Source organism: Pseudomonas sp. W15Feb9B (genome assembly GCF_000828175.1).
Taxonomy (GTDB): Bacteria; Pseudomonadota; Gammaproteobacteria; order Pseudomonadales; family Pseudomonadaceae; genus Aquipseudomonas; species Aquipseudomonas parakoreensis.
This window is the reverse complement of record NZ_JTKF01000039.1, coordinates 1-57,671: the sequence shown is the minus strand read 5'-3', so window position 1 is coordinate 57,671 and position 57,671 is coordinate 1. Positions and strand designations below refer to the sequence as shown.

At 60.5% G+C, this 57,671-nt stretch carries 42 protein-coding genes, 1 tRNA gene, 1 pseudogene and 1 riboswitch (1 of these 45 running past the window's edge); of the genes and pseudogenes, 26 read left to right on the top strand and 18 right to left on the bottom strand.

Translation table 11 applies throughout. The annotated features are described in order from the left end of the window. Positions 1-855, bottom strand: the 5' portion of a protein-coding gene (locus OC71_RS20145; protein ID WP_041072747.1) for an AraC family transcriptional regulator. The gene continues 42 nt to the left of window position 1, outside the view; 855 of the gene's 897 nt are visible here — the first part of the coding sequence; the start codon lies at positions 853-855; its stop codon lies off the left edge, out of view. 138 nt (positions 856-993) lie between these two features. Here OC71_RS20145 and OC71_RS20140 point away from each other — a divergent pair, with 138 nt between their 5' ends. From OC71_RS20140 to OC71_RS20130, 3 genes are read left to right on the top strand one after another with little or no spacing between them, the layout of a single operon-like run. After that, the gene (locus tag OC71_RS20140) at positions 994-1,737 is read left to right on the top strand and encodes an SDR family NAD(P)-dependent oxidoreductase (RefSeq protein ID WP_041072745.1); all 744 of its coding nucleotides are present in this window, start codon (positions 994-996) and stop codon (positions 1,735-1,737) included. Between the two features lie 34 nt (positions 1,738-1,771). Next, positions 1,772-2,173: a VOC family protein gene (locus tag OC71_RS20135; RefSeq protein WP_041072743.1), complete on the top strand. Its 402-nt coding sequence runs from the start codon at positions 1,772-1,774 to the stop codon at positions 2,171-2,173. Next, a complete protein-coding gene (locus OC71_RS20130) occupies positions 2,170-3,147 on the top strand; it encodes a trans-acting enoyl reductase family protein (protein WP_041072741.1) in 978 nt (325 codons plus the stop codon). The genes OC71_RS20135 and OC71_RS20130 overlap by 4 nt, the downstream gene beginning before the upstream one ends. A 10-nt stretch (positions 3,148-3,157) precedes the next feature. Here the strand turns inward: OC71_RS20130 and OC71_RS20125 are convergent, their stop codons facing one another. Continuing rightward, positions 3,158-3,571 (bottom strand): helix-turn-helix domain-containing protein, encoded by a 414-nt coding sequence (locus tag OC71_RS20125; protein WP_041072739.1) that lies wholly within the window; start codon positions 3,569-3,571, stop codon positions 3,158-3,160. 95 nt (positions 3,572-3,666) lie between these two features. On the opposite strand from OC71_RS20125, the gene OC71_RS20120 reads away from it, so the two are divergent. Then, the gene (locus tag OC71_RS20120) at positions 3,667-4,131 is read left to right on the top strand and encodes a nuclear transport factor 2 family protein (protein ID WP_041072737.1); all 465 of its coding nucleotides are present in this window, start codon (positions 3,667-3,669) and stop codon (positions 4,129-4,131) included. 245 nt (positions 4,132-4,376) lie between these two features. Here OC71_RS20120 and OC71_RS20115 read toward each other — a convergent pair whose 3' ends face one another. Beyond that, positions 4,377-4,739, bottom strand: coding sequence for a DUF6124 family protein (locus tag OC71_RS20115; protein ID WP_041072735.1), 363 nt, complete (start codon positions 4,737-4,739; stop codon positions 4,377-4,379). 773 nt (positions 4,740-5,512) lie between these two features. On the opposite strand from OC71_RS20115, the gene OC71_RS20110 reads away from it, so the two are divergent. Further along, positions 5,513-5,764 carry a DUF2790 domain-containing protein gene (locus OC71_RS20110; RefSeq protein WP_041072733.1) on the top strand — a complete coding sequence of 84 codons (252 nt, stop codon included), beginning with the start codon at positions 5,513-5,515 and terminating at the stop codon, positions 5,762-5,764. Between the two features lie 44 nt (positions 5,765-5,808). On the opposite strand, the gene OC71_RS20105 is transcribed toward OC71_RS20110, so the two are convergent. Continuing rightward, on the bottom strand, positions 5,809-6,753 hold the full coding sequence (locus tag OC71_RS20105; RefSeq protein WP_041072731.1) for a LysR family transcriptional regulator: 945 nt from the start codon (positions 6,751-6,753) through the stop codon (positions 5,809-5,811). A gap of 87 nt (positions 6,754-6,840) precedes the next feature. On the opposite strand from OC71_RS20105, the gene mug reads away from it, so the two are divergent. From mug to OC71_RS20090, 4 genes and pseudogenes are all read left to right on the top strand, one after another. Next, positions 6,841-7,410: a G/U mismatch-specific DNA glycosylase gene (mug, locus tag OC71_RS20100; RefSeq protein WP_052510605.1), complete on the top strand. Its 570-nt coding sequence runs from the start codon at positions 6,841-6,843 to the stop codon at positions 7,408-7,410. Then, positions 7,352-7,492 (top strand): annotated as a pseudogene (locus tag OC71_RS27180) (DUF1801 domain-containing protein); the annotation flags it as partial. The gene mug and the pseudogene OC71_RS27180, both read left to right, overlap by 59 nt. A gap of 138 nt (positions 7,493-7,630) precedes the next feature. Then, positions 7,631-7,705, top strand: a tRNA-Gln gene (locus OC71_RS20095). 172 nt (positions 7,706-7,877) lie between these two features. After that, positions 7,878-8,258 (top strand): RidA family protein, encoded by a 381-nt coding sequence (locus OC71_RS20090; RefSeq protein WP_025113298.1) that lies wholly within the window; start codon positions 7,878-7,880, stop codon positions 8,256-8,258. Between the two features lie 66 nt (positions 8,259-8,324). Here the strand turns inward: OC71_RS20090 and OC71_RS20085 are convergent, their stop codons facing one another. The 4 genes from OC71_RS20085 to OC71_RS20070 form a co-directional block, all read right to left on the bottom strand. Continuing rightward, positions 8,325-9,395, bottom strand: a complete 1,071-nt coding sequence (locus OC71_RS20085) for an SMP-30/gluconolactonase/LRE family protein (RefSeq protein ID WP_041072729.1) — start codon at positions 9,393-9,395, stop codon at positions 8,325-8,327. Next, positions 9,392-10,537 carry an SRPBCC family protein gene (locus tag OC71_RS20080; RefSeq protein ID WP_041072727.1) on the bottom strand — a complete coding sequence of 382 codons (1,146 nt, stop codon included), beginning with the start codon at positions 10,535-10,537 and terminating at the stop codon, positions 9,392-9,394. Before OC71_RS20080 ends, OC71_RS20085 begins: the two co-directional genes overlap by 4 nt. 112 nt (positions 10,538-10,649) lie before the next feature. After that, positions 10,650-11,513 carry a LysR family transcriptional regulator gene (locus OC71_RS20075; protein WP_041072725.1) on the bottom strand — a complete coding sequence of 288 codons (864 nt, stop codon included), beginning with the start codon at positions 11,511-11,513 and terminating at the stop codon, positions 10,650-10,652. Positions 11,514-11,780: 267 nt separating this feature from the next. Next, entirely contained in the window at positions 11,781-13,499 is a 1,719-nt protein-coding gene (locus OC71_RS20070) for a hydrogenase maturation protein (RefSeq protein WP_041072723.1), read from the bottom strand. A 295-nt stretch (positions 13,500-13,794) separates the two neighbouring features. Here OC71_RS20070 and OC71_RS20065 point away from each other — a divergent pair, with 295 nt between their 5' ends. The 10 genes from OC71_RS20065 to OC71_RS20020 all read left to right on the top strand — a co-directional run bounded on the left by OC71_RS20065 (position 13,795) and on the right by OC71_RS20020 (position 28,152). Next, a complete protein-coding gene (locus OC71_RS20065) occupies positions 13,795-14,304 on the top strand; it encodes a sigma-70 family RNA polymerase sigma factor (protein WP_041072722.1) in 510 nt (169 codons plus the stop codon). Further along, entirely contained in the window at positions 14,301-15,248 is a 948-nt protein-coding gene (locus OC71_RS20060) for a FecR domain-containing protein (RefSeq protein ID WP_041072720.1), read from the top strand. The genes OC71_RS20065 and OC71_RS20060 overlap by 4 nt, the downstream gene beginning before the upstream one ends. A gap of 211 nt (positions 15,249-15,459) precedes the next feature. After that, positions 15,460-18,387, top strand: coding sequence for a TonB-dependent receptor (locus OC71_RS20055; protein WP_041072718.1), 2,928 nt, complete (start codon positions 15,460-15,462; stop codon positions 18,385-18,387). Positions 18,388-18,656: 269 nt separating this feature from the next. Further along, positions 18,657-19,133 (top strand): MbcA/ParS/Xre antitoxin family protein, encoded by a 477-nt coding sequence (locus OC71_RS20050; RefSeq protein WP_177327925.1) that lies wholly within the window; start codon positions 18,657-18,659, stop codon positions 19,131-19,133. Beyond that, complete coding sequence (locus OC71_RS20045; protein ID WP_041072714.1) at positions 19,130-19,633, top strand: RES family NAD+ phosphorylase; 504 nt, start codon at positions 19,130-19,132, stop codon at positions 19,631-19,633. The genes OC71_RS20050 and OC71_RS20045 overlap by 4 nt, the downstream gene beginning before the upstream one ends. A 116-nt stretch (positions 19,634-19,749) precedes the next feature. Further along, on the top strand, positions 19,750-22,392 hold the full coding sequence (locus OC71_RS20040) for a TonB-dependent receptor (protein WP_041072712.1): 2,643 nt from the start codon (positions 19,750-19,752) through the stop codon (positions 22,390-22,392). Between the two features lie 224 nt (positions 22,393-22,616). Continuing rightward, positions 22,617-24,467, top strand: a complete 1,851-nt coding sequence (locus OC71_RS20035) for an extracellular solute-binding protein (protein WP_041072710.1) — start codon at positions 22,617-22,619, stop codon at positions 24,465-24,467. Further along, a complete protein-coding gene (locus OC71_RS20030) occupies positions 24,454-25,518 on the top strand; it encodes a microcin C ABC transporter permease YejB (RefSeq protein WP_041072708.1) in 1,065 nt (354 codons plus the stop codon). The genes OC71_RS20035 and OC71_RS20030 overlap by 14 nt, the downstream gene beginning before the upstream one ends. After that, positions 25,518-26,540, top strand: coding sequence for an ABC transporter permease (locus OC71_RS20025; protein ID WP_041072706.1), 1,023 nt, complete (start codon positions 25,518-25,520; stop codon positions 26,538-26,540). Before OC71_RS20030 ends, OC71_RS20025 begins: the two co-directional genes overlap by 1 nt. A 1-nt stretch (position 26,541) precedes the next feature. Further along, positions 26,542-28,152 (top strand): ABC transporter ATP-binding protein, encoded by a 1,611-nt coding sequence (locus tag OC71_RS20020; RefSeq protein WP_041072704.1) that lies wholly within the window; start codon positions 26,542-26,544, stop codon positions 28,150-28,152. Between the two features lie 134 nt (positions 28,153-28,286). Here the strand turns inward: OC71_RS20020 and OC71_RS20015 are convergent, their stop codons facing one another. Both OC71_RS20015 and OC71_RS20010 read right to left on the bottom strand, forming a co-directional pair. Continuing rightward, positions 28,287-28,604 carry an SCP2 sterol-binding domain-containing protein gene (locus tag OC71_RS20015; RefSeq protein ID WP_041072702.1) on the bottom strand — a complete coding sequence of 106 codons (318 nt, stop codon included), beginning with the start codon at positions 28,602-28,604 and terminating at the stop codon, positions 28,287-28,289. Between the two features lie 49 nt (positions 28,605-28,653). Next, positions 28,654-29,364: a histidine phosphatase family protein gene (locus OC71_RS20010; protein ID WP_041072700.1), complete on the bottom strand. Its 711-nt coding sequence runs from the start codon at positions 29,362-29,364 to the stop codon at positions 28,654-28,656. Between the two features lie 206 nt (positions 29,365-29,570). On the opposite strand from OC71_RS20010, the gene sohB reads away from it, so the two are divergent. Beyond that, on the top strand, positions 29,571-30,602 hold the full coding sequence (gene sohB, locus OC71_RS20005; protein WP_041072698.1) for a protease SohB: 1,032 nt from the start codon (positions 29,571-29,573) through the stop codon (positions 30,600-30,602). A gap of 252 nt (positions 30,603-30,854) precedes the next feature. After that, positions 30,855-35,621 carry an NEL-type E3 ubiquitin ligase domain-containing protein gene (locus OC71_RS20000; RefSeq protein WP_256198931.1) on the top strand — a complete coding sequence of 1,589 codons (4,767 nt, stop codon included), beginning with the start codon at positions 30,855-30,857 and terminating at the stop codon, positions 35,619-35,621. Positions 35,622-35,709: 88 nt separating this feature from the next. Here the strand turns inward: OC71_RS20000 and OC71_RS19995 are convergent, their stop codons facing one another. Further along, on the bottom strand, positions 35,710-36,204 hold the full coding sequence (locus OC71_RS19995) for a DUF934 domain-containing protein (RefSeq protein ID WP_041072696.1): 495 nt from the start codon (positions 36,202-36,204) through the stop codon (positions 35,710-35,712). Next, complete coding sequence (locus OC71_RS19990) at positions 36,188-37,846, bottom strand: nitrite/sulfite reductase (protein ID WP_041072694.1); 1,659 nt, start codon at positions 37,844-37,846, stop codon at positions 36,188-36,190. Before OC71_RS19990 ends, OC71_RS19995 begins: the two co-directional genes overlap by 17 nt. A gap of 524 nt (positions 37,847-38,370) precedes the next feature. Between OC71_RS19990 and OC71_RS19985 the strand changes: the two genes are divergently transcribed. Then, on the top strand, positions 38,371-39,444 hold the full coding sequence (locus OC71_RS19985; RefSeq protein ID WP_041072692.1) for an ABC transporter substrate-binding protein: 1,074 nt from the start codon (positions 38,371-38,373) through the stop codon (positions 39,442-39,444). 6 nt (positions 39,445-39,450) lie between these two features. Here the strand turns inward: OC71_RS19985 and OC71_RS19980 are convergent, their stop codons facing one another. Further along, positions 39,451-39,669 carry a DUF2970 domain-containing protein gene (locus tag OC71_RS19980; protein ID WP_025112547.1) on the bottom strand — a complete coding sequence of 73 codons (219 nt, stop codon included), beginning with the start codon at positions 39,667-39,669 and terminating at the stop codon, positions 39,451-39,453. 177 nt (positions 39,670-39,846) lie between these two features. Between OC71_RS19980 and OC71_RS19975 the strand changes: the two genes are divergently transcribed. Beyond that, positions 39,847-46,863: an NEL-type E3 ubiquitin ligase domain-containing protein gene (locus OC71_RS19975; RefSeq protein WP_041072689.1), complete on the top strand. Its 7,017-nt coding sequence runs from the start codon at positions 39,847-39,849 to the stop codon at positions 46,861-46,863. A gap of 50 nt (positions 46,864-46,913) precedes the next feature. Here the strand turns inward: OC71_RS19975 and metH are convergent, their stop codons facing one another. After that, on the bottom strand, positions 46,914-50,624 hold the full coding sequence (gene metH / locus OC71_RS19970; protein ID WP_041072687.1) for a methionine synthase: 3,711 nt from the start codon (positions 50,622-50,624) through the stop codon (positions 46,914-46,916). A gap of 156 nt (positions 50,625-50,780) precedes the next feature. On the opposite strand from metH, the gene OC71_RS19965 reads away from it, so the two are divergent. The 3 genes from OC71_RS19965 (at position 50,781) to nfuA (ending at position 54,924) form a co-directional block, all read left to right on the top strand. Next, positions 50,781-53,075, top strand: coding sequence for a fatty acid cis/trans isomerase (locus OC71_RS19965; protein ID WP_041072685.1), 2,295 nt, complete (start codon positions 50,781-50,783; stop codon positions 53,073-53,075). A gap of 181 nt (positions 53,076-53,256) precedes the next feature. Beyond that, a complete protein-coding gene (locus tag OC71_RS19960) occupies positions 53,257-54,282 on the top strand; it encodes an acyltransferase (RefSeq protein ID WP_041072683.1) in 1,026 nt (341 codons plus the stop codon). 57 nt (positions 54,283-54,339) lie between these two features. Continuing rightward, the gene (gene nfuA, locus OC71_RS19955; protein WP_003225494.1) at positions 54,340-54,924 is read left to right on the top strand and encodes a Fe-S biogenesis protein NfuA; all 585 of its coding nucleotides are present in this window, start codon (positions 54,340-54,342) and stop codon (positions 54,922-54,924) included. A 173-nt stretch (positions 54,925-55,097) separates the two neighbouring features. Here the strand turns inward: nfuA and cobM are convergent, their stop codons facing one another. The 4 genes from cobM to OC71_RS19935 form a co-directional block, all read right to left on the bottom strand. Beyond that, on the bottom strand, positions 55,098-55,844 hold the full coding sequence (gene cobM / locus OC71_RS19950) for a precorrin-4 C(11)-methyltransferase (RefSeq protein WP_041072681.1): 747 nt from the start codon (positions 55,842-55,844) through the stop codon (positions 55,098-55,100). An 81-nt stretch (positions 55,845-55,925) separates the two neighbouring features. Then, on the bottom strand, positions 55,926-56,339 hold the full coding sequence (locus tag OC71_RS19945; protein ID WP_041072679.1) for a cobalamin biosynthesis protein: 414 nt from the start codon (positions 56,337-56,339) through the stop codon (positions 55,926-55,928). Then, entirely contained in the window at positions 56,336-57,034 is a 699-nt protein-coding gene (locus tag OC71_RS19940) for a CbtA family protein (protein WP_041072677.1), read from the bottom strand. The genes OC71_RS19945 and OC71_RS19940 overlap by 4 nt, the downstream gene beginning before the upstream one ends. An 11-nt stretch (positions 57,035-57,045) precedes the next feature. Then, positions 57,046-57,243 carry a CbtB domain-containing protein gene (locus OC71_RS19935; RefSeq protein ID WP_041072675.1) on the bottom strand — a complete coding sequence of 66 codons (198 nt, stop codon included), beginning with the start codon at positions 57,241-57,243 and terminating at the stop codon, positions 57,046-57,048. Positions 57,244-57,365: 122 nt separating this feature from the next. Then, positions 57,366-57,588, bottom strand: a riboswitch (cobalamin riboswitch). Between the last annotated feature and the right edge of the window lie 83 nt (positions 57,589-57,671).

Below are 57,671 nucleotides of genomic sequence, written 5' to 3'. Positions count from 1 at the left end.
CGCATCCTGTGACGGTGGAAGCCCAAACACCTTTGCGTAGTCCCGGCTGAACTGGGTTGCGCTTTCGTACCCGACCTCGAATGCAGCGGCCATGACACTCTTTGCATTCGCCACCATCAATGTTCTGGCCTGGAGCAGGCGCACGCGTTTCTGATATTGCAACGGACTGAGGTTGGTCACGGCCTTGAAGTGGCGGTGAAACGCCGAGACGCTCATCGACGCTCGCTCGGCCAAGCGTTCGACGCCGATGGGTTGGGCAAAGTCCTGACGGATCCACTGTACCGCAAGGTTCACTCGGGCCATCGCGCTGTCGGGCGCCGCGATCTCTCGCAGCATCCAGCCCAGGGGGCCCTGAAGTACGCGGAAGATGATCTCCCGCTCGTAGACCGGGGCCAGCGCTGCGATGGCATCCGGATCGCCCATGAGTCTGAGCATGCGCACCCAGGCGTCCATGAGGTCAGTGGTCATGGATGCGACTGAAAAGCCAGGCGTGGGATCGACGCGACTGGCAGGTTTGGGCAGGTCGGCGAACAAGGTGGATAACACCGTTGGATCGAGTGTCAGGCTGACGGCCAAATAGGGCTCCCCGGTTTCGGCAGGGTGCACCGAACCCACGGCAGGCAGGTCGATGGACATGACGAAATAGGTCGCGGGGTCATACCGCAGGGTGTGGTCGCCCACGGTCATGCTTTTACTGCCTTGCAGAATCACGTTGATCATCGGGTCATAGACCGCCGCGAGCATGTGCTCAGGGATTTTGCCCTTGACCATGGCCACACGCGGAATACCGGTTTCCGTACGTCGGTTTTCCGCCTTGGCCGCGAGTGACCTGAGTTCGTTCAGTTGATTGTCCATGGTGTGCATGCTGAGGGCTGACACGGGTGCGCTGCAAGCAAAAAGCAGAAACAGGCAGGTTTCGAGGAGGAACGGATGCGCTCAGGCTTGTAAGGCTCAGTACGCTGGATCCTCATTCGAAGCACAGAGAAACAGCACATGAGCGTTATCGTCATTACAGGTGGGAGTCGCGGCATCGGTGCCAGCGCCGCCGAGCATATTGCGCAGCGCGGTATGGGTGTGATCCTGACCTACAACAGTCATCCAGAAGCAGCCGCTTCAGTCGTGGAGCGTATTGAGCATGCGGGAGGCAAGGCAGTTGCGCTCAAGCTCGATGTGGCTGACGTAGCAAGTTTCTCCGGGTTTCGCGAGTCAGTGATATTTGTCTTGCGCGAGATTTGGGGCCTCACCTCCCTCAGTGGCCTGGTCAACAATGCCGGGTATGGTCTGTTCAAACCCTTGGCCAGCGTCAGCGAAGCGCAGTTCGACGGCTTGTTCAATGTGCATCTCAAAGGCCCGTTTTTCCTAACGCAGACATTGTTGCCGCTGCTGGCGGACGGCGCGAGTATCGTCAACCTGACCAGCGCGACCACTCGTGTCGCCACAGCGGGTGTTGCGCCTTATGCGGCGTTCAAGGGCGGACTCGAAGTGCTCACCCGTTACATGGCCAAAGAATTTGGCGAACGACGGATCCGCGCCAACGCCGTCTCCCCCGGCGCGATCCGTACCGAACTTGGCGGCGGCTTGAATGACGAGTTCGAGGCTTTGCTGGCGGGGCAGACTGCGCTGGGCAGGGTGGGTGAGCCGGAGGACGTCGCGCGCGTAATTGCCTGTTTGCTGTCGCAGGACGGTAGCTGGATCAATGCCCAGACCATCGAGGTCGCTGGCGGTTACAACATCTGAGTCGCCCGCAGCTACACCATTTGAGGATTACGCAATGCTGGATCATGTCTTTTTGTCGGTAAGCGACATCACCCGTTCCATCCGTTTCTACGAAGCCGCCTTAACTCCGTTGGGCATTACCGCGCGCTTGGATTACGACGGCAAAGATGGCCCGCCGGGGCATCCTGACCTCAAAGGTTTCGGCGCCAATGGCCGGATGTTTCTCTGGCTGCGTGAGGGGATTGTTGAAGGACGTGCCGTCCATGTGGGGTTCGTCGCCAAGAGCAAGGCTGAGGTGGACGCCGCCTACGCCGCAGCCATGAAAGAGGGCGCGGTCGATAACGGCGCGCCAGGTGCACGTTTGCACTACGACCCGGATTACTATGCCGGCAATGTGTTGGACCCGGACGGGTACAGCCTTGAATTCGTCTATAAAAAATGGCAGCACGTCCAATGAGCAAACTGCTGATCTACGGCGCCACCGGCTATACTGGTCGCATGGCTGCTGAACGGGCAAAAACGCTGGGCTTGCGGTTCGAAATCGCCGGGCGCGATCACACGCGTGTGGCGGCACTCGCTGCGCATCTGGACGTGCCGTTTCGAGTGTTCGATGCCGACGCGAAGGCAGCGAGCGCGTTGTCCGGTATCTCTGTCCTGCTCAATTTCGCCGGCCCTTTTGCGTACACCGCAGAGCCGTTGATGCGTGCCTGTATCAAGGCCAATGTGGACTATCTGGACATCACCGCAGAGATCAACGTCTATCGGCTGGCCGAGCAACTGGGCGCAGAGGCCGTTTCGCAGCAGGTCATGCTCTTGCCCGGCGTAGGTTGGGACGTGGTACCGACCGATTCGCTGGCGGTGCATGTCGCCAAGCGTGTCGAACAGCCTTTTGCGCTGAGCATCGCGCTTCAGGTCCCAGGCTCGATGTCACGTGGCTCGGCCATGAGCGTCAGTGAAATCATCGGGGCAGGGGTCATGGCGAGGGTCGATGGCGAGCTGGTCGCCACGCCTGACGCCACGCTGCGTCATTTCGATTTCGGTGACGGCCCGGTTCTGTGCGCACCGCTATCGTTTGGTGATCTGGTGACGGGCTGGCACTCGACTGGCATCCCGAACATCGCGATGTTCGTGCACATTTCAGGCGATGCGTTTCCCGAAGGGGATCTCTCAACACTGCCCGATGGTCCGACGTCTGAGGAAAGGGAGGCACATCGTGCCCGAGCAGTTGTCGAGGTCATGGGTGTTGACAGAGTAATCGCTCGGTCTGTGATCGAAACCGTGAACGGCTATTCCTACACGCCTCTCGCGGCAGTGGAGGCCGCGCGTCGGGTGCTCGAAGGTGAACGTCAGGCGGGTTTCGCTACACCGGCCAAAGCCTTCGGTGGCGGGTTTGCCGAGAGTATAGAGGGGACGTTGATCACCGACTTCTGAGGCCATCTGGTCAGGCTTGCGCTGCCTCGATTTCCCGAGAATCAAATGCTGCCTGGGCCTTGATAACCGTATCCAGGTGTTCAAGGGTCCAGAGATAAAGCGCGTTGAACGGGTGCTCAAGTGTTCGGCCTAGTGGGGTGATGCTGTATTCCACTGCCACCTGAGAGGACGGGATGACGCGTCTCTGCAGAATGCCGTTGCGTTCAAGGCGGCGCAGTGCCTGGGTCAAGGCTTTTTGGGTGATGCCGTCCAGGCATCGCTTGAGCTCATTGAATCGAAGGGGCTTTTTGCACAGGGCCGCCAGGATCAACACTGACCACTTGTCAGCGATCTGGTCGAGCAGAAAGCGGCTTGAGCAATCAACGCCTCGATCTGTGGTTGTCGGGTCGCTGTTCTTTGCGGTTTGCGTGGCAGATTCGTGCATGGGTTTCCCTGGATATACCTGAGCACTTTGAAGTGCGTAATTGATATTAGGTATACACAATATACTATCGCGGCTCTACCTTTCTGGAGTTACCCATGTCATCCATTTATCAGACAGACACCGCCGATCAGCTTGCGGTCATTGATGCCCTCTACCGCTTTGCCGCTGGCATTGATTTGCGTGACGCAGCACTGCTGTCCAGCGCTTTCATGGAGTATGCAGTTTCCGACTTCGGGCCTGCCGCAGCAAAGGCAGGATTTGAATTCCCTGTGCTGGAAGGCCGAGAGGTCATTGTCGCAACGTTATTCGGCGCGTTGGGACAGGTCGATACCACTCATTCGGTCAGCAATCCCCGTGTGACGTTCGAAGGTGGAAAGGCACATCTAGATGCGTTGGTGGAGGCCCAGCACGTCCTGAAAAACGACCCGGCACGCCACTACCTCATGAAGAACCGCTATGCCGTCGAGTTGATGAGACTCGGCGCGGGCTGGGGCATCGAGCGGGTGACGGTAGACAACGTCTGGCGAACAGGCGACGCCGGTGTGCTCATAGGCGCTTAATCGGGAAGAGGACCTAATGTGTTCCGAGCGTGACTCGTGCGTCGCGCCCGGTTTCAAGAGGCTGCTCTCGGCCAGGTACGTAAGATTTAACGTGTGGGTGCAAAGCGCCAGCGATAAAGCTGCAAATGGGCCGGAATTGGTCACTTCTGAACGTCTGCTTATGGCCGGAAGCAGACAAATCTCGCAGTCAATTTCCGACAGATCCCTCTCGGCGCTCACCATAGAGCGCCAAGTGGGAATGTTCGTTAGGCCGTCGGCACAACATTATCCAGCGCCTGATTCACCGCCAATTCTCCCAGCATCACCACCTGCGCAATGCCCAGCAGCGTCTTGCGAATCGGCCCCTCCACCAGGGCGGCCACATCACCCAACATCACCGTTGCCGAACCCAGCGATTCACTGGCGTTCGCCAATAGTTCCTCGGTGGCGATTTTGGGGTTGGCGAGGAACATGGCGTTGGGTGTGTAAGGCGTCGCCATGATTGGGCTGGCGGGGTTCAGGTAGTGGTCTAGGGCGCGTTCGGCGGCTTCGCTGAGTTTTCGGGAATCGGGGGATTCGTAGGGTGAGACCGTTTCGGTTTCGGGCGGGTTTGGTGTGACCTTGAACATAGTGAAGCTCCATATGTGGCTAAGGGAACCATCACATTCGCTACCAAACGAGGGTGGTGGCCATTACGAAGGTTGGTAGACCGGCACACATGGAAAAACCGGCGTGCTCGAAAGCACCCTGCGCATGGCCACCATAAAACGCAGGCACCAGAAGGCATCTGTGTAAGGTGACGTTTTGCGCCATGTGTGAACCGGGCTACCAAACCCGATCGCTGCTTTTCAGCGACCGAACCACGATAAAACCCGCACCCTGGGCGCACAAGCCGGCGGATTCTGGCGTAGTCGTAGGCAATGGCGCAAGGCGTTGTAGCCTGGGATGACGTAACGGCGAGTGTTTTTAAACGTGTGCGGGGAAAGGGTTAAACGTGAGGGTTTTCGGGGCTGCGCTTTTCGTGAACGGATGGTTTGGCAAAGAGGAAAGCGGGGCAGTGCGACGTTTCGCTAAATCCCCTCGCGACGAGGATAGTTGTTGTGTGGAAATCAGAGGCTTCGGAGGATGGAGCTGACTCAGGTTAATCGCTGACTGGACTGATGCCTTCGCGAGCAGGCTCGCTCCCACATGGGGTTGGCGGTGTGCACCCTTGGTGTGGTCGATACGAAACCTGTGGGAACGAGGCTGCTAGCGAATGGCCTGTCCACGGTTCTCAGGTCTTATTCATCACCATTCTGGACACAGTGTTTGTCCAGCCGACCGATTTTTGCTGTGCGCTTCAACCCCTAACATCGTCTCCACTCCGTGAACAAACACGGTTCCCCACGAGACGGTGAACATCATGAAACTTGCAAAAATCGCTCTTCTTCTGGCCTTTGGCGGTATCGGCGCGCAGGCGTTTGCGGCGGATGAAACCGCGCCAGTCGAGGCGTACAACGCCGCCGCTCACGCAGACATCGCCCACGTGGTGTCGATCTCCGAGGCGGCCAATCAGTGCGGCGCGGTGCCGGTGCAGATGACTTATGAAGACTCGAACGGCGCGCAACATGTCGTGCAATACCAAGTGATGGGCAGCGGTTGTTCCAACGGTTGATGTCGGTGCCGGCGCTGGAGGGTCGACACTCCAGGTCTGCGGCATTAAGCCTTGGCGAGTTCTTTGGCTCCGGCGATGTCTTCATCGGACGCCAGCAGTTGCGGAATGGCGGTTTTCAGGAACTCCACCCAGGTCTTGATTTTGGCGTCGACGAATTTGCGCGACGGGTAGATCGCGAACAGGTTGTATTCCTCCAGGCGGTACTGCGGCAGTACCCGCACCAGTGTGCCTCCCACTAATCCTTCGACGGCTGATGCCAGCGGCTGAATCCCGATGCCCATGCCATTTCTGATCGCCGTGGCCATGCCGTCGGCGGTGTTGATGTGGAAAGGGGAGTCGGGGATATTCTGGGTTTCCATGCCCTGTGGCCCTTCGAACACCCAGTTTTCTGCGGGCATCACCGTGTTGACGATGCGCAGGCAATCGTGCGCGGCGAGGTCGGCAGGTGTAGCGGGGTGGCCGCGTTTGGCCAGGTAAGACGGCGATGCACAGAGAATGCTGTAAGTGGTGCCCAGGCGTTGCGCGACGAAACCGGAGTCCGGCAGGTCGCGGGCGAGGACGATCGACATGTCGTAGCTTTCTTCGAGCAGGTCGGGCAGGCGGTTGCTCAGGGTCAGGTCGAACATCACCGTGGGGTGAATCTCGCGGTAGCGGGCAATGGCGTTGATCACGTAGTGATTGCCGATGGCGGCCATGGCGTGGATCTTCAGACGCCCTACCGGCAAGGTCTGGGCGGTGCCGGCTTCTTCATCGGCGTCGCGCAAGTCATCAAGAATTTTTTCGGCGCGCTGCAAATAACGTACGCCGGCTTCGGTCAACGCGAGGCGGCGGGTGGTGCGGTTGATCAGGCGCGTGTGCAGCCGGGTTTCGAGGCTGGAGACGGCTTTCGATACGTTGGTCGTGGTGGTGTCGAGCACGTCGGCCGCGGCGGTGAAACTGCCGCTTTGGGCCACGGCGACGAAGCAGCGCAGGGTCTGAATAACGTCCATCGTTGTTGTTGGCTCTGTGGATGGGATGGCCATTCTAGAGTTTGCCGTGGGTGGTGTTGCAATTGTTTGCGAGCGAGGGGCGGGCGCATGGCGGGTGAAAGGCTGGAAGACATTCTGGCGTCGGGGCTTTCGGTGGTGTTCTGCGGGATTAATCCGGGGCTACTCGCGGCGGCGCAGGGGCATCATTTTGCCGGGCGCGGGAATCGCTTCTGGCGCACCTTGCATCTGGCCGGGTTTACGCCGCATGAGGTGCAGGCGGAGGACGATCAAAGCATCCTGCAATTTGGCTGCGGCTTGACGGCGGTGGTCGAGCGGCCGACGGCGCGGGCAGATCAGTTGGCGGCGCAGGAATTCGTCGCGGCGGCTCTGGGCTTTGAGCAGAAGATCCGCCGCTATGCGCCGCGTTATGTGGCGTTTCTCGGCAAGGCTGCGTATGCCGCGTTGTCGGGGCAGACAGTGGTGGCGTGGGGAGCGCAGGCGAAGACTTTGGGTGGCGCGCACGTGTGGGTATTGCCTAATCCCAGTGGGCGCAATCGGGCCTTCTCTCTTGAGCAATTGGTCGCGGCCTATCAGGAATTGCATCAGGTATTGATCGCAGGCCGATCCAGCGGGGTTGTTCAACGCCAGCCTGGAGGGCAACACCCGCCGGGCGATTGATTTTCACGAGGGCGATCCGGTCGATGAGCAGGCCTTGAAAGCGCTGATTCGCGAGGCGATTGCGCTGAAGGTGTCGAAGTGAATCGTGGCGGTTGCCTTGATTCAGAAAATAACTGGCTGTTTTAAAACAAATTTTTTTGCACTCGGGGCTTCCCAGATCAAAAAAAGGTTGGTAAATTGCGGCCCATTCTCGCAGAGCTTGTTACAGAGCTTGAGATACAGGGGCGTCGCCAAGCGGTAAGGCAGCAGGTTTTGATCCTGCCATGCGTTGGTTCGAATCCAGCCGCCCCTGCCATATTCAGAAAAAACGCCAGTCCGAAAGGGCTGGCGTTTTTTTATGCGCGCGATTTTTGTCCGGCAGCGAGGGTTGCCTGAGCCGTACCGGTAGACTGTTGTAAACTGCCCCGCGAAAAGTCCCGGCGGGTTGTTGGCCGGCGACCCTCATTCTCGCCAGACAAGAGACTTACATGGCTAATCACGACCTCAGCTTCACCCCTGATCCGGATGCGGATTCGATTTCCTCGGATGTTGTCGGTTTCAACGGCATTCTGGTCTCGACCCAGATCCCGACCCGCGCCGATGGCAGCCTGGAACTGGGGGATATCACCCTGCAAAGCGAATGCACCCTGCAGGCGCTGAAAGTGGCGCTGGAGCGGGCGGGCAGTTCGATGGATCGGGTGATGCACCTGACCATTTACCTCACCGACATGGCCGACCGCGCTGCGTTCAATGAAGTCTACAAGCGCTTCTTCGCCAAGCCATGGCCGGTGCGCGCGGCGGTGGGCGTGGCGTCGCTGGCGGTGGAAGGCATGCGCGTGGAAGTCACCGCGATGGCCGCCAAGGCCTGATCAACCTGCAAAACCGTGCTGGTTGGCCAGCGATGACGCCCGGCCATCCAGCACTCGTCTGCGTACTTACTTCAGCGCATCAGCCAGCGGCAACCGCGCCATGTGCCTGGCTTTCAGTGAACCCAAATACAACCAATCCCCATACTCGCGCGCCGTGGTGATCGGCGAGTAATTGCCGCTGCTGGCATCCTGCAGATTGGCGATCACCTTGCCCTGCAGATCCAGCCCCAGCACAAACCCGCGTTTCTCCACCGGTTTGGGCAGCACAGTCAGTGCCCGGACGATCATCGTGCGCACCCACGGATGCCCGGCGGTGCCGTCGAGCAAGGCACTGCGCGGTGCGTAGAGGGCGACCCAGAAGCGGTTGCTGCCATTGAACGCGAGGTTGTCCGGCAAACCGGGCAGGTTGTCGATGAACATGTCGTGGGTGCCGGCCTTGGGGCCCGTCAGCCAGTAACGACTGATGCGGTAGGCGCCGGTTTCGTTGACCAGCACATAAGCGTCGTCCGGGCCGAGTGTTACGCCGTTGGCAAACTGCAATTTGTCCAGCAGCACGCTGGTCTTGCCGGTCTGAAAGTCGTAGCGCAGCAAACGCCCGTCACCGCCATGTTCGATGATCGCCTCACCGTCGTGCCCATAGCCCCAGCGGCTGCTGGCGTCGCTGAAATAGGCGTAGTGCCCGGACTTGTCGATCGCCACGTCGTCGGTAAAACCGAAGGGCAGGCCATTGGCCTCGGTCGTCAGAGGAATCAGTCGACCCTGCGCGTCGAGCGAGAGCAGGCCTTTGACCGCGTCGGCAATCACCAGCAGACCGTTGGGATGCCGCGCCAGCCCAAGAGGGCGGCCGCCCGTGTCGCTCAGGACTTGGCGTGTCTTGCCATCAAGGCTGGTGCGAATCAGCCGCCCGTCATGCAGGCCGGAGATCAGGAAGTCACCTTCCAGCAGCAGCGCTTCCGGGCCGTCGATGTCGCCCGGGCCAATCTGTTCGACGGCTTTGAGTCGCTGGTTTTCGGCATATATCCCTTCGCTCAGTGACGGTGCCGCTGGCGGTTTCCACGCCACCGGTTGAACCCTGGTTGGCATCAACAGCAAAAACGCGATGACGAGGACGACCAGCAGTAACAGCAGGCGCTTCATGAATGTTGCCCCGTCAGCGTCAGGTGCTTGAGTGCCATGTCGCGCAGGGCGTGCATCGATGTGGCCGATTCACGTTCGATGCGGCGCTTCAACAGCAACAGGTTGGCAACGCGCATGCCCAAGCCGTCGAAGCGATAATCCAGGGTGCGCACGAACCGTGTGCCGTCGCCTTCGGCCGTGCATTCGTAGGTCAGCCGCAACGAGAGACCGTGGTCACCGCGCGCCCGCGCGCACCAGCGCCGGCCGGGCAGATACTCGGTGACCTCCCAGCGCAAATGACCGGCGCGCCCGCCGGCATGAATGTCTTCTTCGAAACGTGCGCCGGCGTGCAGCGGGCCTTGCGGGCCGTCGATCTTCAGCGACGAGGGATGCCACTGCGGCCAGTGGTTGACGCTGGCGGCGTAGCGAAGCACGGCGATGGGTTCGCCGGCGATATCGATCTGGTGCTGCATGCGGGTCATGGCGGGTCTCGAATGGCGCAACGGGGCGGGTTGCGGCTCCCAGTACAGGGTGCCGAACAGGTAATCCATCAACGGCAGAACGATATTGAAATTGCGTTCCTGCATGCACTCGCGACGGTGATGCAGTTCATGCAGATGACGCATCTGGCGGATCCACGGCAGGCGCGTCAGCGGATTATCCGGCGGCAGATGTTCGCAGGCATGAAACACCTCGTAGGTCAGGTAGCCCAGCACCATGCAGCCGCCGAACAGCCCGGCGACATTGGCGTTGAACTGTGCGAGCAGCCACCAGAGCGGCAGGGTGAAAACCAGTGTATGCACGACAATGAGCCAGGCCGGAAACAGAATCACCCGCCAGTCGCGAGCGCCGTCGTAGGTCATGTGGCCGGGGGTGAAAAAGCTGTGGTGGTCACCGGCATGCCGCGCATAGAACAGCTTGGCGAACGTCTTTTTGTGGTGGCCGAGATGGCGATGGACCATGTATACGCCAACGTTGAACAACAGCAGCGTCAGCGGCACGCTCAACCATTCCAGTGGCTGTACCTGGCGTGCGCTGCTCCAGAAGGCGCCGATCGCCAGCATGCCGAACAGCAGCACGAAAGCGCCGTGCAGCCACGGGTTGTACAACGGATGAATGGCCGCACGGTAGCGGCTGCGGAATGCCTCGGTGGTCTGCCTCAATGCGTTCACCTGCGGGTATTGTTGTTATACCCGGCAGATTAGCCGATCGGGCCGTTTGTGCAGGCCGGACCTTGAGGTCAGTTGTGCCATGCTCCGGTGCAAAGCGGCCGACTCAGCTCAACGGGTTCCAGCGCTGCGACCAGTCGTCATCGGTCTCGATCACCTGGCGCAACAGATCGAAGGCCTGTTGCAGGGTCGCCGAGTCTCGCTCGCGGGCGTACACCAAATAAGTTGGATAGCCGAATTCCGGGGCCTTGGTCACCGCTTCCAGCGCGCCGGTTTCCAGATAGCTGCGCACCACACGGGTGCGAAAGTAGCCGCTGCCGCCGTGTTCGAGGATGTATTGCAGGGCCAGCGGGCCGAGGTTGAAACTCAGCGCGGCTTTGGCCTTGTCTGGCAGGGCAGCGTCATGCTGGCGACGGAAGTCCGGCCCCCAGTCGATGTAGACATAAGGATCCGGTCGGTTTGGCGCCCGCACCAGAATCAGTTTTTCCTCCAGCACCTGCTCGACTTGCAGGCCGGGCCAATATTCCGGCTGATAGACCAGCGCGGCATCGAGCACACCGAGTTCGAGTTGGCGCAGCAGGTTTTCGCCGTCGCGGATTTCCATGCGCAGGGCATGTCCGGGGATTTTTTCGCGCAGTTCGGCGGCCCAACTGAGCATCAACGGGTTGCACAGGCTGACTTCACCGCCGATGTGCAACACGTTGTGATAGCCGTCCAGCAGCGGCAGGTCGCGCCGCGCGGCTTCCCAGGTCTGTACCAGTTGATTGGCGTAGACCACGAAGGCCTCGCCATTGGCGGTCAGTTTCGCCCCGGCGCGGTTGCGCACGAACAGCGTGCTGCCCAGCTGACTTTCGAGCTTCTGCACCCGGGCGGTGATCGCCGTTTGTGTGACGAACAACTTCTGCGCCGCCGCAGCGAGGCTGCCGTGGCGGACGATTTCCAGAAAGGTGCGGGCGAGGTCGATGTCCATGGGCGGGCCGGAGTCTGAGGTGCGGGCATTGTAAGTGCCGGCTCGCCACCGCGTCATCGTTCATTGCGCTGCGGTTTCCATGGATTTAGTGAGCGATGCAAACCCCTGCAGGAGTGAGCCTGCTCGCGATGGCGGAATGTCTGCCAAACCAGTGTCGCCCGACACACCGCCATCGCTGGCAAGCCAGCTCCCACAGGTACTGTGTCGGACGCAGAACCCGGTGGGAGTCTGGCTTGCCAGCGATGAGGCCGTAGTGGGCGCTGAAGCTCAACCCGCCAACTCAACCGTGCGCACTCGCGCCCAGTCTTCCACCAGCCGCGCCGGCGTACCGCAGGCCTTGCGCTTGTAGACGAAGTGGCTGCACTTCTCGGCAAACTGGTTGCGGTTGTAGAGCATGTCTTCCTGCATTTCCTGCAGTTCGTTTTCCCGGCATTGCTCGATCAGCACCTGATCAACCCGCAATTTGCGCTCACGCACGGCGGCATAGGTCGGGTCGGTCAATGTCGCATTGGCCCGTTGCAGCAACCATAACGAAAACTCGTCCGGGCAGCGCGGACCGATCTCCTGGACCATGCCCAGTTGCAGCGCCTGCGTGGCGCTGATTGGCAGGCAGGCCTGGGTCAGTTGTTCGGCCACCGTCGGGCCGACGGCGCGGGGCAGGCTGTAGGTCCAGTATTCCGAGCCATACAGGCCCATGCTTTTGTAATGCGGATTGAGCACGATGTCGGCCCGGGCAAACACGATGTCGGCGGCCAGTGCGAGCATCACGCCGCCGGCCCCGGCATTGCCGGTCACGCCGCTGACCACCAGTTGCTGCGCGCTGAGCAGCTCGGCGCAGACATCGTCGATCGCCTGAATATTGGCCCAGGCCTCGGCGCCCGGATCCTGCGCGGCCTGGATCACGTTCAGGTGCACACCGTTGGAAAAACTGCCGCGTCCACCCTTGATCAACAGCACGCGGGTGTCCCGCGATTTGGCCCAGCGCAGCGCCTCGACCATACGCTGACACTGTTCGGTACTCATCGCGCCGTTGTAGAACTCGAAGGTCAGCTCCCCGACATGCCCGGATTCACGGTAGCGGATCGGCTGATACGCCTCCTCATTGAACGGCTCGCGGGCGATTGACCAATCGAGCGTCGGCACGTCGGCCAGTTGCCCGGCCAGCACGTGCCGCGCCGGTTGCTTGAAGGTTTCTTCGCCGGGCAGTGGTTTGCGCCGCAACGAACCGATCCACAGGCTGTGATCACCGGTGGCAACCAGCACCGCATCGTCATGCACGGCGAGGATCTTGCCGGGAATGCCGGTGCGCTGATCAAGGTGCGCGTCGTACACGTAATACTGCCCGCCGGCCAGACTCGCCAGTACACCGGGCTGGCCGTCAGCGGCGTCAATGCAGCGTTTGATGAATCGCGAGCAGTCGTGCCAGCTGAAGGTGCGGTCGGCCTGCTTCATGTTCGGTTGCAGGCGGCCGCGGACTTTGGGATCGCTGTAATCCAGTGCGACAGGGACAAAGCCGTCGATGAATTTTTCGACCACTTCGCGAATACAGCGAATCGCCGCATCGCTGACCCGACCGTTGTACAACTCGGACTTGCGCAAGCCCGGCGGCAGATTGAATTCGCAGGTGGCCCAGACCGGGCCTGCGTCCATTTCCTCCACCGCTTGCAGGGCGGTCACGCCCCAACTTGTGAGTTCGTTGGTGATCGCCCAGTCCAGCGCGCTGGCGCCACGATCGCCGACGATGCCCGGATGAATGATCACCACCGGCCGCCGGAGATTGCTCCACAGCGCTTGCGGCACGCGATCCTTGAGGAACGGGCAGATCACCAGATCGGCGCCGCTGTGCTCGATCTGTTCGCACACCGAAGCCTCGTCGGTGAACACCACAACGCTGGGCGAATGCCCGGCCTGGCGCAGTTCCAGCCAGGCGCGTTGAGTCAGGCCGTTGAAGGCCGAGGATAGCAGAATAATCTTCAGTGATCGCATGATTTTCTTCCTTGAAAGGGCTGCCGTGGGCTCCTGATGAGCCGTCCCTGGCATTCGATGGAGCGCGCAGATTAGTCAGTGCTGCAGCGCTGGCAACTGATCCGGGTCAACGTTGTGTGAGTCAATATTTCCCCGGCGATGAGGTTCCTTATTCTCAAAGGTTTGACTGTCCTGATTTTTTATTACTTCAAATGTAAGCAGCGCTATTGCACAGTCGCGCCAGATCAGGAGTCGGACGATCCCGGCAGAACGATGGTTTTTCGCAGCGGGTGGGACCCGTTTCAGGGAGCAAGACATGGGTGATGTTCAAAACCCGCATGACCGGATGATTGGGCAAATGTTCCAAAAGGACTATCGCTGGCTGTGCGCTGCCGTTGGCCGCACGCTGGGTTGCCCGCACAGTGCACAGGACATCGCCTCGGAAACTTTTCTGCGGGTATTGACCCTGGCGGACCCGACCGCGATCCGTGAACCCAGGGCGCTGTTGACCACCATCGCCCGACGGCTGATGTATGAAGGCTGGCGTCGCCAGGACCTGGAACGCGCCTATCTGGAAAGCCTGGCCCTGGCGCCGGAACCGGTGCATCCATCGCCGGAGGAACGCGCGCTGGTGATCGAAGCGCTGTTGGCGGTCGATCGCCTGCTCAATGGCTTGTCGGCCAAGGCCAAAGCGGCCTTTCTCTACCATCAGCTCGACGGTTTGACCTACAGCGAAATCGGCGAACGGCTTGGGGTCTCCACCAGTCGGGTGCAGCAATACATGGTCGAGGCGTTCAAACGTTGTTATCAGGCGATGCAGGCATGAGGCCGGACGACGCGCTGATCGATGAGGCGGCGCAGTGGATGGCGCTGTTGCAGTCCGGTGAAGCCAGCGCTGGCGAGCGTGCGGCGTTCGACGCGTGGCGGGCAGCCGACCCGCGACATCAGCGGATCATTGAGCAAATGGGCGGTGGCCTGAACCTGCTGCGCCATTCGGACTTGCGCGGGCTGCCACGCAACAGTCTGTTGCACAGCCTGAATGCGCCGTCGAGTCGTCGGCGTTTTCTCAGCGGTAGCCTGAGTGTGCTCGGGATTGCCGTGCTGGCCGGATTGCTCGGGCGCCGCTACGGCTGGCTGCCGGAAGCGGGGGAGTTGGCGACCGGCACCGGCGAGCGGCGCGACTTTACCCTGGAGGATGGCAGTGCACTGAGTCTGAATGCCCGCACGCGGGTGGTGGCGCAATTCGATGCGGTTCAGCGCCTGCTGGCATTGCGCACTGGTGAGTTATTGGTGGATGTCGCCAAGGATTGCGCTCGACCATTTGTGGTCGAGACCGAGCACGGTCGGATGCGTGCACTGGGAACGAAATTCCTCGTGCAACAACACGATGATTTCACCCGCCTGGTGATGCTGCACTCGCAGGTCGAAGTGGTCACCGCTGGCGGGGCGCGGCGACTGGTCGAGGCAGGGCAGAGCCTGTCGTTCAACGCGCAGGACATTCTGGCTCTGGAGCACAGCAACGGACAGGAAAGCGCCTGGATGCAAGGTCGCCTGGAAGTACGCGACCGGCCACTGAGCGAGGTGATCGACAGCCTGCGCCGCTATCGCCGGGGCATTCTGCACCTGAGTCCCGAAGTGGCCGATCTGCGCCTGAGCGGCCTCTATCCGCTGGACGATAGCGACCGCACTTTGCAATTGCTGGAGCGTTCGCTGCCGATTCGCGTCACATGGCACAACCCTTACTGGGTCAGCATCCAGCCTCGCCCTTAAGCCCACTGCAAACCCTGTAGGAGCTGCCGCAGGCTGCGATCCTTTGATCTTGAAAAAACAAAATCAAAAGATCGCAGCCTTCGGCAGCTCCTACACAGAGGTGCGTTTATTCCGGTTATAGGTTTATGACTTCTTGGCCTAATCGCCGCCCTATAAAAAGCGCCGGCCCGCTGCTCATTCCCTGCAGACGCCTTCAACAGGGAAGCCCTTGATGATTTCATTCAAACAACAATTACCTCGCCTGACCCTCGCCGCCGCACTGGCGATGGGGCTGGGGCTGGGGCCGATCGCGGTGTATGCGCAGGATTCTGCGGCCCAGGTCTATACCTTCGACATCGCCAGCGGCCCGCTGGATGAGGTCTTGCTGGATATCTCGCGCCAGACCGGCGTACCGATTTCCTTCAGTCAGAATCTGGTGGAGGGCAAACGCAGCAGTGCCGTGCGCGGTGCATTGGGCGGGCGTCAGGCGGTCGAGAAAGCGTTGCTCGGTAGTGGCCTGCATGTCGAGCAGAGTGCCCAGGGCCTGAGCGTGCGCGAAGGCGCGGCGAGTACGCCGGTAGCGGCCAAAGTCAGCGCCGCGGCCCCGGCCACCAGCGCCGATTACCGCATGGAAAAAGTCACCGTCACCGGCTCGCGAATCGCTCGTGCACAGAGCGATGGCGCGACCCCGGTCAATGTCATCACCCACGAAGAGATGGAAGCGCGCGGCTACAAGAACGTCTATGACGCCTTGGCGACGCAGACGCAAAACACTGGCATGACCCAGGGCGAGGACTACGGCAATACCTGGCAACCGGCGGCCAGCGCGATCAACCTGCGGGGCCTCGGCCCCAATCACACGTTGGTGCTGATCAACGGCCGGCGCGTCGCCGATTACCCGACGCCGTACGACGGCAAAGTCAACTTCACCAACCTGGCGAACATTCCTTCGGCAGTCATCGAACGCATCGAAATTCTCAGCAGCGGCGCCTCGGCGATCTACGGTTCGGACGCAATTGCCGGGGTGGTCAACATCATCCTCAAGAAGCAGATCAATGGCATCGACGTCAATCTCAAGGGCGGCACCAGCGAGCGTGGCGGTGGCGACAATCAGCGCCTGCAAATCAGCGGCGGCGGCAGTTGGGGCGACTTCGACGGCTTGTTCGGTCTGGAGCTGACCAACCGCGATCCGATCTGGGCCGACGATCGCGGCTTCATGCAGAGCGGCCCGCTGGCGGACGTCGGTTACCGTCGCGACCTGAGCAACAACCGCTACCTCGGCCCTGGTTGCGGCGCCTATCAAGGCACTTTCGACAACAAGCTGCTGAACAACGGCGGCCGCTGCCGCACCGATCAGATGTACAACGATTACTGGACCATTCAGACGCAAAAGGAAAACTACGACGGCTACACCCGTGGCACTTGGCATTTCAGCGACAGCGGTCAGGTGTTTGCCGATTTGATGTATGGCCTCGATCACATTCAGAACAACACCCGTGGCCCGACGTTCACTTCGCCGGACTTCATCAACCAGAACAGCGGCAATCTCGAGCGCTGGTATCGCCGTTACGGTGAAGAGGAAATCGGTGGCCGCACCAGCAACAACAGCAAGTGGACCGACACGTCGTGGACCGGCACCCTCGGCCTCTCGGACAAGATCGCCGACACCGGCTGGCGTTACGATCTGGCGGCCAACCGCTCGGAATATCGCAGCGTCAGAACCACGCGCTACACGCCGCTGTCCTCGATTCAGGATTTCTACCTCGGCCCGCAACTGGGCACGCGTGACGGTTACCCGGTGTTCGCCCCGGACGCCTCGCGGCTTGATCGTCCGCTGACGCCACAAGAGTGGGAGCAGTTTCGCAGCAACCTGACCCAGCGCAGCAAATCGGTTTCCACCAGCTACAACGCGTCGATTAATGGCGATCTGTTTGACCTGCCGGCCGGCCCGGTCGGATTTGCCGGGGTGCTGGAAGCGGGCAAGCAGGAGTATCGCGTCGACCCGGACGACGGTCTGAATGACGGCACTTTCTATGGTGTGAGCCCGGCACAAAGCTCCGGTGGTTCGCGCAAGCGTTACGCCGCCGGTGGCGAGTTCAGCATTCCGGTCACTGACACCGTGCTGGCCACTGCCGCCGGACGTTGGGACCAGTACAAATTCAGCGGCCGCAGCGAGCAGCAGAAAACCTACAACCTCGGCCTGGAATGGCGCCCGATCACCAGTCTGTTGCTGCGTGGCAGTTACGGCACCAGTTTCCGCGCGCCGGATCTGAACTACATCTACCAGTCCGACAGCAACGGTTACTACCCGGCGCAGATCGACTACTACGGTTGCAGCCAGGGCGTGCAGGGCGCGTGTGATCGCGGACGGGTCGACTACACCCAGAGCGGCACCCCGGATCTTGAGTCCGAACGCGGCAAATCCTGGACCTATGGTTTTGTCTGGTCGCCGTCGCGCAATTTCGATTTCTCCACGGATTTCTGGCGGGTCGAGATCGATGACCTGCTGACCACCGTCGACGAAAACCGCCTGTTGCAGCAAGAGAATGAATGCCGCAACGGCACCCAGGACATCAACTCGGCCAACTGCCAGTCGACCCTGGCGCGCATCGACCGCAACCCGGGCAATGCCGCCATCGATCCGAATCAGTTGCAACGGGTGCGGGTCAACGCGATCAACGCCGCCAGCGAGCGGGTCAGTGGTCTGGACTTCAAGAGCAATATCCGCTGGGGCGCCGGCCAGTACGGTGCGTTCAGTTCGGCGCTGGGCTACACCTTGGTGCTGTCGCATTTCTACAAGGAGTCCGATGAGGCGCCAACTCAGGACTGGCGCACCTCGCGCACGAACTACGACTGGCGTAGCAAGGTCAACGCCAGCCTGACCTGGGATTACCAAAAGGCCACGGCGACGCTGATGGGCATTCGTTACGGCTCGGTGACCAATGGCGCGGGCGACGGGCGTTTGTCGCCATGGACGGTATTCAACGCCAGCGCCCGCTACAAACTCAACGACCGCGCCAGTGTCGGCCTGACCGTGAACAATGTGCTCAACCAGATCAAGCACGACGACTCCGCCGGCTGGCCGTATTACCCGACTGGCAACTACGATCCGTACGGGCGGCAGTGGTGGCTGGATGTGAGTTATCACTTCGGCAGTTGAGCACGTGGAATATGTGAGTAACGTCCTACGGAAAGGGGGGAGTTTTTTGCAGAAACGGGGATATTTCCGACGACAATCTCAGGTTGGTCGTCGGAAGCGTGATCTATAGCATCGGATATGACATTGAAGTCGTAAACGGCTTGGACGCTCAGGCCTCTGATAACGGATGGATTATGCGAACTCCCCACCTCGAATACGAAACGCCTGCTTATTCCCATCGCCTTCACTGGCGCACCGATCGTGCCAGATGCCCCATGGAGGATGTCGCGATGCCCAGCGTCAAGGTACCCCGGCTCACGGGGGTAAAGAGGGCCGAGGGCAGACCTGTCGACGTGCTCGTGAATGGCCGGAACATAGGTGACGATGCCTTTCTGATCGTTGACCTGACCGACGAAGGTTTTGAGCTGAACGATGTCGTCAACATGCTTTCAACCTCTGAGCTTTATCTGCAAGGCAACATGGTCAAACGCATCACCGGCAAGTCGGTCAGCACCGTCCGGCGGTTACTGAAGGAAGGTAAGACGGTACGGCTTGACCCGCAGCAGAGCGTCGTCGCCTACCAATATGCGTTGGTGCTGGAAAAGGCCACTCGCGCCTTCGGGAGGCAGTCACGGGCCGAGGAATGGCTGCGCAAGCCCAGCACCTACCTGAGCGGTCGCGTCCCCGCTGAGTTTATTCGGCATCCACTGGGATTTCAGATGGTGGAGCAGTATCTGGGGCAACTGATATACGGGGTTTACACATGAATCCCTTGCCCTGGGACGAGCACTGGTATGCCTGGCGGCTGGATCCCGAGGTCTACGGAGGGACGTGGGACAGCGGGATGGGTTCAAATCTCAATGGTGGCCGATGGAACAAACCCGGACGACGAGTCGTTTATGCATCGGTCGATCCATCCTCGGCCATTTTGGAGGTGGCCGCCAATCACAGCTTTGACGCGCTGGACAGTGAACCTTATGTACTCACGTGTTTTGAGGTCATCAACGAAGCAAAAGTGAAAATCGTGCAGCCGGAGGATGTGCCGAATCCTTACTGGTTGAGCCCCGCCAAACCTTCACCCAATCAGCAACTGTTTGCCGATGCGTTATTGGCAGAGCATCCGTTTGTACTGATCCCCTCGGCGGCAACCCGTCACTCGTGGAATTTGCTGGTGAGCTGCGAATTGGCGGAGGGGCAGTTCAGGATGGTTTCCCAGGAACGGTTTGGGCTGGATACAAGGTTGCTGAGGGAGATGGAGCTGGCTTGATCCACACGTGCCATTTTTTGCATAACCTCATCACCCAACGGTCTAAATCGGGCTCTATAAAACCCTGCTGTCCATTGCACATCCCTGCATAAACCAAAACGCAGGGATGGCTGTTCATGATCCATTTTTCACCCGTTAGATCCCGTTTGAGCCTGGCCTTGCTGCTGGCGATCAATACCTTGCCGGCTGTCGCTGCCGACGAACCCACGACCCAGTTGCAACGGGTGGAAGTCACCGGCACCGCGATTCGCCGCGTCGATGCGGAAACGGCGGTACCGGTCACCATTCTGCGAGTTGAAGAATTGCGCGAGCAGGGTGTGAGCACCACTGAAGAACTGGTCAGCCGGATTTCTGCCAACCAGTCCTCGGTCGGCTCCGGTCGTTCGGTGGGTTCGAGCAGCGGCGGGGCGTCGTATGCCGATTTGCGTGGCATCGGCCCGAACAAGACGCTGGTGCTGCTCAATGGCCGGCGGCTGAGTAACAACGCGACCAACGCGATCAATGGGTCCGGGGTTGACCTGAACACCATTCCGTTCGCCGCCATTGATCGCGTCGAAGTCCTGCGTGACGGCGCTTCGGCGTTGTACGGCACCGATGCGATCGGAGGGGTGATCAACTTCATCACCAAGACCAGCCTCACCGAAGGCCAGCTCAGCACCAACTACGACACGCCGACTCATGCCGGCGGTGGTGAAAGTCGTAACTTCAGTGGCAGCTGGGGCTTTGGCGATTTGCAGAATGACCGCTTCAACGTGTTCGGCGTGGTCAGTTACGACAAGCAGCAGCGCCTGGCTGCCGAGGACCGAGGTTACACCTACAACTATCAGCCCGGACGCGGTCTCGATTACACCTCCGGCACCGCTTCGCCGGCCAACTGGAGTCAGGGCAGCAACGCCACCAACCCGCTGGCCAGTTCTGGCTGCAAGGCCCCGGGCCTGCTGGCGCGCAATGGTATCTGCCGCCAGAGCCTGTGGAACTACCTCGATCTGGTGCCGGAAACCGAGAAGACTTCGGCTTTCGCCAAAGCCACCGGCAAGCTCGCGGATGATCACAACGTCAGCCTCGAATATTTCTGGGCGCGCAACGAAAACCGCACGCAGATCGGCCCCGGTACGCTGATGGGCAATCAGATCAATCCCGGCACGACGTTCTATCCCGGTAACGGCATTACCCCCGGCCCCAACGGTTTCGCCCTCGACCCGACGCAACCGGTGGATGTGAACTGGCGCGAAACCGCCGTCGGCGCGCGTCAGCATGAAGACGACAACACTGGCCAGCGTTTGCTGTTGAGCTTCGATGGCAGCGTCGTCGGCTGGGACTACAACCTCGGTGCGTCGTACAACCAGAACAAAGTGGTGAATGCCATCGAGGCCGGTTACGTCAACGACCGCGCCGTCAGTGCCGGTATCGCCAATGGCATCATCAATCCGTTTGGCGCGCAGACCGCTGCCGGGCAGGCGTTGCTGGCAGCCAATGCAGTGGACGGTGATTACTCGACGGCGGTCGGTCGGGTGAAGGCCATTGACGGGCGTGTCAGCCGCGAGATTGGCGATTGGTTCGGCGCCGGCCCGTCGGCGCTGGCGCTGGGTGGCGAATACCGCAAGGAAGATTTCCACCAGGACTTCGCCCAGTTCGCCGCCGATGTGCAGAGCCTGGGTGTCGATCCGAATGCCAGCGTCGCCGGGGATCGCAGCGTCTCGGCGCAATACGCCGAGGTCAACGTGCCAGTGCTCGACAGCCTGGAATTGTCCGCCGCCGTGCGCCACGACAAGTACAGCGACTTCGGCAGCACCACCAACCCGAAGTACTCGTTCCGCTTCCAGCCGTTCAAGCAACTGGTGGTGCGTGGCGCCTACAGCGAGGGTTTCCGCGCGCCGTCGCTTTACGAGTTGTACAACCCGAACTTCACCACGTTCACCGTCGCCAACTACAACGACCCACGGCTGTGTGCCGGTGGCAATCCGAGCAACGGCGGCATCGCCAACCGCGACTGCGCCCAACAGTTTTACAGCCGCACCGGTGGCAATACTGACCTGAGCCCGGAAACCGCGCGCAACGTCACCCTCGGTTTCGTCTATCAGCCGTTCGAGCGCCTGAGCACCGGGCTGGACTTCTGGTGGATCAACATCGCCAACCAGATCGCCGAGTTCCCCGAGTCAGCGGTGTTCGAGAACCCGGAGCTGTACCCGGATCGCCTGGTGCGCAAGCCTGACGGCTCCATCGATCACATCGTTACCGGCCTGGCCAACCTCGGCAAGATCAAGACCAATGGCGTCGACGTCAGCTTCGATTACCGCCTGCCGAGCACCCCGTACGGCAACTTCGGCATCGGTCTGCAAGGCACCTATGTCAGCCGCTACGAGTACCAGCAGCAGCTCAAGGGCGATTACATCGACAAGCTCGGCGATTTTCGTGGCGGCGACTTTTCCTCGGCCGGCGCCGTGGCTCGTTGGCGCCACAGCCTGACCGGCAGCTGGAACTACGGCCCCTACGGGGTGGCGCTGACCAACCGCTACACCAGCGGTTACCACGATTCCGACCGTGAGACTCACGATTACGTCGGCTCGTACAACGTCTGGGACCTGGCCGGCACCTACACCTGGCGCAAAACCCTGAGTGTGACCCTCGGTGCGAAGAACCTGTTCGACCGCGAACCACCGTTCAGCAACCAGACCTACACCTTCCAGAGCGGCTACGACCCGAAGTACGGCGACCCGTTCGGGCGGACGTTGTACACGCGGGTCAATTACAAGTTCTGAGAATGCCCAGGGGTGGCAGGTTTTAGTCACTTATTGATCTAAGCCTGCCCTATAAAAATCGCCGGCCTGTTGCACATCACAGGTAGGCAGAAGGTTTGGTGATTGTTAGGGCGTCATTGCTGGCAAGCCAGCTCCCACAGGGATTTGTGAATATCGCAAAACGTGTGGGAGCTGGCTTGCCAGCGATGAGGCCATAAACAGCGCCGTGCAAAAAGGATCTGCCAATGTTCTCCAGGCTCATTCTGTTCAGCGCTTTTGCGCTGCTAAGCCCATTCAATTGGGCCGCTCCACAACCCGCGTTGACGGTCTACGGCGAAGCCCCCAAATACGCCCCGGACTTCCAGCACCTGGCTTACACCAATCCCGACGCTCCCAAGGGCGGGTCACTGCGCCGCTCCTCGCTGGAAAGCGGCCCGTTCGATCACCTGATTCCGTACATCGACAAAGGCACTGGCGTTGCCGACATCGACGGCTGGCTCTACGCGCCGCTGGCCTATCGCAGCAAGGACGAACCCTACAGCGTCTACGGCCTGGTGGCGCAGCAGATGGAACTGGATGCGGATCGCCGCTGGTTGCGCTTTTACCTCAACCCCAAGGCCCGGTTCGACGACGGCACGCCAATCACTGCCGAAGACGTGCGTTACACCTTCGAGCTGTTCACCACTCAGGGCAGACTCAAATACCGCCAACAGTTTCGTGACGTCGTCGACGTCGTGGTGGAGTCGCCGACGCAAGTGCGCTTCAATTTCAAGAACAACGACAGCCGCACCTTGCCACTGGATCTGGCGACACTGCCGGTGCTGCCCGAACACTGGTGGCGCACGCGCGACTTCGCCGAGGGCGCCGGTTTCGAGATCCCGCCGGGCAGCGGCCCGTACCGCATCAGCGCGGTGGATGCCGGGCGCAGCGTGAAATTTCAGCGCGTTGCCGACTGGTGGGCCAAGGACCTGCCGATCACGCGCGGCCTGTATAACTTCGATCACTTGAGTGTGGAGTTCTTCGCCGACACCGATGTTTCTCGGCAAGTGCTCAAGGCTGGCGGCTTCGACTACAACCGCGAATTTTCCGCAACCAGTTACACCATCGGCTATGCCGGGGCGGCGCTGGAGCAGGGCAAACTGCTCCGCGAACATCTGGCGCCAGGTGCCGCGCAAGGTTCGCAGGGTTTCGTGTTCAACTTGCAAAAGCCGCTGTTTCAGGATCGCCGAGTGCGGCAGGCGATCGCCATGCTCTGGGATTTCGAATGGAGCAACCGGCAAATGATGCGCAGCATGTACTTGCGTCAGCGCAGTTACTTCTCGCACAGCGCATTGGCGGCCACCGAGTTGCCGGACGCCGAGGAACTGAAAATCCTCGAACCGTGGCGCGGCAAGATCCCCGACGAGGTGTTCACGCAAGTCTTCGAAGCGCCGAAAACCGACGGCAGCGGCAACATTCGCGCCGAGCAGTTACAGGCCCTGAAACTGCTCGAAGCCGCCGGCTGGAAACCCCGTGGCGATCAGTTGGTGAATGCCAAAGGCGAGCCGCTGCAGTTCACCTTTCTCAACGGTCAGAAGGGTTTTGAACGGCTGCTGCTGCCGTTCAAGCGCAACCTAGCGCAGATCGGTGTCGGCTTCGATATTCGCCAGGTCGACACCGCGCAATACACCAATCGCGTGCGCAATCGCGACTACGACATGATCGTCGTGGGTTACCCGGTGAGTCAGGCGCCGGGGCGAGAGATGTTCAATTACTTCGGCTCCGACGGCGCCGACGATCCCGGCTCGAATAACTACATGGTGCTGCGTGATCCGGCGGTCGATGCCTTGCTCGAAGGGCTGGTGCAGGCCGACAACCGCGAAAGCCTGCTGCGCCATGCCCACGCTCTGGATCGGGTGTTGCAGTGGGGTTACTACTGGATTCCCAATTACTACCCGCCGGGAATTTCCACGGTGTGGTGGAACCGTTTTGGCCGCCCGGCGACAGCGCCGCTGTATGACGCCGGGCTCGATACCTGGTGGGAAATCAGCCCGACCGCGCTGACCGCCACGCAGATGCAGCAACAGCAAAAGGAGTATGCGCATGTGGGGTTATAGCCTGCGGCGTCTGCTGCTGATCGTGCCGACCTTGCTCGCCATTCTGCTGGTCAATTTCGTGATCGTGCAGGCCGCGCCGGGTGGCCCGGTGGAACAAGCCATCGCGCGCTTGCAGGGCATCGGAGTCGGCGCAGCGGTGGGCGGCGGTCATGTCGAAACCATTGGCGGCGAATCCCGCGCGACCCGAGGCCTGGAACCGAAACTGGTGGCCGACATCGAGCGTCAGTACGGCTTCGACAAACCGGCTGGTGAGCGCCTGTGGCTGATGCTCAAAAGCTACGCGCAGCTGGATTTCGGTCAGAGCTTTTTCCGTGGTGCCAGCGTCACCGAACTGATCTGGCAGAAGCTGCCAGTGACCTTGTCGCTGGGCTTGTGGGCGACGTTGATCACCTATCTGGTGTCGATTCCGCTGGGCATCCGCAAAGCGGTGCACAACGGTTCGGCGTTCGATGTCTGGAGCAGCGTGGCGATCATCATCGGCTACGCAATGCCGGGCTTTCTGTTCGCGCTGCTGCTGATCATCGTGTTTGCCGGCGGCAGCGCACTGGACTGGTTTCCGGTGCGCGGGCTGGTCTCGGACAACTTCGCCGAGTTGTCGCCGTGGGGCAAGGTTGCCGATTACTTCTGGCATCTGGTGCTGCCGGTCACCGCGCTGGTGATCGGCGGATTCGCCACGCTGACGATTCTGACCAAAAACAGCTTTCTCAACGAGATCTCACGCCTGTACGTGGTGACGGCGCGGGCCAAGGGCCTGAGCCAGCGTCAGGTGTTGTGCGGTCATGTGTTCCGCAACGCGATGTTGCTGGTGGTCGCCGGGCTGCCCCAAGCGCTGGTAACGGTATTTTTCGGCGGCTCGTTGCTGATCGAAGTGATCTTCTCCCTCGATGGCCTCGGCCGTCTCAGTTACGAGGCGGCGGTGTCGCGTGACTACCCGGTGGTGTTCGGTTCGCTGTTCATCTTCACCCTGTTCGGCCTGCTGATAAAACTGCTCGGCGACCTGTGCTACACGCTGGTCGACCCGCGCATCGACTTCACCGCGAGGACTGCCTGATGCTGACCTTATCTCCCATCGGACAGCGGCGCTGGGCGCGGTTCAAGGCGCATCGGCGTGGCTGGTGGTCGTTGTGGCTGTTTTTGCTGTTGTTCGGTCTGAGCCTGGGCGGCGAGCTGATCGCCAACGATAAACCGCTGCTGGTCGAGTATCAGGGCCAATGGTATTTCCCGGCGTTCAAGCGCTACACCGAGCAGGATTTTGCCGGCGAACTGCCGTTCCAGCCGGACTATCGCAGCGCGCAGGTGCGGCAACTGATCGAAGAGCAGGGCGGACGGATGTGGTTTGCGCCGATCCCGTTCGGTTTCGATACGGTGAATTACGACCTGAGCGAGCCGGCACCGAGCCCGCCGAGCGCCGAGAACTGGCTGGGCACCGACGATCAGGCGCGGGATGTGCTCGCGCGAGTGATCTTCGGTACGCGGGTGTCGTTGCTGTTTGCCTTGGCGCTGACCGCTGCCAGTGCGCTGATCGGCATCGCTGCCGGCGCCTTGCAAGGCTATTACGGCGGTTGGGTCGATCTGCTTGGGCAGCGGTTGCTGGAGGTATGGTCGGGGCTGCCGGTGTTGTACCTGTTGATCATTCTGTCCGGATTTGTCGAGCCGAATTTCTGGTGGCTGCTGGGAATCATGGCGCTGTTTTCCTGGCTGAGTCTGGTGGATGTGGTGCGCGCCGAGTTTCTGCGCAGCCGCGGTCTGGAATACGTGAAAGCCGCGCGGGCGTTGGGCGTTGGCGATGTGCAGGTGATCTGTCGGCACATCCTGCCCAATGCGATGAGCGCGACCCTGACGTATCTGCCGTTCATTCTCACCGGAGCGATTGCCACGCTGTCGGCACTGGATTTTCTCGGTTTCGGCATGCCCGCCGGCAGCGCTTCGCTGGGCGAATTGATCGGTCAGGGCAAGAGCAATCTGCAAGCGCCGTGGTTGGGGCTGACGGCGTTTTTTGCCCTGGCGCTGATTCTTTCTCTGTTGGTGTTCATCGGTGAGGCTTGCCGAGATGCTTATGATCCAAGGACTTGAGATGAGCGAAAATCTGATCGAAATACGTAACCTGCGTGTGGCATTCAACGGCCAGCCTGTGGTGCATGGCATCGACCTCGATATTCGTCAGGGCGAATGCCTGGCACTGGTCGGCGAGTCCGGCTCGGGCAAATCGGTGACCGCTCACAGCATCCTGCAATTGCTCGACCCTAACATCACGCGGCTCGATGGCAGCATTCGTTATGCCGGCGAAGAGCTGCTCGGCGTGCATGAGCGTTATCTGCGCCAGTTACGCGGCAACCGTATCGCGATGATTTTTCAGGAGCCGATGAGTTCGCTGAACCCACTGCATACGATCGAGCGGCAACTCGGTGAGAGCCTGGCGCTGCACAAAGGCCTGGCGGGCGCGCAGGCCCGTGAACGGATGCTTGAACTGCTCGAACTGGTCGGCATTCAGAACCCGCGCGAACGGCTCAAGGCCTATCCGCATCAACTCTCCGGCGGCCAGCGTCAACGGGTGATGATCGCCATGGCGCTGGCCTGTGAGCCGCAATTGTTGATCGCCGACGAACCCACCACTGCGCTGGACGTGACGGTGCAGCGCAGGATTCTGTTGTTGCTCAAGAAATTGCAGCAGCGTCTGGGCATGGCGCTGCTGATCATCAGCCACGACCTCAATCTGGTGCGAACCCTCGCGCAGCGGGTGGCGGTGATGCGCGGTGGACGGATCGTCGAGCAGGCGCCGTGCGAGCAGTTGTTCAGTGCGCCGCAGCATCCTTACAGCATTGAATTGCTGAATGCCGAGCCGGGCGGGCATGCCTTGTGTCTCGACGCGACAGAGGACTTGTTGCAGGTGCGCGGTCTGAAGGTGCGTTTTCGTCTGAGCGGCGGTTGGCTGCGGCGCAAAACCTGGCTGGACGCGGTGAAGGGCATTGATCTGAACCTGCAGCGCGGCAAGACGCTGGGGATTGTCGGCGAGTCGGGCTCGGGCAAGTCGACCTTGGGTCAGGCGATTTTGCGCCTGATTGACGCCGAGGGCAGCATTCGCTTTGCCGGTGAGGCGCTGGAGCAGTTGAGCGGCAAGCAGCTGCGGCCACTGCGCAAGCGCCTGCAAGTGGTGTTTCAGGATCCGTTCGGCAGCCTCAGCCCGCGCCTGTGTGTGGAGCAGATCATTGCCGAGGGGCTGCAGGTGCACAGCGATTTGAACGCTGCCGAGCGCGAACAGACGGTGATCGACGCGCTGCGCGAGGTCGGCCTCGATCCGGCAACCCGACATCGTTATCCGCACGAATTTTCCGGCGGACAACGCCAACGGATTGCAATCGCCCGGGCGCTGGTGCTCAAACCGGATCTGATCTTGCTCGATGAGCCGACCTCGGCTCTGGATCGCACGGTGCAGAAGCAGATCGTTGCTTTATTGCGGCGACTGCAGGAAGAGCATGGGCTGACTTATCTGTTCATCAGTCATGACCTGGCGGTGGTGCGGGCGTTGGCCCATGATTTGATTGTGATGAAGGAGGGGGAGGTGGTGGAGCGGGGGGAGACCAGTGCGCTGTTCAGTGCGGCGCAACATCCCTACACGCAGGAGTTGCTGGCGGCATCCATTGTGGAGGCGAGGCTGGCGCGAAATCCTGTAGGAGCTGTCGAGTGAAACGAGGCTGCGATCTTTTGATCTTGATCTTTAAAAGCAAGATCAAAAGATCGCAGCGTGCCGCAGCTCCTACAGGGGCCAGACGCAAAAATCCCGCCACAGGGGCGGGATTTTCTTCAAACCGAACGCAAGTCTTACGACGGGAACAGCTCGGACAGCTTCATCGACAGCATCATGTCGCCTTCAACGCGCAGCTTGCCGCCCATGAACGCTTGCATGCCGTCGGTTTCACCGCTGACGATGTCTTTCAGCGTTGCACTGTCCAGTACCAGCGTGCAGTTGGCGTTGGCGTTTTCGCCTTCCTGAATGTCGCAAGTACCGTCTTTGACGATCAGCGCGTAGTGCTTGTCTTCGTCGGTGATGTTGAAACCGAAGACCAGATCCAGACCGGCAGCGGCGGCTGGGTTGAACTTGGCTTGCATCGCTTTTACGGCATCAGCTACGGAGGTCATGGTTCGATCCTTTATGGGTTGATTGCAGCAGGGTCACAGTTATCCGGACTCAACGGTAAGTGATGAGTTCCGGGGCCTTCAGCAGTTGCAGGTGCGCGTGACTGTTGAAGGAAGCCAGAGTCACCTCGCGACCGCGGAATTTCAGCTGGTTGAGCGAGGTGTTGACGATTTGCCAATTCAGTTCAAAGGCCTGCCTGGCCGGTATTTGGGTAATCAGGTGGAGCAGGGCGGTAATGGTGCCGCCGGAGGTGAATACGGCGACTTTCTGATTGCCGTCGGCTTGTTCGAGGATGCGCTGGAGGCCCCCCTGAACCCGTTCGACGAAACCCAGCCAGCTTTCCAGCCCCGGTGTGTCATGGGTGCCAGCCAGCCAGCGCTCGATGACCAGCGCGAAGATGCGCTGGAACTCGGCGCGGTTCTGCGCGGCGTTGCGCAGGATGTCGATGGCTTCCGGCTCGTCCTCCAGCATGGTGGGGATCAGCGCACGAATCACTGCGTCGGCGTCGAACTCGTTGAACGCAGAGTCGGTCTCCAGCGTCGGTACCGACAGGCCCTTGGCGCTGAATTGCTCCAGCGCACTGCTGGCCGTGTGTTGCTGGCGGCGCAGGTCGCCCGCCAGGCAGCGATCGAAACGGATTCCCAACTCGGCCAGGTGCTGGCCGAGGATTTCTGCCTGGCGCACACCGATGGGCGACAGGACGTCATAGTCGTCTGCACCAAAGGAGGCCTGGCCATGTCGAATCAGATAGATGCTGCCCACGTCCGCGTCATCCCGGTACGTTGAAGGTTGTGGCGAGGTTATGAGGATGATGGAGTGCTGTCAATGAAAAAACATACGCTTGTTTGAAATGCTCGTTACAGGCCTGTTGCCAGAGGTTTCACGGCTGGCCGAGGAGGCGGCGCATGGGTATGCTGGAACCATCCCGCGCGTGTTTTTGCATCCGCGCATCGTTTTAAGGAGTCTCTGTGGAGTTTTTCACCGAATACGCCAGCTTCCTGGCCAAGACCGTAACGCTGGTGGTCGCCATTCTGGTGGTGCTCGCCAGTTTTGCTGCATTGCGCAGCAAGGGCCGGCGCAAGTCGTCCGGGCAGTTGCAGGTCAGCAAGCTCAACGATTTCTATAAAGGCTTGCGTGAGCGCCTGGAGCAGACCCTGCTCGACAAGGATCAGCTCAAGGCCCTGCGCAAGGGTCAGGCCAAATCGGAGAAGTCCGAGAAGAAGCAAAAGAACAAACCCGAGGCCAAATCCCGAGTGTTCGTGCTGGATTTCGACGGTGATATCAAGGCCTCGGCCACCGAGAGCCTGCGTCACGAAATCACTGCATTGCTGACCCTCGCCACGCCGAAGGACGAAGTGGTGCTGCGCCTGGAAAGTGGCGGTGGCATGGTGCACAGCTACGGTCTGGCCTCATCGCAACTGGCGCGGATCCGTGAGGCCGGCGTGCCGTTGACCGTGTGCATTGACAAGGTCGCGGCCAGCGGCGGCTACATGATGGCGTGCATCGGCGAGAAGATCATCAGCGCTCCATTCGCGATTCTCGGCTCGATCGGGGTTGTCGCCCAGCTGCCCAACGTCAATCGGCTGCTGAAAAAGCACGACATCGATTTCGAAGTGCTGACCGCGGGTGAGTACAAGCGCACCCTCACCGTATTTGGCGAAAACACCGAGAAGGGCCGCGAGAAGTTTCAGGAAGACCTGGACATCACCCACCAGTTGTTCAAGAACTTCGTGGCTCGTTATCGGCCACAACTGGCCATCGATGAAGTGGCTACCGGAGAAGTCTGGCTGGGCGTCGCGGCGCTGGACAAACAATTGGTCGATGAACTCAAGACCAGCGACGAATACCTGGCCGACAAGGCGAAGAAAGCAGAGGTCTACCACCTGCATTACGCCGAGCGCAAAAGCCTGCCGGAACGCATCGGCATGGCCGCCAGTGGTTCGGTGGAGCGCGTGTTGGTGAACGGCTGGAGTCGCCTGACCCAGCAACGCTTCTGGTAAGCCACTTGCATAAAAGGCCCTTCATTGTTCTGCAATGAAGGGCCTTTTTTATTGAGGTGGTATATATGTATTTTTTAAGTTTGAAATGTTGATTGTGCGACCTTTAGTTTGATCTGTTATTCGCGCTTTTATAAAGAGTTCGGCTCGTTAAGCTGATGACTCCTTTAAGTGCTTGAGATCATCATGTCCTCGTTACCCGATATAACTACGCCAGTCACGCCAACTTCAGAACAGAAAGGCCTCTTTTTTGATTTGATCAAAAAGAATGCACCGTCCTGGATATTGGCGGCTCCCGAGGCGTTGCGCCGTGAACTCTACGACAGCCTCATTGAAAGTCATCGCACGCGCAGTACCGCAGGCGAACTCCTGAACAAACTGCAGTCGCCCGAGCAGTTTTGCTCCCCCTTGCTGGCCAAGGCCATGTCCGACAAGCTGTCCATGCCACTGGACGTGTCCGGCGTGGTGTTTCAACACGTGCGTTCAACGTCGAGCCTGCTGGGACTGCGCAAAAAACTGGTGCTGCCGATCAATCGCGATCTGCTGGTCGCCGCGTGCGAGAACTTCGAACTCCGCGAAACCGAGGCGAATAATTACAGCGACACTTCACTGATCTATATCCCGCAGGAACTGAACGGTGGCGTGGCTTCGATATTGCCAATACAACCCCATGAGTTTGCGCGATTGTGCCGGACACTGGACCTGGGCAAGCAATATCAGACTCATCTTGAATCGGTATTTGAACTTAACGTCGAATCGAGCAATGTGCTTAGCCAGTGCGCTGCCCATGTGCGAAGTTGTTTTGATGTGGATCGGCATATTGCGCTGATGAGAAAACATATCAGCACGTCGGTTCATCAAATGTTGAAGTCCGTGAAGGACGGCGACAGCACGATCAAACTGGGGAAAAACACCCTGGGCTATCAGAGTCTGGAAATGTTCAACATGGCCCTGCATGGCCCACTGTTCATCGGACCTGTCAGTGAGCACGCCGACGATGATTATCGCTGTGTCGTTTACCTGCCGGGCGATCCGCTGCATCCGCTGAGAGAATATGCCTCGTTCACCGACTTTGAGGTCGAGTTGAGCAGACGCCTGAAAAAACCGGCGTTCAAGGCGTTTTTCATGGGTTTCCTGAAGATGAGCGAGCGCGCGGCCTTTCAACAGGAGCTGAACATTCGCTTGTACCCCGGTGGCAGTTCACTCCTGACGAGCACGGGCACCTACGTGACGTTGACGGGTGTCGATATCGAGGGCGATCCCTTTACCTGGATACACCGTCAGCAGGTTGCGCGGACCTTGGCCGACGCGCGGCTTCTGGTGGTTCCCACGGATGATGAAGACGAGAAAACCCGCCTCGCACGCCTGGAAACTTTCAAGGAAATCGGTATCAATCTGTTGCTGGTCGCGGCCTCGTTTTTGCCCGGAGTGGGTGAAGTGCTGTTGACGCTGGGCACTCTGCAGCTGCTGTCGCACGTGTATGAAGGCATCGCAAGTTGGACCCGTGGCGAGCAGGAGCAGGCCACGGATCACCTGTTCGATGTTATCGAAAACATCATTCTGATGGCTGCTTTCGCTGCCGGGACGAAAGCCATCGGGGCAGCCTATAGAACCGTCAGGTCGTCGGCCTTCATCGAACGTTTGATTGCGGTCAATCCGGGCGGTGGACGCTTGCGTCTGTGGAAGTCGGATCTCAACGCTTATCGTCAGCATCGGCGGTTGCCCAGAGGATTGCCCGTCGACGCCCGCGGACTGCGTTGGTTCGAGGGACAGGCTTACGTCACCCTCGACACCGTTCGGTACGCGGTGCATCAACAACCTGAAACCGAATTGTGGGAAGTGCTGCCTCCACCGGGCGCAGCAGAAGACTACCGTCCGTTGCTCGAAACCAATGACCGCGGCGCCTGGCGCCATGACTCGGAGCGGGTGCAGGAGTGGGGGCGGCTGACGTTGTTTCGTCGTTTCGGCTACGCCAGAGAAGCGATCCCGGACGCCGTGGCGACGCGTGTTCTGGCGGTCAGTGGGCTTGATGACAGCGTGTTGCGGCAGGTGCATATCGATCAGGTGCAGACCCCGGCACTGCTGGTCGATACCGTGCAGCGTTTCATGGCGGACGCTGCAGTCAGGGCGTTTATCGAACAGTTGCAGGCGCCGAGTGCTGCAGCGTTGGCCGATCCTGATCTGCAGTTGCATGTGCTCACCGCCGCCGTGAAATGGCCATCCGATAACGCAATCAGCGTGGTCAACGCGTTGGATTACCCAGTCAACCGTTACGGTTCGCAAACCGCCAGGAGCGTTATCCGGCTGACTGAGGACGCGTTGCACAAAGGTCAGTTACACCATTCGCTGCTGTCGAAGCTCTCGCGCAATCAGCGAGAAAGCCTGCTCGGCAACGCGTCGACAAACACTGAAGTGCAAGCACAGGAACTGGCGCGGATCATTGCCGAACAGGCTCAAACCGCGCGCCCCGATTTGTTCCGGCGGGTATACCAGCGTAGCCAAGTCCCAAGCCATCCCCGTGTCGCGGTACTGATGCAACACTTTTCCGAGCTGCCCGCCAGTGCCGCCGAAGAGTTGGTGAACAATGCGTTCAGTGGTGAATGGCGCGAGCTGGACGCGAAACGCGTGCCCTTGCGGCTGGCGGAGGAGGCGCGGCGTTATCAGCAGATGATCCGTGTCTGTCGCGCCTACGAAGGTTTGTACCTCGACGGGGCGGGAGGGCAGTACACCAATCGACTGGTGCTCGATGCACTCAAACACCTCCCGGGCTGGTCCGACGCTGCGTTCGTGCAAATACTCGAATGGACCGCGACCGATGATTCGGTAGCCGCAATTGGACCGGCGACAGCGAGCGAGCGCACGGTGGTCAGCGTGTTCGAGGATCGAATCAACGTTATCCAGGGCACCGACGCACCGCTTGTCACATTCACCAGGCGCACCCGTGAACACTATTTTCGGGCGCTCTGGATGGGGCTTTCGACACAGCGCAGGACGGCGCTGGGCGTACAGGCGGAAAAGGGTGCCGCCATGCTGCAGGAAAAAATTACCCGAGTGGCGCAGGAACGACGGACTATCTTCGCGCAGACCATTGGCGGGGGGCTCGGAGAGCTGTCACCCATGGGACTGGCCGAGCGTCCTGCCATTGTGTCGAGTGCGGCCTCCGGCGAAGTCACCAACGTCATGGTGCGCCGGGCCCTGGAGCTTTATCCGATGCACACCCCTGCGCAGATTCATCGCTTGCTCAACGCCTTGGGCACTAACGAAATCAAGGTGCTGATGAAGCTCGAAGCACTGCGGCTGGAGTTTTTCGCGCTCAGGGAAACCTTGAGTCGCTGGGTCAGCCGTCAGACTTGGCACCTGAGCGCCGATGGCACACGGCAGCCGACTTCCCGTGGCAGCAAGCTGCGCGCCATGCGCGCGATCATTCGCAGTTGGCGCAAGGAGCCGGGGAATGTGGCTGCAGACCAAAGTTTATATGGCACCTTACGGTTCGCGCCGGAGCCTTTGGGGGAGCTGCCGCCGGTGGTGGCCGATTTCAGCCACGTCGGGCGGGTCATCATGGACGGTGTAATGCCCGATGCCGGACTAGACGATTTTCTGCGCAACTTCAGCCAGTTGCGCAGTCTGTCGCTGAGCGACAATCAGCTCAGCCAGTTGCCCGAGTCGCTGGAGCGGATACGCTGGCTGACGCATCTTGACCTGAGCAGCAATCGCCTGCAGTCCTCTGAAGCATCGCTTGCTCAATTGGGGCGGATGAAAGACCTGCGGGTGCTGCACCTTGATTTCAACCCGAACCTGGCGCAGTTGCCCGATCTCGGTGGGCTGGCGCATCTTGAGCAGTTGACCGTGCGCGCAAACCGGATGACACACTGGCCACAGCGCCTGTCCGGGCTGCGTCGATTGCAGTTGCTGGATCTGCGCGACAACCGGATTGAAACCCTGCCAGCGCAGGCGTTCGACACTACCCAATTGCCGCAGATGATTCGCTTGCACGGTAATCCGTTGTCCTCCGACACGCTGAAAAACATCGCGACTTATCAGCAGACCTTCAGTGGTCGTTTCGGTGTGACGGCCATGGAGGGGCGCAAATCTCCACTGCAAACCGTGGCGCGGGAAGATCAAAGCGTGCAGTGGCTGGCTGGGGAAAGTGCCAGCGTGGCGTCGTCCCGGCGCGAGGTATGGGAGGCGCTGCGCGCGTTACCCGAGTCCACGGATTTCTTCCAAGTGCTGTTGCAACTGGTGCACACCGCAGAATTCACCCGCGTGTATCCGCATTTGCGTCAGCGTGTCTGGGATGTGGTGGACGCGGCTGCTGGCGATCAGCGCCTGCGCCGGTCATTATTCAGTGCGGCGCGCAGTGCCAGGGTCAGTGTCGACGGGTACAGCGCGTTGTTCAGCGAAATGGAAGTACTGGTCTTGTGTTTCCGTGCGAGGGCGGCAGCTACCGCCGGTGTGCAGGCGCTGGAAGAGCAACTGGTGAGTCTGCTCAGGGGCCTGTTCCGTTTGCACGAAGTGGAAAGCCTGGCGCTGGCGGACATCAGCGCACGTTTCCACACCGCGCCGATGGACTACGATCAGGCGTTGCAAGTCAGCCTGGCCTATCGGGTGGGTCTGGCGCAACGCTTGAACCTGCCGGCGCAGCCGCGAACGCTGAGCAGCCCCTTGACTGTCGAGGTGTCGCCGACCGTTCTGGATCAGGCCTTTCAACAGGTGCTCAAGACCGAGAGCAGCGGCGCGTTACGCGACTGGAGCATGGCGCAGACGTTCTGGGTCGAGTATCTGGAGTCGGCTCACGGTGATCGGTTTTCCGTGGTGAACGAACAGACGTCGCGGGCGATGGCGCAATTGGAAGGGCAGATCGAACTGACGCGCGAGGCGGCCTCGACGCAGATGAATGCGATCCTCGACAACTTCAGTAATCAGCGCCGGGAATTGATCGGGCAACTGACGGATCAGGCATTGGCACGCCACGCCGAACCTGACGTGTCAAAGGCCGCGACGGCTGAAATGATGGAGGCTTGATGAGGCGTCGCTTGCACGCAACGCTTGGCGTTAACGCCCGGAATGAACAACGCCTTGAGCCCGATTGCAGGCTCAAGGCGTTTTTCGATCAGCGACGACGGAACAGCGGCAGCGGTTCGTCGGTGGCGGCCTGATAAGTGACCGAGAAGTCCTTCAGGCTTTCCAGTGCTTCGTACGGGTCTTTGTCGGCGCGCAAGGCGAACGCGTCGAAACCGCAGCGGTGCATGTAGAACAACTGGTCACGCAGCACATCGCCAATCGCCCGCAGTTCGCCTTTGAAACCGTAACGGTCGCGCAGCAGGCGGGCGTTGGAGTAATTGCGGCCGTCGGTGAAGGCCGGGAAGTTCAGGGCAATCACCTGGAACTGCGCGACGTCGTCACCGATTTCCTCGGCTTCTTCATCGGCGTCCAGCCACACACCCAGTCCGCCGTCGCGGGCCTTGAGCATGCGGCTGTGTTCACGCCAAAGCTGCAAAGGAACGATCAGATCGTCGCAATTGCTGATGTCGTCGATGTTGAAATCTTTCGGCAGCAGGTGCCAGGTTTCGTCGACGACTTCGTTGTTCTTAATGATTCGCTGCATAGACGCGTTCCTTGAAGAGGTCGATGCCAATACGCTGGTAGGTGTCGATGAAGCGCTCGTCCTCGGTACGTTGTTCAACGTACACATCGATCAGCTTCGAGATCACGTCCGGCATGTCGTCCTGAGCAAAGGACGGGCCGAGAATCTTGCCCAGGCTCGCGTCACGGCTGGCGCTGCCACCGAGGGATACCTGGTAGAACTCTTCACCTTTCTTGTCCACTCCGAGAATGCCGATGTGACCGACGTGGTGGTGACCACAGGCGTTCATGCAGCCGGAGATGTTCAGGTCCAGCTCACCGATGTCGAACAGGTAATCCAGGTCGTCGAAACGGCGCTGGATCGATTCGGCGATCGGGATCGACTTGGCGTTGGCCAGCGAGCAGAAATCACCGCCCGGGCAGCAGATGATGTCGGTCAGCAGGCCGATGTTTGGCGTGGCGAAACCGCTTTCACGCAGTTCGCCCCACAGGGTGAACAACTGGCTCTGCTCGACGTCGGCCAGAATGATGTTCTGCTCGTGGGACGTGCGTAGCTGACCGAAACTGTAGCGCTCGGCCAGATCGGCGACGGCGTCCAGCTGCTTGTCGGTGATGTCGCCCGGCGCAACGCCGGTCGGCTTCAGCGACAGGGTTACGGCGACATAGCCCGGCTTCTTGTGCGCCAGGGTGTTGCGCGAGCGCCAGCGGGCGAAACCCGGATGCTCCTTGTCGAGTTCGGCCAGGGCCGCGGTCTGGTTCTCCAGCGCCTTGTAGTCCGGATCAACGAAGTGTTTGGCGACGCGATGCAGCTCGGCTTCGGTCAGTGTGGTCTGGCCGCCGCGCAGGTGCTCCATCTCGGCATCGACTTTTTGCGCGAAGACTTCGGGGGTCAGCGCCTTGACGAGGATCTTGATCCGCGCCTTGTATTTGTTGTCGCGACGGCCATAGCGGTTGTACACACGCAGGATGGCGTCGAGGTAGCTCAACAGGTCCTGCCACGGCAGGAACTCGTTGATGAAGGCGCCGACCACCGGAGTACGGCCCAGGCCACCGCCGACCAGTACACGGAAACCCAGTTCGCCGGCGGCGTTGTGGACCGGCTCCAGGCCGATGTCGTGAACTTCGATGGCGGCACGGTCAGCGGTCGAACCGTTGACGGCAATCTTGAATTTGCGTGGCAGGTAGGCGAATTCCGGGTGGAATGTAGTCCACTGACGGACGATTTCGCACCATGGGCGCGGGTCGATCACCTCATCGGCGGCGACACCGGCGAACTGGTCGGTGGTGACGTTGCGCAGGCAGTTGCCGCTGGTCTGGATCGCGTGCATTTGCACGGTGGCCAGTTCCGCGAGGATGTCCGGAATGTCTTCCACCGCCGGCCAGTTGAACTGCACGTTCTGCCGGGTACTGATGTGGGCGTAGCCCTTGTCGTAGTCACGGGCAATCTTCGCCATCATGCGCACCTGACGGGAAGTCAGTTGGCCGTAAGGCACCGCCACGCGCAACATCGGCGCAAAACGCTGGATGTACAGGCCATTTTGCAGGCGCAGGGGGCGGAATTCTTCTTCGCTCAGCTCACCTGCCAGATAGCGTCGGGTCTGATCACGGAACTGCTTGACGCGGTCCTCGATGATCCGCTGATCGTACTCGTCGTATACGTACATATAAGTCCTGTTCTCAGGCTTTGGGCTACTCGGAAAACGCTGCGTTTTCGCTTGCTGGAGTCCGATGGTGCCTCTGCAATTACGCGCGCACGGCCGCGCACTCCCTAACGGAGCCGGGGCAATATACCCGTTTGCAGTTATGCGCAAAAGTGATGTTTGAGTATATGTAAAGAACCAAATCGCCTAACGAGAATAGTTGTTGATTAACCCACATTTGTCGCGGGGACAATCATCGTCTTAACTGTGATCGAGTCTTTCTGCAATCACCGATAAAACCGACAAGAGGCGATGCAATGAGCAATCCGACCAAGGCAAAGAAAAGCGATAGCAGTGTCGATGCATGGGCCATTCTGTTCCTGATTATTCTGGTCGTAGGGACAGCGGTATTCTGGGTCAGCCATCAGTAAACGACCGATCCGGGTCCGCTTCCGACGATTGTCGGACAAAAAACGGGATCAGGCGTCAATAGCCGCTGATTCGGGGGCTATAATGCGCGGCCATTTTTCCTTGGGCCCGGGTCTTTCATGTTGAAGTTTTTCTGCCTCAGCCTCCTGCTGTTCGGTGCGGTTTTCGGATCCGCAGCCCGGGCCGAGTCGGTGCTGTTCCTCAACCCGGGTACGACTCAGGAAGCGTTCTGGGTCAGCTATTCGCAATTCATGCAAGCGGCGGCCCACGACCTTGGCGTCGATTTGCAGATCCTCTATTCCCGACGCCAGCCCGAACTCACCGTGGCCCAGGCCAGGATTGCCCTGCAGGGACCGAACCGTCCCGACTACCTGATGTTCGTCAACGAGCAGTACGTTGCACCACAGATCCTGCGCCTGGCGGAAGGCAGCGGGGTCAAGCTGTTCATGGTCAACGCGGTGCTGACCGCCGATCAGCAGGCGCTGGTCGGCGAGCGTGCCGATCGCATTGGCAGCCTGGTGCCCAATGATGAGGAGGGCGGCTACCTGATGATGAAAGAGTTGATTCGCTTGCATCCGCCAGTGGCGCGAGACGAGCCGATCGAGGTGTTGGCGTTTTCCGGCCTGAAGATCACGCCATCGGCGCAATTGCGCGAGCGCGGCATGCAGCGTGCCTTGGCCGAACATCCTCAGGTGCGCCTGCGACAACTGGTGTACAGCGGCTGGACACGGCAGCGCGCCTACGAACAGGCGCGGCAACTGGTCAGCCGGTATCCGAAGGTGTCACTGGTGTGGTCGGCGAATGACGAGATGGCGTTCGGCGCCATGCGCGCGTTTGCCGAAGCGGGCAAGGTGCCGGGCAAGGACGTGCTGTTCAGTGCGGTCAATACCTCATCCGAGGCGTTGCAGGCCGTGATCGATGGACGCCTGAGCGCACTGGTGGGCGGTCATTTCACCCTCGGTGGCTGGGCACTGGTGGAATTGCATGACTATGACCAGGGCGTCGACCTGGCCCGCTACGGCGGTCGCGATCGCCAGTTGCCGTTGCTGCAACTGATTGACAGGCATCAGGCCCGGCAGATTCTGGCCATGGGCTCGACACCGGGTTACGGGGTGAGCTTTCGCAAGCTGTCCGCCAAGGGGCGTCCGGCCTCGTATCGTTACCCGTTCGACCTGCAGACCCTGATGCACTGACAGCCCTCAGACCCCGGCGAAATGCAGCACCAGTTTGACGATGGCAAACAGGGTCAGGGCGAACACGGCGGTGAAGCCGATCCCCAGGATCACGAAATGGCTGGGCTTGCCATGGGTGAAGTCCCTTGCCCGATTTTTCCCGCTTTGCACGCCAAATGCCGCCGCCATCACGCTGTGCAGCATCTGCCAGAAGCTCGGTGGTTTGTTGTCGACTGGATCGTCCATAAATCCCCCGTCCGAAAGGCTGTCCCGACAGCATAGTCAATCCTGCCGGTTGTGCCGTGGTCGCACGGGGGATCCTGACGGGTCCTGACATAGGTCCAAGGTCATGCGATAACTATGTACCGCAGGTCACTGCGGCGGACATGGTGTTCTGTGCTCCCATTATTCAGGAGAGACAGGATGTCCCATCATTCCCCGACGTTGCCCCGTACACCCGTCAGCGCCAGCGTCCACGGCAGGTTGCTTGAGCATATGATCCCCGATTGGCTGATTGCCGCCTCGCCAGCCCGGCGAGCCGCGATGAAAGCGGTCAGCACCCGTCCACCGCCCGGCTATCACGAATTCCCGCAGGAACAGCAACAAGTCTTGAAAGACCAGGTCACGGCTGCCTTTGTCGCCCAGACCCGACTCGACAAGACCATGGCCGGCCTCGAAAGCGTCGAGGCATTTGCCCAAACATTGCTTGGCGAGGCACTCAAGGATCAGTTCAACGTCACGGTCGATCTCGGCAAGACCTTGTTGTGTCTCAGAAGGCCCCTCGAACTCGGAGTGCTGGAGGTGGAAGTGTCCACCTTCGAAGTGTTGAAACTGCCATTGCTGCAAGCGGCACTGCACAACTTCGAGGCCTGGGAGTGTGAAGCAGGGGCCTATCACGCCCAATCCGGTTTCGTGGTCGAGACAGCGACCCCCGGCGAGTTTCAGGCCGCAGAAATCGGCATCTCGGTCAGTCAGTTTCTGACGCTGTGTCGTTCACTCGACGTCGGTTCGCTTTATCAGACACGGATCAAAGCGTTTTTCGAGAACAACGACACCTTGCGTGGACAGTTCATTGCCAGTCAGAAAGCCGCGTTGCGTGCCGCCGCGCAATGGGCACTGCTGAAAAAGGACATCGAGCCTGCCGACTACCGGATGATTCTGTCGGTGGTGGACGGTCAGATCCACCCGCAACTTGGCGGCAAGGCCGTGTGGTTTCGCGATCTGAGCCTGATGAAGCGGCGGATGACCGGTTGCGTCGTGTTCAGCATCAGCGAGCGCTACCGCTACACCAACGAATTCATCGTCTACATTCCCCATGACCCGCAACACCCGCTCAAGCGTTACAGCAGCGCGCAGATGCGGGAGGTGTTCAAACGCAAATTCACGGCGACCGACACTACGGCTACCGGACAAGGACCGACCGCTTACCAGCAGTTTTTCAGTCAGTTCGTGGCCTACGCCGACCGCCCTTACTATTTCAGTCAGTTCACCCAAAAGGCTGCGGACGCCCCGAGTGACCCGTTGCATTCGATCTGGGTCAAGGTCGCACAGCTGATACCGCCGCTGTCCACTATCGTGCAGATCAAGGAGTTGCCACCCGAAGTCCCCGGCAAGCGCGAGCCGCACCCTGACCCGTATCTCGACCCGTTTGCCATCACGCGCCAGGACGTTGCCGGGATCTGGGGCGCCAACACCGATTTGTGGCAATACCTTTACGAACAGCACCGGGCCAAATTCATCGCCGACGCGCGCGCCCATGCCGTCTCGACGGCGGATGTCGATGCCCGGGTCCGCGCAGCCAAACTCAGTCATTTGCTCGAACTCGGCATGCTGGGGTTGAACATGGTGTCGATGTTCGTACCGGTGCTGGGCGAGATCATGATGACCGTGATGGCGGGGCAACTGCTCTACGAGTCCTTCGAAGGCGCCATCGAATGGTCGGAAGGCGATCGTCAGGCTGCCAAGGCGCATCTGGTCGATGTGGCGCAGAACCTGGCGCTGATTGGCGTAATGGGCGCTGTGGGCAAGGGCGTAAGCCGACTGCGCGCGGCCTCCGCCGAACCCGTGATCGAGCACCTGCAACCGGTCGAGCGGCCCGACGGCTCGGTTCGCCTGTGGAAACCCGACCTCGATGCCTACGCCAGCGACATTGTCCTGCCTGCGACTGCCGGGCCCGACGCGCAAGGTGTGTATCGGTTCGACGGCAAGACGTTCATTCGCCAGCAGGGCAAGCTCTATCAGACGCACTACGATGAGAACCTGAATAACTGGCGCATCCTCCACCCGCAGGATCCGGCGGCGTATCAACCGATCCTCGAGCACAATCGACTGGGCGCCTGGCGCCACACCCACGAGCGGCCGCTGCACTGGGATCGACTGACCTTGCTGCGGCGCATCGGTCACTCGACTGACGCATTTTCGGATGAGCAATTGCTCGAAATCGCCGACCTCAGTGGTGTCAGTGATGATGCCCTGCGCCAGATGCACCTCGATCACCAGCCGGCGCCACTGGCCCTGGCCGATACCTTGCGCTTGTATGAGGCGAATCAGCAGGTCGGGCGTTTGATCGATCAGGTCGAACGAGGAACCAGGCTTGACGATTCGTACCTGCTGACGCTGCCCATGCTTACGCAAATGCCGCGCTGGCCGAGCGGGCAGATGCTGGAAGTCTTCGACGGACCGCAGTTGTCCGGGCCCAGCCGTCTGTTCGGCGCGCAGTCAGGTGCAATCGAGGGCCCGACGCGTGCGCCGATCCGGATCACCCGCGCCGACGTGCTCGACGGCCAACTGCCTGAGCGCATTCTGGCAACGCTGGATGAGCCGCAAACCGTTTGGCTGCTGGGTGCCGAGCCGGCGCGGGTCATGGAATCCCGGCCGCTGGAGTTGCGCAAACAGATCGCCGATTACCTGCGAAACCGGCAGCCGGCGATGTTCGACCGGCTGTATGACGAACCCGCGTTGAACGACCCGCGAATCGCCAGGCTACAAGCCGCCACGCCGGGGCTGGGCAGTTCGGCGGCAATCCGTGTGTTGCTCGAGGCGAACGCCGAGGAACTGACGCGTCTGCAGAACGGTGGGCGGGTACCGTTGCGGCTGCTGGAGATCTCCCGTGAATATGCCCGGCAGCGGCGCTTCAACCATGCGATTGCCGGTCTGCACATGGAAAATTCGGCCGGCGGCGACAGCCAATGGCTGGCCTTGCGCGCTTTGGAGCGGCTGCCGGGCTGGTCGGACGAAGTGCGTCTGGAAGTACGCGAAGGCAGTGTCGACGGGCCGTTGATCGACAGCATCGGCAGCGAAAGCGCCAGTAAGACCCAGTATCTGGTCAAGCGCGGGCCGGTCTATCAGGCGTACAACGCGCACGGGGAAGCGCTCAACGGCGTCCCGCGCCGCGGGGACAACTTTTTTGCCTCGGTCCTCCATGCGTTGCCCGATCAGACGCGACAGGCTCTGGGCTTTGCCGAGGTTTCGCGTAGAGCCGGACTGCGCCGGGCACTGATCGAGTATGCGGCCCGCCATCGCACCGAACTGGCTCGGCTGGCGAGCAGGCGCCATGGCCACAAGCAACGCTTCAAGGCGCCGGTGCGGGTGCGCCAGCATGGCCTGGGTTATTACGCCAGCGGTCGCGGCGAAGGCGTGAACCCGCTGCTGGTGACGCGCGTGCAGGACGTGTATCCGGCGCTCACCGATCAGCAGGCGGGCGGGTTCATCCTCAAGCAATTGGCCGCCGGGCGGACTGACGCGCAGATCTACGAGATGTTGCAACGGCGCCTGCGTGAATGGCAGGCGCTCGAATCGACACTGGCGCAATGGGAAGGTGTGCCTTCCCCGGAGCCGACGCTGCAATCGATGATCGGCGGCAAATCCAGCGTCGTGCGCAGCCTCAAGCAGAGCTGGCGCCATGCGCCGCTGGCCGAGACTCAGGCGAGTGCCGCACGCCTCGATCTGACGTGCGACGAGCCGTTGCCGGAGCTGACGGCAGATTTCTCGCATGTGCGTGACCTGCGCATCAGAGGGCGTTGCATCACCGATGCCAACGGCGATGCACTGTTGAGCCGTTTCCCCAGGCTCAAGGCGCTGCGCATCAATGGCACCGCAGAAACATTTACCAACGTGCCGACGGTGCTGCAGAACATGCCGGAACTGACTGACCTGACGCTCTACGGCGCGATGCCCTATGCCGCCGACATGCCGGCACGCCTGGCTCAATTGACCCGACTTGAAGCATTGAGTGTCAGTACCTCGAGTTACCAGTCACTGGCGTTCGACGTCAGCGGCATGCGCAATTTGCGCAGCCTGGACATCGTCGCCTATTCATTGTTCGACTGGCCTGCGGGTGCGCTGGAGTTACCGGCCCTGGAGCGTCTGAACCTCAGGGATACAAGCATCAGCACCGTGCCTGCCGAGCTGCTGCAGGGGCATGAAAAACTCTGGTCGGGGCTGTCGCTGGACTGGTCAAGATTTTCCCGGGAAAACTTCGCTGGCGTGTACGAATACGTCAAAACCTTGCCGGAACACCTGATCGATCGCGAGACGATGGTCAGGGATTATTGTCGCGGCGAGTTGCGGCGCCTGGGCGAGGGTGTGCATCAATCCACCGAGGGCATATTCCATCGTTTCTTTGAGCAATGGCCGGATGAGCAACAGCGCTTCACCGCCATCAATGCCTTGAGCGATCAATATGCTGCGCTGGAACGTGAACTCAGTCAGTGGCAGCAGCGCCTGGTGGTGTCGGCAGAGTCGCTGTCCGAACTGATCGCGCGATCAAACCTGGCGCATGTTCTCAAAGCCAGTTGGCGCAACGGACTGTTCAAGCGCTATGGCGCAACGATCAGCGCCTCGACCGTGGATTTGTCGGGGTTGAGGCTCAGCGAACTTCCGGTGTTGCCGGCAGACGCCTTTGCGCATGTACGCACGCTGCTGTTCAATGGCCAGCGGGTTGCCGGTGCGCAGATGCGCAATTTCATCAGCGCATTCAGCGAAGTCCGGACCCTTGATCTGAGTAACAATGCCTTGCACGAATGGCCGATCGAGTCGCAGCGCCTTTCGCGCCTGATGCACCTGGACCTCGCCGACAATCTGTTGACCGACAGTTCGCGCCTGCAGAGCGGATTGAGTGAATTGCCTGCGCTCGAACAACTGAATCTGCGCAACAATCCGTTGAGCGATTTGAACGTCGGCAGTCTGCAGCGCTTGAAGGCCCTCGACCTGCAGCGCACGCACCTGCAACACTGGCCGGCAGGCGCAGAAGGCTTGCCGCAACTGTCGTGGCTGGACCTGCGCGAGACCCGTATCAGCACGCTGCCACCTGCCGTGCTCGAGAGCACCTCACTGCTCAACACCAACCTGACCGGCGCGCCCCTGACCGCAGCGGCGTCGGCGCAGCTGCGTTCGGCGCAACTGCGGCTCGAACACGAATTGGGCCTTCCTGCCGGCGCGCTGGAGGCATTTGCCCGGGAACCGGTGCCAGCGACGTTTCCCCCAGCGGAGAACGGTTTGACCGTGGCCCGCCAGTTGCTGCCGTTGACGCCAGCACCTGTCAGTACCGGACTGGCACGCATGCGCCAGAATCTGCAGCGGTTGCAGCCGGCCTTTAGCGATGAACAAGCCATGCAAGTGATCGAGACGCTGCGTAACGATGGCGCGACCGATGTGCAGATCGAGGAGCGGATCACGGGCTGGAGTCAGACATTCGAAACCCTCGTTCGCCGACTCAACGGCTGGCTGTATACCCGGGAAACCCGTGGAGCCGACTGGGTCATCTCCTCGCAGTCGCGCAGCCTCGCGGCGTGGCGCATCCTCACCTGCTGGCGTGCCAGGTTAGCGGTTGCCGGGGGCGATGCGGTTCTGGATCTCAACGGCCTGCAATTGGGCGATCTACCGGCGCTGCCCGAGGATTTCGGGCATGTCGGCAGCCTGGACCTGACAGGCACTCGGGTGACGACCGAGGGCAGCGACGGGTTTCTCAAGTCGTTCACCCACCTGCATCATCTGACCCTTAATGGCAATGCGCTGACAGCGCTGCCGGATGGCGTCCGGCAAATGCCGCAGCTGGAGCGACTCGAGCTTTCCAGCAACCACTTCAGCGACACCGAGCACCTGTATGCCGCGCTGTCCGGTCTGGAGCATCTGCAAGCTCTGGACCTGAGCTACAACTACCTCGATGCGTTCGACGTCAGCTATTTCGAGCATTTGCAACGTCTGGATCTGCGCAACAACAACCTGGCCGAATGGCCGGCCGGTGCGCTGGATGCGCAGCACCTGCTGACACTGAACCTCAGTCGCAATGACATCACCGCTATCCCCGAAGAGGCGCTGGACGGTCAGCACGATGAGCTGATGGACGGCACCGACCTGACTGACAACTACAACCTGTCGCAGGAGTCCCTCGAAAGGCTCAGGGCCTATCAGACGGCGGGTAACCGCCAGCGAGTGCTCGGTTTCTCGAGTTCCGAACTGGAGGAAATGGCTGACGACGTTGCCGGCGGGCTCAGCGAAACCACGGACAGCATCGAGTCGGACGAATCCCTCCCGGACGAACAGTCCCATGCGCAACAGAAGACGCCGTGGCTGGCGAATTTGCTGCCGGAGCAGGCGTCTGCCCGAGACCGGCTGTGGGATCAACTGGCTGCGGAACCGGACAGCGGGGCATTCTTCCATTTGCTTGACCGATTGCAGGACACCCAGGAGTTTCGCGTGGCCAATGCCGACCTGACCCGACGGGTCTGGAGAGTCATGGAGGCTGCCGCCGCCGACAGTGAGCTGCGCGAGGTGATTTTCGCCGGCTCGGCCACCCATGGAACGTGCGTGGACGGGCGAATCCTCACCTTCAGTGGTCTGGAGAGCAAGGTCTTTACCTACAACGCTTTGCTCGATTTGCCGGCCGGTCGCCCGGGAATTCGTGGCGAGGCCTTGTTGTCCCTGTCGCGCCAACTGTTCCGGCTGGACAAGGTCGATGAACTGGCAAAGGCAGCGGCCGCGCGCAGTGGTTTTGACGAAGCCGAAGTCCGTCTCGGTTACCGGATCGGTCTGACCGGTGGCTGGGAGGATGGACTGGAGTTGCCCGGACAGCCGAAAAACATGAAATTTGCCTCCGGTGTAACGCCTCAGCAGTTGTTCGATGCGCGGGCCGAGGTGGTTAACGCGGAACACTCCGACCGGTTTCTGGAGGATCTGATCCAGCGCGATTACTGGCTGGATTACCTCAAGGAGCAGCAGCCCGAAGCGTTCAGGCAAATGGATGAAGTGCAGCTGATGGAGGAGGGCGAGGACGACGGTCTAAGTGCTGACGACCCGCTTTATCTGAGCCGGTTGTTTGATCAGGCAGCGGCGCGCAATGCCAGGCTCATCGAATTGACGCGACAGGAGATTGAACGGATCGGTTTGTCTGCCGACAAGGCACAGATGCCCGGCTCCTCCGGGCAATGGTCAGGCGCGTAAAATCTGGTGAACGGTCACTCCCCGGCCGATCCGCGGAGTGACCGTTGCGCTTATTCGTCGTAACCGAGGTTCGGCGCCAGCCAGCGCTCGGTCACGCTCAGTTCCTGACCTTTGCGCGAGGTGTAGCTCTGCACCTGATCCTTGTCGACCTTGCCCACGGCAAAGTATTGCGCCTGCGGGTGCGCGAAGTACCAGCCGCTGACCGCGGCTGCCGGGAACATCGCATAGTGTTCGGTCAGGAATACGCCGCTGCGGCCCGCGCGCATTTCGCTGGCCTCAGGATCGAGCAGGGTGAACAGCGTGGCCTTTTCAGTGTGATCCGGGCACGCCGGGTAACCCGGTGCCGGACGGATACCGGAGTACTGCTCTTTGATCAGTGCTTCGTTGTCCAGCACTTCGTCCTTGGCATAACCCCAGTGTTCTTTACGCACTTGCTGGTGCAGCCATTCGGCGCAAGCTTCCGCCAGACGGTCGGCGAGGGCTTTGACCATGATCGAGTTGTAGTCGTCGCCGGCGTCCTGATAAGCCTTGGCCACTTCTTCGGCGCCGATGCCGGCGGTGGTGATGAACCCCCCGACGTAGTCGGTCACTTCGCTGTCTTTCGGCGCGACGAAGTCGGCCAGCGAGAAGTTCGGCTTGCCGTCGGTCTTGATGATCTGTTGACGCAGGTGATGCAGGCGCGCCATGGGCTTGCCGTCATCGCCGTACAGCTCGATGTCGTCATCATGCACCTGATTGGCCGGCCAGAAACCGAACACCGCACGGGCGCTGATCAGCTTCTCGTCGATCAGCTTGGTGAGCATTTCACGCGCATCCTTGTACAGCGCGGTGGCGGCTTCACCGACCACTTCGTCTTCGAGGATGCGCGGAAACTTGCCGGCCAGGTCCCAGGAGATGAAGAACGGCGTCCAGTCGATGTATTCGGCCAGCACGTTGAGGTCGATGTTGTCCAGCACGCGGGTGCCGGTGAAGGTCGGTTTGACCGGCGTGTAGTTGGCCCAGTCGAACTGTGGCTTTTTGGCGATCGCCGCCGCGTAGCTCAGACGCTCGGTACGGGCGCTGCGGTTGGCGGTGCGCTCACGCACATCGACGTAATCGGCGCGGGTTTTCTCGACGAATCCGGCCTTGAGTTCTTTGGACAGCAACTGCGTCGCGACACCGACCGCACGCGAGGCGTCGGTCACGTAGACCACTGCGTCGTTGCTGTACTTCGGCTCGATCTTCACGGCGGTGTGCGCCTTGGAGGTGGTCGCGCCACCGATCATCAGCGGCAGATGGAAATCCTGACGCTGCATTTCCCGGGCAACGTGGACCATCTCGTCCAGCGACGGGGTGATCAGACCGGACAGACCGATGATGTCGCACTTTTCTTCCTTGGCCACCTGGAGGATTTTCTCCGCCGGAACCATCACGCCGAGGTCGACGATGTCGTAGCCGTTGCAACCCAGCACCACGCCGACGATGTTCTTGCCGATGTCGTGCACGTCGCCTTTTACCGTGGCCATCAGGATCTTGCCCTTGGCTTCCGGCTTGTCGCCTTTTTCCAGTTCGATGAATGGGATCAAATGCGCCACGGCTTGCTTCATCACGCGGGCGGATTTCACCACTTGCGGCAGGAACATTTTGCCGGCGCCGAACAGGTCGCCGACGATGTTCATGCCGGACATCAGCGGGCCTTCGATGACTTCGATCGGGCGGGCAAATGACTGGCGCGACTCTTCGGTGTCTTCGACGATGTGGGTGGTGATGCCCTTGACCAGCGCGTGCTCCAGACGCTTGTTGACGTCCCAGCTGCGCCACTCTTCGGTCTCGGCTTCCTTGACACTGCCGTCGCCCTTGTACTTGTCGGCGATGGCGAGGAGGGCGTCGGTGCCTTCCGGCGTGCGGTTGAGGATCACGTCTTCGACGGCGTCGCGCAGTTCCTGCGGGATCTGGTCGTAGATCTCCAGCTGACCGGCGTTGACGATACCCATGGTCAGGCCGGCGCGGATCGCGTACAGCAGAAACACCGAGTGGATCGCCTCACGCACCGGGTTGTTGCCCCGGAACGAGAACGACACGTTGGACACGCCGCCGGAGCTCAGCGCATAGGGCAGCTCGTCGCGGATGTAGGCACAGGCGTTGATGAAGTCCACAGCGTAATTGTTGTGTTCTTCGATACCGGTGGCCACGGCGAAGATGTTCGGGTCGAAAATGATGTCTTCCGGCGGGAAGCCGACGTCGTTGACCAGAATGTCGTAGGAGCGTTTGCAGATCTCTTTCTTGCGCGCTTCGGTGTCGGCCTGGCCGGCTTCGTCGAAGGCCATGACCACCACCGCAGCGCCGTAGCGTTTGCACAGCTTGGCGTGATGGATGAACTGCTCGACGCCTTCTTTCATGCTGATCGAGTTGACGATGCCCTTGCCCTGAATGCACTTCAGGCCGGCTTCGATCACTTCCCATTTCGACGAGTCGATCATGATCGGCACGCGAGAGATGTCCGGCTCGCCGGCGATCAGATTGAGGAAGGTCACCATGGCCTTCTTCGAATCGAGCATCCCTTCGTCCATGTTGATGTCGATCACCTGGGCGCCGGCCTCGACCTGCTGCAGGGCGACTTCCAGGGCTTCGGTGTAGTTGTCTTCACGGATCAGACGGGCGAACTTCGCGGAGCCGGTGATGTTGGTGCGCTCGCCGACGTTGACGAACAGCGAGCTGCGATCGATGGTGAACGGCTCCAGACCCGAGAGGCGGCAGGCCTTGGGAATATCCGGAATCTGCCGCGGCGCGTAACCGGCGACGGCTTTGGCGATGGCTTCGATGTGGCCCGGAGTGGTGCCGCAGCAACCGCCGACGATGTTAAGGAAACCGCTTTGGGCGAATTCTTCGATGACCTTGGCGGTGTCCACCGGCAATTCGTCGTACTCGCCGAACTCGTTCGGCAAACCGGCGTTCGGGTGCGCGGAAACGTGGGTGCTGGCCTTGTTCGACAGCTCTTCCAGGTACGGACGCAGTTCACGGGCGCCGAGCGCGCAGTTGAGGCCGACCGAGATTGGCTTGGCGTGGGCCACGGAGTTCCAGAACGCTTCGGTGGTCTGGCCCGACAGGGTGCGGCCGGACGCATCGGTGATGGTCCCGGAAATCATGATCGGCAGTTCGATGTGCAGCTCTTCGAAGACGCCTTGCACGGCGAAGATCGCGGCTTTGGCGTTGAGCGTGTCAAAAATGGTTTCGATCAGGATCAGATCGACGCCGCCCTCGATCAGGCCCTTGGTGGCCTCGGTGTAGTTCTCCACCAGTTCATCGAAGGTGACATTGCGGTAGCCGGGGTTGTTCACGTCTGGCGACAGCGAGCAGGTGCGGCTGGTCGGGCCGAGCACGCCGGCGACGAAACGCGGCTTGTCCGGGTTCTCGGCGGTCTTGGCGTCGGCCACCTTGCGCGCCAGGCGCGCGCCTTCTACGTTTAATTCGTACGCCAGTTCTTCCATGCCGTAGTCAGCCATGGAAATGCGCGTGGCGTTGAAGGTGTTGGTTTCCAGAATGTCGGCGCCGGCATCCAGATAGGCCTTTTCGATGCCGCCGATCACGTCCGGACGGGTAATCACCAACAGGTCGTTGTTGCCCTTGACGTCGCTCGGCCAGTCGGCGAAGCGTTTGCCGCGATAATCCTGCTCTTCGAGCTTGTAGCTCTGGATCATCGTGCCCATGCCGCCGTCGAGAATCAGGATGCGCTCTTTGAGGGCTTGCTTGAGAGCTTGAAGGCGGACGCTGCGATCGGACATTGGGACTACTCGAAAAGACCATGACGAAGGGCCGGGATCATAACAAACCTGTGCGCTTTTGGAGCACGTGCTGCTTTTGCATGAATATCGTTCATGTTGGTACGAGCGTCATACTGTAGAATCGCGGGCGTTTTTTTCACGATCGGGATCATGGGCATGTCGTACCGCGTCATCAGCATTTTCTTGCTGTTCTTAAGCTGGGGCGCCATTGCGCAGGAACCCGCGATCTCACCTTCTATTTCATATACGCGTGACATCCAGCCGATCTTCACCGAGAAGTGTGTGGCCTGCCACGCCTGCTACGACTCGGCGTGCCAGCTCAATCTGGGCAGCGGCGAAGGCGCAGGGCGGGGCGCAAGCAAGATGCCGGTCTACGACGGCGAACGCACTCAGGCGGCGCCGACCACGCGGCTGTTCTACGACGCCTTCGGCAAACGTGCCTGGCAGCAGAAGGGCTTTTATTCGGTACTCGATGCCCAGGGCAGCCAGGCGGCGTTGATGGCGCGGATGCTGGAACTGGGCCACAAAACCCCGCTGACCCCGAATGCCAAGCTGCCGGAAGACATCGTCCTCGGCCTGCAACGGGAAAACATGTGCGCGATGCCCGCCGAGTTTGACGGCTATGCCGGCGCCCACCCGAAAGAAGGCATGCCGCTGGCGGTGACCGGGCTGACCGATCAGCAATACCAGACCCTGCAACGCTGGCTGGCGTCCGGTGCGCCGATCGACGAGCAGGGGCTGGCGCCGAGCGCCAAGGAAGCGCTGCAAATCGTGCAGTGGGAAAACCTGCTCAACACCCCGGGCGCGCGGCAGAGTCTGGTCGGGCGCTGGTTGTTCGAACACTGGTTCCTCGCCCATATCTATTTCAAGGACGGCGAGCCGGGCCACTACTTCCAGTGGGTGCGTTCGCGCACGCCGACCGGGCAGCCGATCGACCTGATCGCCACCCGACGCCCGAATGACGACCCGGGCACTCAGGTGTATTACCGCCTGTGGCCAGTGCAAGGAGTGATCGTGCATAAGACCCACATCACCTATCCGCTGAGCGCGGCGAAGATGGCGCGGGTCAAGAGCCTGTTCTACAGCGGCAACTGGCAAGTCAACGCGCTACCGGGGTACGGGCCGCAGAGCCGGGCCAACCCGTTCGCCACGTTCGAAGCGATTCCGGCGCAGGCGCGGTACCAGTTCATGCTCGACAATGCCGAATACTTCGTCCGCACCTTCATTCGCGGGCCGGTGTGCCGTGGGCAGATTGCGACGGATGTGATCCGCGATAACTTCTGGGCGCTGTTCCAGGCCCCGGAACACGATCTGTACATCACCGACCCCAACTATCGCGGCCAGGCCACGCCGTTGCTGGCAATGCCGGGGCAGAACGACGACGTCGGCAGTGTCCTGAGCCTGTGGCACAACTACCGCAACAAGCGCAACGAATACGAAGCCCTGCGCCGCGACAGCTACGCTGACCAGCCGGCGCCGAGCTGGTCGACCCTGTGGGCCGGCAACGACAACGCGCTGCTGAGCATTTTCCGCCACTTCGACAGCGCTTCGGTGACCAAAGGCCTGATCGGCGAAGTGCCGCAAACGATGTGGCTGTTCGACTATCCGCTGCTGGAACGCACCTATTACCAGTTGGCGGTCAACTTCGATGTGTTCGGCAACGTCTCCCATCAGGCGCAGACCCGCCTGTATTTCGACCTGATCCGCAACGGCGCCGAACAGAACTTCCTGCGTCTGATGCCGGCCGATTCCCGTGAGGACTACCTCGACGATTGGTATCAGAGCAGCGGTCAGTTCAAGATGTGGCTCGACTACGAGGCCATCGATGATGACAAGCCGACCGGGTTGAAACTCGATCCGAAGGATCCGAAGTACGACTTCGCCATGCAACTGCTGGCACGCTACGGCGACCTCAATGCGCGGCCGGATCCGATCAACCGCTGTGACGGCGCCTACTGCTCGCGGCCGAACATCGATCCGGCGTTGCAGAACGCCGAACAGGCGCTGAGCCGCCTGACGTCACGACCGGCCGCCGGTCTGAAGGTCATCGACCAATTGCCGGAGGCCACCCTGCTGCGCATCGAAACCCGCAGCGGCAAACGCGAGGTCTACAGCTTGCTGCGCAACCGTGCGCACAGCAACGTGGCGTTTCTGTTGGGCGAATCCCTGCGCTATCAGCCAGGGCTCGACACCTTGACCATTTATCCAGGTGTGCTCAGCAGTTACCCGAACTTCATGTTCAATATTCCGGCCGCGCAAGTCCCGGAGTTTGTCGATGCCATGGAGAATGCCAAGGATGCCGATCGTTTCGAGAAAATCGTCGAACGCTGGGGGATTCGCCGCAGTCATCCGCAATTCTGGTTCTATTTCCACGACCTGAGCCAATACATCCACGAAACCGAACCGGTGGAAGAGGGCGTGCTGGACATGAACCGCTACGAGAATCTTTGATCGTTGAGATCGACCTGCTGTCCCAACTCCAAGCAACACCGCAAAGCCCCTGTAGGAGCTGCCGAGTGCAACGAGGCTGCGATCTTTTGATTCTTTAACAACAAAGATCAAAAGATCGCAGCGTGCCGCAGCTCCTACAGGGGGCCGGAGGTGATTCAGGAATTGTGCACGGGAGCCGATCATGTTGATTTCAGTGCAGGCCCTGCGCGCGCTTGCCGCGTGGACCGTGGTCTGCCACCACTTCATGCAGATTTTTTTCGACTTCAAGGCGCGCGGCCCGGTCGGGCAGTTCTTCATTGATAAAGGCGCAGTCGGCGTCGATGTCTTCTTCGTCATCAGCGGGCTGGTGATTTTCTTGTCTACCGAAAGCAAAACGCTGCCTCCGGCGCGGTTTCTGCTGTATCGGCTGTCGCGCATCGTCCCGGCATACTGGCTGTACACGCTGCTGATGGCGTTGCTGGTGGTGTTCGCCCGGCCGCTGTTGCCGGATCAGACGGTGGATTGGGCGCATTTCCTCGCGTCGCTGTTATTCATTCCTGCGCAAAACCCCGGCGGCTACGGGATTTATCCGACGCTGAATGTCGGCTGGACGCTCAACTACGAAATGCTCTTCTATGTGTTGTTTGCATGCGCGCTGGTGTTCCGCTGGCAGGTGCGTTTACTGGTGGTCGCCGCATTGCTGTTTTCGGCGTGTCAGGCGTTCGGCTGGCTCAACGAGTTTTACCGTGCGGACATCGTCTACGAGTTTTTGCTGGGGATCGGTATCGGCGTGCTGTATCGCCGGGGCTGGATTGGCGCCGGCCTGTGGCTGCCGCTGTTGGCGATGGGCGCTGCGATGATGGCGATCTATCACCTGGCACCGGCGCCAAGGTTATTGAACTGGGGCGTGCCGAGCGCAGTACTGGTGATGGCGTGCATGGCACTGGAGCGCTACGTCGAGCGCAATCGGGTGATGAAATGGCTCGGTGACTGTTCCTATTCGGTGTATCTGATGCACGTGTTGGTACTGTCGGTTGGTAGTTTTATCGCGCGACGCTACGGAATCAACCCGTATCTGATGTTCATCGTCTGCGCTGTGGCTATCGCTGTGGGGTCATGGTTGAGCTACGAATGGGTAGAAAAACGCAGCTATCAGTGGCTTAAAGCGCGGATCGATGGTGAACCGCTGCGCGTACCGGTCGAGAATCTTTCCCGACAAAAATACTAGGACTTTGTCCGGCGCAATGATTGGCGTAAACTGCGCCCAAGCCTGCGAGGAGTTTCCATGACCGCTATTACCATTACCGACGCCGCCCACGATTACCTGGCCGATCTGCTCTCCAAGCAGAACACACCAGGCATCGGCATCCGCGTCTTCATCACCCAGCCTGGCACCCAGTACGCCGAAACCTGCATTGCCTATTGCAAGCCGGGCGAAGAAAAACCTGAAGATACCGCGCTGGGGCTGAAAAGCTTCACCGCCTATATCGACTCGTTCAGTGAAGCGTTTCTTGATGACGCCGTCGTCGACTACGCCACCGACCGCATGGGCGGTCAACTGACCATCAAGGCGCCAAACGCCAAAGTCCCGATGGTCAACGCCGACAGCCCGGTCAACGAGCGCATCAACTACTACCTGCAAACCGAAATCAACCCGGGGCTGGCCAGCCACGGCGGTCAGGTCAGCCTGATCGATGTGGTCGAGGACGGCATTGCCGTGCTGCAGTTCGGCGGCGGCTGCCAGGGCTGCGGCCAGGCCGACGTGACCCTGAAGGAAGGCATCGAGCGCACCTTGCTCGAGCGTATTCCAGAGCTCAAGGGTGTGCGCGACGTGACCGACCACACGCAGAAAGAAAACGCCTACTACTGAGTAAGGTGTTCACTGCGAACATGAAAAACGGCGCTGTGGCGAGGGAGCTTGCTCCCGCCTGACTGCGAAGCAGTCACAAATCGGACAATGCATTTACCCGTGATGAATGGGTTGTCCGGTTTTGGGATCTCTCCGCGATCCGGCGGGAGCAAGCTCCCTCGCCACAATTGCTTTCAGGGCCTGTAGAGGTGTGCATGCCCTGCGCGATACAGCGACGATTCGCTAAACACCTCACTCCCCAACACCCGTCCAACCAGAATCAACGCCGTACGCCGAAACCCCTTGGCCGCAACCTTCTCGGCAATATCTTCCAGCGTCCCCACCACCCAATCCTGATCCGGCCATGTCGCCCGGTGAATCACCGCAATCGGGCAATCCGCGCCGTAATGCGGCAGCAGTTCAGCGATGATCTTCTGCAGATGATTGACCCCCAGATGAATCGCCATGGTCGCGCCATGCTGCGCCAGACTGCTCAACTCCTCACCCGCCGGCATCGCGGTCTTGTCCGCATAGCGGGTCAGAATTACGCTCTGCGACACGTCCGGCAGTGTCAGTTCCGCGCCTAGCAAGGCTGCACAGGCGGCGGTGGCGGTGACGCCGGGGATGATTTCGAACGGAATATTCAACTCGCGCAGATAACGAATCTGCTCGCCAATCGCGCCATACAGGCTCGGATCACCCGAGTGCACCCGCGCCACGTCCTGGCCATTGCCGTGGGCGGTTGTGATCAGTTCAATGATCTGCTCCAGATGCAATTCGGCGCTGTTGACCACCGTTTCCGCCTGATGTCCCTCGAGCACGGCGGCCGGTACCAGCGAGCCTGCGTAGATGATCACCGGGCAGCTGCGGATCAGCCGCTGGCCTTTGACGGTGATCAATTCCGGGTCGCCGGGGCCGGCGCCGATGAAGTAGACGGTCATGAAGAAATCCTGTGAAAAACGGGGCAGGGCAACGCTTCAGATGAAGATTGCTCATGATCAAACAGGGGGATTATCGGGAATTTACGCAGCGCCGGCCAATGCCAGTGTCGCCTGAGCGTATTTCTGCCGGGAAATCAGCAGCTTTGCCGGTGCCTGAATCAACTGCTCGGCCAGGGCCAGGGCGGCACTTTCCGCCACACCGTAGCAACCGGTGCGCTCGTAGGCGATCTGCGAATGGTGGCTCAGGCGTTGCTGATAACTGGCCAGTTCGTCGCTGCTGAAATACAACAGCGGCAGCGCCAGTTGACTGGCCAGTTCCTGCAGGCCGGGTTCATCGCGTTTAAGATCGATGCTGGCCAAGGCCTTGACCGCTTCAAGTTCTATACGATGCGCCTGCAACGCCTGATCGAGTAACGCGCGCAGCGTGCTGACCGGGCAGCCGCGCTGGCAGCCCAGGCCGACCACAAAGGTCGGCGCTGCGCGGTCATCGGTCATGCGTGGTACTGACCATCGCTTTTGCGACGGAACAACCAGGCGCTGATCAGGCCCAAGGCCAGCCAGAACGCCACGTTGGTCAACTGCGAAGCGATTTTGAACTGGGCTTCCAGCGCTTGCGGAGCGAGCATCGAATGCACTTCCGGTTGCGGCGCGCCGATCACATGCGGCACGGCGAGGATCGCCACGCCCAGCAGCTTCATCAGCCAGTGACGGCTGAACACGATGAGAGCCAGGCCGACTGCGGTGGAAGCGGCGGTGCCGATCCACCAGGTCTGTCGCGACGCCAGATCGGCGGCAGCGGTGCCCGGCAGTTCAGGCGGCAGGCCGAGGGTCGGCGCGAGGACGAAGGTCGCGTAACCGGCCAGGCCCCAGAGTAGGCCCTGCGAAGTTTTGGTCGGTGCACGCAGGGTGTACAGGCCGGCGAGCATCAGCGCGAAACCGACCGCTACCACCAGATTGCCGCCGGTGGTCGAGACCACACGCTGCCAGCCGTCTTCCGGCTCCCAGGCTTCGGCGTCATGGGTGTGTGCGGCTGTACCGGCGGCGTGTTCGTGAACGGCCACCGGTTCGGATTTTTCGAAGGTTTCAGCCTGCAGAATCAGTGGCGAGACCCAGAAGCTTTGCAGCAACGTCAGCAGCAGGGCGGCCAGCAGGCCGGTGAAGCCTGCGGTTTGCGCGATACGCTTGATCATGTCGGCAGGTCTCAGTGGCACGGGAACGCGGCGCTGTGGCGGGTATCGTGAGCGGCGTTGTGCACCGCTTCGATGTGCGAGAAACCGGCGAAATAAACGAGGCCTGCACCCAGGATCGACGCGAAGATCGCGGCGGTCAGGCGTTGGCTCAAGGTGGCGGTGCTGGAGATTGTGTCGGTGTTGCTGCCGGTGCTGCTGATGATCGACATGGCGCTTCCCTCTGGAGTGTCAGCGGGTGATATAGAGCGCATGGAAACCCCTGCGAGTCGGGCACGCAGAGGTTCGAACAGCGCCCGCCCACCGCGGGTTTGTTATGTTCAGCGACGCAAAATGCGCGCTGTGTGTTGCGGGCCGGTCTCCGGGCTCACGAGGGGTTGGCATCAGGCCGACCTGCAAGCATCACCTTCCCATGCCGCAATGGCACAGTGGATTCGACGCTTCGCTCGCTTACCGTTGCGGGGGCAGCACCGGACTGACATGGCTTTGAGTAAAGCACATGATTCACCGGTTTCCCGTTTCACCCTGTGAAGGGCACCCGTAACAAGTTGTGTAGGAGAGCATGGGTTGGGGAAACTAGTCAATTTTGTGGGTGGATCCGTTGCTGCGGTTACGGCCACTTAGGGTTCCGCCCTTACGG

Coding starts and splice junctions, on each gene's coding strand:
- OC71_RS20140 (WP_041072745.1), top strand. CDS start 994: ATGAGCGTTATCGTCATTACAGGTGGGAGTCGCGGCATCGGTGCCAGC.
- OC71_RS20135 (WP_041072743.1), top strand. CDS start 1,772: ATGCTGGATCATGTCTTTTTGTCGGTAAGCGACATCACCCGTTCCATC.
- OC71_RS20130 (WP_041072741.1), top strand. CDS start 2,170: ATGAGCAAACTGCTGATCTACGGCGCCACCGGCTATACTGGTCGCATG.
- OC71_RS20125 (WP_041072739.1), bottom strand. CDS start 3,571: ATGCACGAATCTGCCACGCAAACCGCAAAGAACAGCGACCCGACAACC.
- OC71_RS20120 (WP_041072737.1), top strand. CDS start 3,667: ATGTCATCCATTTATCAGACAGACACCGCCGATCAGCTTGCGGTCATT.
- OC71_RS20115 (WP_041072735.1), bottom strand. CDS start 4,739: ATGTTCAAGGTCACACCAAACCCGCCCGAAACCGAAACGGTCTCACCC.
- OC71_RS20110 (WP_041072733.1), top strand. CDS start 5,513: ATGAAACTTGCAAAAATCGCTCTTCTTCTGGCCTTTGGCGGTATCGGC.
- OC71_RS20105 (WP_041072731.1), bottom strand. CDS start 6,753: ATGGACGTTATTCAGACCCTGCGCTGCTTCGTCGCCGTGGCCCAAAGC.
- mug (WP_052510605.1), top strand. CDS start 6,841: ATGGCGGGTGAAAGGCTGGAAGACATTCTGGCGTCGGGGCTTTCGGTG.
- OC71_RS20090 (WP_025113298.1), top strand. CDS start 7,878: ATGGCTAATCACGACCTCAGCTTCACCCCTGATCCGGATGCGGATTCG.
- OC71_RS20085 (WP_041072729.1), bottom strand. CDS start 9,395: ATGAAGCGCCTGCTGTTACTGCTGGTCGTCCTCGTCATCGCGTTTTTG.
- OC71_RS20075 (WP_041072725.1), bottom strand. CDS start 11,513: ATGGACATCGACCTCGCCCGCACCTTTCTGGAAATCGTCCGCCACGGC.
- OC71_RS20070 (WP_041072723.1), bottom strand. CDS start 13,499: ATGCGATCACTGAAGATTATTCTGCTATCCTCGGCCTTCAACGGCCTG.
- OC71_RS20065 (WP_041072722.1), top strand. CDS start 13,795: ATGGGTGATGTTCAAAACCCGCATGACCGGATGATTGGGCAAATGTTC.
- OC71_RS20060 (WP_041072720.1), top strand. CDS start 14,301: ATGAGGCCGGACGACGCGCTGATCGATGAGGCGGCGCAGTGGATGGCG.
- OC71_RS20055 (WP_041072718.1), top strand. CDS start 15,460: ATGATTTCATTCAAACAACAATTACCTCGCCTGACCCTCGCCGCCGCA.
- OC71_RS20050 (WP_177327925.1), top strand. CDS start 18,657: ATGCCCAGCGTCAAGGTACCCCGGCTCACGGGGGTAAAGAGGGCCGAG.
- OC71_RS20045 (WP_041072714.1), top strand. CDS start 19,130: ATGAATCCCTTGCCCTGGGACGAGCACTGGTATGCCTGGCGGCTGGAT.
- OC71_RS20040 (WP_041072712.1), top strand. CDS start 19,750: ATGATCCATTTTTCACCCGTTAGATCCCGTTTGAGCCTGGCCTTGCTG.
- OC71_RS20035 (WP_041072710.1), top strand. CDS start 22,617: ATGTTCTCCAGGCTCATTCTGTTCAGCGCTTTTGCGCTGCTAAGCCCA.
- OC71_RS20030 (WP_041072708.1), top strand. CDS start 24,454: ATGTGGGGTTATAGCCTGCGGCGTCTGCTGCTGATCGTGCCGACCTTG.
- OC71_RS20025 (WP_041072706.1), top strand. CDS start 25,518: ATGCTGACCTTATCTCCCATCGGACAGCGGCGCTGGGCGCGGTTCAAG.
- OC71_RS20020 (WP_041072704.1), top strand. CDS start 26,542: ATGAGCGAAAATCTGATCGAAATACGTAACCTGCGTGTGGCATTCAAC.
- OC71_RS20015 (WP_041072702.1), bottom strand. CDS start 28,604: ATGACCTCCGTAGCTGATGCCGTAAAAGCGATGCAAGCCAAGTTCAAC.
- OC71_RS19995 (WP_041072696.1), bottom strand. CDS start 36,204: ATGCAGCGAATCATTAAGAACAACGAAGTCGTCGACGAAACCTGGCAC.
- OC71_RS19990 (WP_041072694.1), bottom strand. CDS start 37,846: ATGTACGTATACGACGAGTACGATCAGCGGATCATCGAGGACCGCGTC.
- OC71_RS19985 (WP_041072692.1), top strand. CDS start 38,371: ATGTTGAAGTTTTTCTGCCTCAGCCTCCTGCTGTTCGGTGCGGTTTTC.
- OC71_RS19980 (WP_025112547.1), bottom strand. CDS start 39,669: ATGGACGATCCAGTCGACAACAAACCACCGAGCTTCTGGCAGATGCTG.
- OC71_RS19975 (WP_041072689.1), top strand. CDS start 39,847: ATGTCCCATCATTCCCCGACGTTGCCCCGTACACCCGTCAGCGCCAGC.
- metH (WP_041072687.1), bottom strand. CDS start 50,624: ATGTCCGATCGCAGCGTCCGCCTTCAAGCTCTCAAGCAAGCCCTCAAA.
- OC71_RS19965 (WP_041072685.1), top strand. CDS start 50,781: ATGTCGTACCGCGTCATCAGCATTTTCTTGCTGTTCTTAAGCTGGGGC.
- OC71_RS19960 (WP_041072683.1), top strand. CDS start 53,257: ATGTTGATTTCAGTGCAGGCCCTGCGCGCGCTTGCCGCGTGGACCGTG.
- nfuA (WP_003225494.1), top strand. CDS start 54,340: ATGACCGCTATTACCATTACCGACGCCGCCCACGATTACCTGGCCGAT.
- cobM (WP_041072681.1), bottom strand. CDS start 55,844: ATGACCGTCTACTTCATCGGCGCCGGCCCCGGCGACCCGGAATTGATC.
- OC71_RS19945 (WP_041072679.1), bottom strand. CDS start 56,339: ATGACCGATGACCGCGCAGCGCCGACCTTTGTGGTCGGCCTGGGCTGC.
- OC71_RS19940 (WP_041072677.1), bottom strand. CDS start 57,034: ATGATCAAGCGTATCGCGCAAACCGCAGGCTTCACCGGCCTGCTGGCC.
- OC71_RS19935 (WP_041072675.1), bottom strand. CDS start 57,243: ATGTCGATCATCAGCAGCACCGGCAGCAACACCGACACAATCTCCAGC.